Source organism: Nostocoides jenkinsii Ben 74 (assembly GCF_001046875.1).
GTDB classification, from domain to species: Bacteria; Actinomycetota; Actinomycetes; order Actinomycetales; family Dermatophilaceae; genus Nostocoides_A; species Nostocoides_A jenkinsii.
The window spans coordinates 397411-444290 of sequence record NZ_HF571038.1 but is presented as its reverse complement, the minus strand read 5'-3'; the positions used below and the strand labels follow the sequence as shown (position 1 = coordinate 444290).

General features: G+C 69.6%; 42 protein-coding genes and 4 tRNA genes. 23 read left to right on the top strand and 23 right to left on the bottom strand.

The window, feature by feature from the left end:
• Positions 1-706, bottom strand: a 706-nt coding sequence (locus tag BN13_RS02000; RefSeq protein ID WP_157038692.1) for a DUF998 domain-containing protein, incomplete at its 3' end; no start/stop codon positions are given.
• 180 nt (positions 707-886) lie between these two features.
• On the opposite strand from BN13_RS02000, the gene BN13_RS01995 reads away from it, so the two are divergent.
• From BN13_RS01995 to purM, 7 genes are all read left to right on the top strand, one after another.
• Positions 887-3328 carry a hypothetical protein gene (locus BN13_RS01995; protein ID WP_048544005.1) on the top strand — a complete coding sequence of 814 codons (2442 nt, stop codon included), beginning with the start codon at positions 887-889 and terminating at the stop codon, positions 3326-3328.
• Positions 3329-3415: 87 nt separating this feature from the next.
• Positions 3416-4609, top strand: coding sequence for a YncE family protein (locus BN13_RS01990; RefSeq protein WP_048544003.1), 1194 nt, complete (start codon positions 3416-3418; stop codon positions 4607-4609).
• A complete protein-coding gene (locus BN13_RS01985) occupies positions 4606-6501 on the top strand; it encodes a hypothetical protein (RefSeq protein ID WP_048544001.1) in 1896 nt (631 codons plus the stop codon). The genes BN13_RS01990 and BN13_RS01985 overlap by 4 nt, the downstream gene beginning before the upstream one ends.
• 3 nt (positions 6502-6504) lie before the next feature.
• The gene (gene purF, locus BN13_RS01980) at positions 6505-7995 is read left to right on the top strand and encodes an amidophosphoribosyltransferase (protein WP_048543999.1); all 1491 of its coding nucleotides are present in this window, start codon (positions 6505-6507) and stop codon (positions 7993-7995) included.
• A gap of 42 nt (positions 7996-8037) precedes the next feature.
• Positions 8038-8424 (top strand): DUF6394 family protein, encoded by a 387-nt coding sequence (locus BN13_RS01975; protein WP_048543998.1) that lies wholly within the window; start codon positions 8038-8040, stop codon positions 8422-8424.
• A gap of 13 nt (positions 8425-8437) precedes the next feature.
• The gene (locus BN13_RS01970; protein WP_048543996.1) at positions 8438-10183 is read left to right on the top strand and encodes an NAD(P)-binding protein; all 1746 of its coding nucleotides are present in this window, start codon (positions 8438-8440) and stop codon (positions 10181-10183) included.
• 66 nt (positions 10184-10249) lie between these two features.
• Positions 10250-11362 (top strand): phosphoribosylformylglycinamidine cyclo-ligase, encoded by a 1113-nt coding sequence (gene purM / locus BN13_RS01965; protein ID WP_048543994.1) that lies wholly within the window; start codon positions 10250-10252, stop codon positions 11360-11362.
• A 260-nt stretch (positions 11363-11622) separates the two neighbouring features.
• Here the strand turns inward: purM and BN13_RS19080 are convergent, their stop codons facing one another.
• The 4 genes from BN13_RS19080 to BN13_RS01945 form a co-directional block, all read right to left on the bottom strand.
• On the bottom strand, positions 11623-13440 hold the full coding sequence (locus BN13_RS19080) for a phosphatase PAP2 family protein (protein WP_053079692.1): 1818 nt from the start codon (positions 13438-13440) through the stop codon (positions 11623-11625).
• Positions 13441-13977, bottom strand: coding sequence for a cysteine hydrolase family protein (locus BN13_RS01955; RefSeq protein WP_048543991.1), 537 nt, complete (start codon positions 13975-13977; stop codon positions 13441-13443). It lies immediately after the preceding gene.
• Positions 13978-13994: 17 nt separating this feature from the next.
• On the bottom strand, positions 13995-15533 hold the full coding sequence (locus BN13_RS01950) for a purine-cytosine permease family protein (RefSeq protein ID WP_048543988.1): 1539 nt from the start codon (positions 15531-15533) through the stop codon (positions 13995-13997).
• Positions 15534-15624: 91 nt separating this feature from the next.
• The gene (locus BN13_RS01945) at positions 15625-15822 is read right to left on the bottom strand and encodes a DUF3073 domain-containing protein (RefSeq protein ID WP_048543986.1); all 198 of its coding nucleotides are present in this window, start codon (positions 15820-15822) and stop codon (positions 15625-15627) included.
• A gap of 325 nt (positions 15823-16147) precedes the next feature.
• On the opposite strand from BN13_RS01945, the gene BN13_RS01940 reads away from it, so the two are divergent.
• The 4 genes from BN13_RS01940 to BN13_RS01925 all read left to right on the top strand — a co-directional run bounded on the left by BN13_RS01940 (position 16148) and on the right by BN13_RS01925 (position 18533).
• Complete coding sequence (locus BN13_RS01940; protein ID WP_048543983.1) at positions 16148-16534, top strand: hypothetical protein; 387 nt, start codon at positions 16148-16150, stop codon at positions 16532-16534.
• Positions 16503-17105: a L,D-transpeptidase family protein gene (locus BN13_RS01935; protein WP_235433904.1), complete on the top strand. Its 603-nt coding sequence runs from the start codon at positions 16503-16505 to the stop codon at positions 17103-17105. The genes BN13_RS01940 and BN13_RS01935 overlap by 32 nt, the downstream gene beginning before the upstream one ends.
• A gap of 136 nt (positions 17106-17241) precedes the next feature.
• Entirely contained in the window at positions 17242-17796 is a 555-nt protein-coding gene (locus BN13_RS01930) for a SigE family RNA polymerase sigma factor (protein ID WP_048543981.1), read from the top strand.
• Entirely contained in the window at positions 17793-18533 is a 741-nt protein-coding gene (locus tag BN13_RS01925; protein ID WP_048543979.1) for a hypothetical protein, read from the top strand. The genes BN13_RS01930 and BN13_RS01925 overlap by 4 nt, the downstream gene beginning before the upstream one ends.
• 8 nt (positions 18534-18541) lie before the next feature.
• On the opposite strand, the gene BN13_RS01920 is transcribed toward BN13_RS01925, so the two are convergent.
• Genes BN13_RS01920 through BN13_RS01905 form a run of 4 tightly spaced genes read right to left on the bottom strand, consistent with a single transcriptional unit; the run spans position 18542 to position 22615 of the window.
• Positions 18542-19642, bottom strand: a complete 1101-nt coding sequence (locus BN13_RS01920) for a glycosyltransferase (protein ID WP_048543977.1) — start codon at positions 19640-19642, stop codon at positions 18542-18544.
• Positions 19643-20473 carry an ABC transporter ATP-binding protein gene (locus BN13_RS01915; RefSeq protein WP_048543976.1) on the bottom strand — a complete coding sequence of 277 codons (831 nt, stop codon included), beginning with the start codon at positions 20471-20473 and terminating at the stop codon, positions 19643-19645.
• A complete protein-coding gene (locus tag BN13_RS01910) occupies positions 20460-21356 on the bottom strand; it encodes an ABC transporter permease (protein ID WP_048543974.1) in 897 nt (298 codons plus the stop codon). The genes BN13_RS01915 and BN13_RS01910 overlap by 14 nt, the downstream gene beginning before the upstream one ends.
• Entirely contained in the window at positions 21353-22615 is a 1263-nt protein-coding gene (locus BN13_RS01905) for a nucleotide sugar dehydrogenase (RefSeq protein WP_048543972.1), read from the bottom strand. Before BN13_RS01905 ends, BN13_RS01910 begins: the two co-directional genes overlap by 4 nt.
• Before the next feature lie 66 nt (positions 22616-22681).
• Here BN13_RS01905 and BN13_RS01900 point away from each other — a divergent pair, with 66 nt between their 5' ends.
• The 6 genes from BN13_RS01900 (at position 22682) to BN13_RS01875 (ending at position 28252) form a co-directional block, all read left to right on the top strand.
• Positions 22682-23803: a glycosyltransferase gene (locus BN13_RS01900; protein WP_235433903.1), complete on the top strand. Its 1122-nt coding sequence runs from the start codon at positions 22682-22684 to the stop codon at positions 23801-23803.
• Entirely contained in the window at positions 23800-24366 is a 567-nt protein-coding gene (locus tag BN13_RS01895) for a hypothetical protein (RefSeq protein WP_048543970.1), read from the top strand. The genes BN13_RS01900 and BN13_RS01895 overlap by 4 nt, the downstream gene beginning before the upstream one ends.
• A 70-nt stretch (positions 24367-24436) precedes the next feature.
• Positions 24437-25384 carry a glucosyl-3-phosphoglycerate synthase gene (locus BN13_RS01890; protein ID WP_048548763.1) on the top strand — a complete coding sequence of 316 codons (948 nt, stop codon included), beginning with the start codon at positions 24437-24439 and terminating at the stop codon, positions 25382-25384.
• Positions 25384-26250: a dihydropteroate synthase gene (gene folP / locus BN13_RS01885; RefSeq protein WP_048543967.1), complete on the top strand. Its 867-nt coding sequence runs from the start codon at positions 25384-25386 to the stop codon at positions 26248-26250. Before BN13_RS01890 ends, folP begins: the two co-directional genes overlap by 1 nt.
• Before the next feature lie 26 nt (positions 26251-26276).
• Positions 26277-26939 carry a class III extradiol ring-cleavage dioxygenase family protein gene (locus BN13_RS01880; protein ID WP_048543966.1) on the top strand — a complete coding sequence of 221 codons (663 nt, stop codon included), beginning with the start codon at positions 26277-26279 and terminating at the stop codon, positions 26937-26939.
• Between the two features lie 92 nt (positions 26940-27031).
• Positions 27032-28252, top strand: coding sequence for a globin domain-containing protein (locus BN13_RS01875; RefSeq protein WP_048543964.1), 1221 nt, complete (start codon positions 27032-27034; stop codon positions 28250-28252).
• 42 nt (positions 28253-28294) lie between these two features.
• On the opposite strand, the gene BN13_RS01870 is transcribed toward BN13_RS01875, so the two are convergent.
• The 9 genes from BN13_RS01870 to BN13_RS01830 all read right to left on the bottom strand — a co-directional run bounded on the left by BN13_RS01870 (position 28295) and on the right by BN13_RS01830 (position 36075).
• Positions 28295-28368, bottom strand: a tRNA-Phe gene (locus tag BN13_RS01870).
• A gap of 62 nt (positions 28369-28430) precedes the next feature.
• A complete protein-coding gene (locus BN13_RS01865) occupies positions 28431-30476 on the bottom strand; it encodes a SulP family inorganic anion transporter (protein WP_235433902.1) in 2046 nt (681 codons plus the stop codon).
• Positions 30477-30634: 158 nt separating this feature from the next.
• A tRNA-Asp gene (locus BN13_RS01860) sits at positions 30635-30708 on the bottom strand.
• Between the two features lie 20 nt (positions 30709-30728).
• Positions 30729-30801 (bottom strand) — tRNA-Glu (locus BN13_RS01855).
• 169 nt (positions 30802-30970) lie between these two features.
• Positions 30971-32026, bottom strand: a complete 1056-nt coding sequence (locus BN13_RS01850) for a PHP domain-containing protein (protein ID WP_048543962.1) — start codon at positions 32024-32026, stop codon at positions 30971-30973.
• A gap of 3 nt (positions 32027-32029) precedes the next feature.
• Entirely contained in the window at positions 32030-32860 is an 831-nt protein-coding gene (locus tag BN13_RS01845; RefSeq protein WP_048543959.1) for an SDR family NAD(P)-dependent oxidoreductase, read from the bottom strand.
• A gap of 59 nt (positions 32861-32919) precedes the next feature.
• Positions 32920-34125 carry a cysteine desulfurase-like protein gene (locus BN13_RS01840; protein ID WP_048543957.1) on the bottom strand — a complete coding sequence of 402 codons (1206 nt, stop codon included), beginning with the start codon at positions 34123-34125 and terminating at the stop codon, positions 32920-32922.
• A 116-nt stretch (positions 34126-34241) separates the two neighbouring features.
• Positions 34242-35678, bottom strand: a complete 1437-nt coding sequence (locus BN13_RS01835; RefSeq protein ID WP_048543955.1) for a GuaB1 family IMP dehydrogenase-related protein — start codon at positions 35676-35678, stop codon at positions 34242-34244.
• Positions 35679-35688: 10 nt separating this feature from the next.
• On the bottom strand, positions 35689-36075 hold the full coding sequence (locus BN13_RS01830; protein WP_048543953.1) for a hypothetical protein: 387 nt from the start codon (positions 36073-36075) through the stop codon (positions 35689-35691).
• A 228-nt stretch (positions 36076-36303) separates the two neighbouring features.
• Between BN13_RS01830 and BN13_RS01825 the strand changes: the two genes are divergently transcribed.
• Positions 36304-37560, top strand: a complete 1257-nt coding sequence (locus BN13_RS01825) for a DUF445 domain-containing protein (RefSeq protein WP_048543951.1) — start codon at positions 36304-36306, stop codon at positions 37558-37560.
• Between the two features lie 353 nt (positions 37561-37913).
• Here the strand turns inward: BN13_RS01825 and BN13_RS01820 are convergent, their stop codons facing one another.
• Positions 37914-38552, bottom strand: a complete 639-nt coding sequence (locus BN13_RS01820) for a hypothetical protein (protein ID WP_048543949.1) — start codon at positions 38550-38552, stop codon at positions 37914-37916.
• 51 nt (positions 38553-38603) lie between these two features.
• Positions 38604-38975 (bottom strand): TFIIB-type zinc ribbon-containing protein, encoded by a 372-nt coding sequence (locus tag BN13_RS18210; protein ID WP_084733505.1) that lies wholly within the window; start codon positions 38973-38975, stop codon positions 38604-38606.
• Between the two features lie 67 nt (positions 38976-39042).
• Here BN13_RS18210 and BN13_RS01810 point away from each other — a divergent pair, with 67 nt between their 5' ends.
• Together BN13_RS01810 and BN13_RS01805 are read left to right on the top strand one after the other, a co-directional pair.
• Positions 39043-39780 (top strand): B3/B4 domain-containing protein, encoded by a 738-nt coding sequence (locus BN13_RS01810; protein ID WP_048543947.1) that lies wholly within the window; start codon positions 39043-39045, stop codon positions 39778-39780.
• A 511-nt stretch (positions 39781-40291) separates the two neighbouring features.
• A complete protein-coding gene (locus BN13_RS01805; protein WP_162199897.1) occupies positions 40292-41344 on the top strand; it encodes a hypothetical protein in 1053 nt (350 codons plus the stop codon).
• A gap of 25 nt (positions 41345-41369) precedes the next feature.
• Here the strand turns inward: BN13_RS01805 and BN13_RS01800 are convergent.
• Positions 41370-41441, bottom strand: a tRNA-Lys gene (locus BN13_RS01800).
• 269 nt (positions 41442-41710) lie between these two features.
• Between BN13_RS01800 and BN13_RS01795 the strand changes: the two genes are divergently transcribed.
• From BN13_RS01795 to BN13_RS01785, 3 genes are all read left to right on the top strand, one after another.
• Positions 41711-44266 carry a sunset domain-containing protein gene (locus tag BN13_RS01795; RefSeq protein ID WP_048543943.1) on the top strand — a complete coding sequence of 852 codons (2556 nt, stop codon included), beginning with the start codon at positions 41711-41713 and terminating at the stop codon, positions 44264-44266.
• A 232-nt stretch (positions 44267-44498) separates the two neighbouring features.
• A complete protein-coding gene (locus BN13_RS01790; protein WP_048543942.1) occupies positions 44499-44717 on the top strand; it encodes a hypothetical protein in 219 nt (72 codons plus the stop codon).
• Positions 44718-44905: 188 nt separating this feature from the next.
• Complete coding sequence (locus BN13_RS01785; RefSeq protein WP_048543940.1) at positions 44906-45883, top strand: pirin family protein; 978 nt, start codon at positions 44906-44908, stop codon at positions 45881-45883.
• Between the two features lie 95 nt (positions 45884-45978).
• Here BN13_RS01785 and BN13_RS01780 read toward each other — a convergent pair whose 3' ends face one another.
• Positions 45979-46416, bottom strand: coding sequence for a hemerythrin domain-containing protein (locus BN13_RS01780; RefSeq protein WP_048543938.1), 438 nt, complete (start codon positions 46414-46416; stop codon positions 45979-45981).
• A 4-nt stretch (positions 46417-46420) separates the two neighbouring features.
• On the bottom strand, positions 46421-46795 hold the full coding sequence (locus BN13_RS01775; RefSeq protein ID WP_048543934.1) for a cupin domain-containing protein: 375 nt from the start codon (positions 46793-46795) through the stop codon (positions 46421-46423).
• Between the last annotated feature and the right edge of the window lie 85 nt (positions 46796-46880).

Here is a 46880-nt window from a genome sequence, read left to right as displayed (position 1 = left end):
CCCGCCGGCCAGCGCGCGCTGGTTCTCCGATGAGGTCCGTTGGAGTGTCCACAGAACCCCCGGCGAAGGCGGCGGAGCTGGACCGGTCGACTGGATCGATTCGCAAGCTCCGGCCCGTGGAGTGGAGTTCGCGGGTGCCCTCCCCACCGAACTCGCCAATGCGGTCCGCGCAGAGGTGGCGGGGAGTCCGAATGCGGTCGCGTGGACCAACGTTCATGCCGTTCAGGCGGTCGACGGGCAACACTTCTCCCTCCCCGAGGTCTTCGTCGCCGGTCCCACCGGCATCACCCAACCCATCGGCGCCGGGACGCTGCCCCTCCCGCTCGTGGAGCCCGAACGACGCGCCGCTCACCCCCAGCCCGAGGGTCGCGACGGATGCCGTGAGCACCGCTGCCGACGTCCGCGCCACCCGGTGGGAGAGCACCCGCGCACCGCCCTCCCGGGCGGCGAACCACGGCCAGAGGCCGAGCAGGACGAAGGGTGCCGTGGCGACCGCCGTGTGGGCAGCGGAGTACTCGGCGCGCGACGGCAACGGAACGGCGGCGACGAGCAGGGTCGCGACGCCGCCCCCGGCCAGGACCAGACGGCCGGTGCGCTGGGCTGATCCGAGGGCCCAGGCCGTGACGACGTGGGCCAGCCCGGTCACGACGAGCGCCGCGGTCATGACCCAGCGGTGCGGGGTGGCCGAGGCAGCGAGGGCGCTGATGGTCTCGGACCGGGCGTCGAACCCCCCCGGGTTGCAGCGCGGCGGCCCACGTCCATCCGCCTACCATCGCCACGACGGCGACCGTCGCACTGAGCACGGCGGTCCGGGGCCGCCCCCTGCGTGCGGGCATGCGTCCACACTATGTCGGCAGGCGGAATGTGATGCGTGTCATACTGACTCATGATCGACCTCGCCGGTTTCGACCTCGTCCTGCAGCTGCACCGCCTCACGGTCGCCGATCTGCTCAACCGGCCCGAGCGCTCGCTGCCCGACGGGGGGTCCTTCCACCTGTTCGGCGGTCCCCATCCGATCGAGTTGTCGCTCCAGCTCGATCCGGCGATCCCCGGCACCCTCGTCGTGGGTGGGTTCGCCGAGCACGGACTTGTTGCGGTCCCCGGAACGGCGACGATGCGTCTCGAGACGCGACTGACCCGCCTCGCCCTGCAGGTTCTCGAGACAGGCACGGTCATCGTGCGTGACCTGGCAGCAGGAGCAAGGGTCAACGTGCCCGTGGCGTTGACACCTCCGCCGGACGACGCGTACCCCGGCCTCGCGCCGGAGGTGCGAGCGACCCTGGTCGGGGTGCGAGCCGACCTCGCGACGGCGGTGGCGGACCTCGCGTTCGACGCGGCATCCCACGCCCAGATCGCGAATGCGCAGGTGCCGGGGGTAGGCCCCTTCGGGACGGCCGCGACCGATGCTCTGGAGGAGCGTCTGAGGTCGGAGTTCGAGGCCTGGCTGCGCGGGCAGGGTCCTCAATGGTCACCGCTGGGAGCAGCCGCGCTCCGAGTTGTCGAGGGAGTGGACAGCGCGGCTGTCACGACCCTCGCGAGCTGGCCGACGGTGCAGTGGGTCGATGCCGACACCCTCGGGATCTTCGGTCACCACCGGGTCGCAGCCGCCGGGGGCGCGCCGGGGCAGAAAGCCGGTGGTGATCTGGCGTCACCCGGCGACGAGCGGCTGGACGTCACCACCCGGCTGCTCGGGCGGGCGCCCGTCCCGGCCCACCGGTTCAGCATCGAGGTTTCGGAGGACTCGGTGCTGCGCTTCATGGTGATTCCCGCCCTGCGTGAGCAGGTCGTGCGTCGCCTCGTGCAGGAGTGGCGCATGCGCGACTTCGTGCACGCCGAGGAGAACGCCTACTACCACGCACGGTTCACCGCAGCCCTGCGCACCGAGTCCCCCGCGGATGCCGCCGACACGGCGCAGGACGAACTGGAAGCCGCCCGCCGGAGCCCGGACCACGTTGCCGGCTTCCGCGGCCAGGCGGCAGCCAAGCTGACCGCGCACCTCGCGTCGCCGCAGGGCCAAGCCGACATCACCGCCGCGACACCACCCCCGTACGGCTCGGGCGTCGCCCATTCGCGCGTGGTCATGCCCGACCCGTTCAGCGACGTCATCGCCGACGTCACGCGCATCGCCGCCGAGCTGCTGCCGGGGCGGATCGCGATCGACGTCGACAACGAGGCGGAGACACCGGTCTGTGCCGGCAGGATGCACGGCTCGGTCGGGGTCGACCTGCGGCCGCGGGTCGACCCGGCCGGGGCGATCGTCCTGGATCCCGTGCCCCGGACGACGACGTCAGAGCTCGACGGCCTCGCCTTCTGCACAGCCGTGCTGGCGGTGCTCGGCTCGGTCACGGCCGGGCCGGTCGCGGGCGTCGCCTTCGCAGGGCTCACCAGGGTGCTCACGGAGTCCCTCGTCGAGTCGATCGCGGCCGACACCATCGGCAGCAGGGTCGCCGGCTCGCTCGAACCCGTGACCGAGCACCTGCCGAGCAGCGGCACCCTCGTGACGCGCCCAGTCTCCATCGAGGTCAACCGGCCGGGGCTCAGGGTGGTCGGGCTCGTCGCCACCGACCCGCTCGCGACGAACGACCTGCACCCGCACGTGCGGGTCGACGTGACGCGCGAGTCGCGCTCTCCCTCGCTCCGGCCGCAGGAACGCGGCACCTTCCACAAGGAGCGGTCCTGCCTCGACGGTGGGCCCCGCGACTTCGGCTACACGCGACGGTGGAGCGACGAGACGTGGCGGGTGCAGGTCACCCCGGTCGACCTGGTGCCCCCGGTGACCTTCTCCCCGTGGACGATCCGCCTCGGGGACACCTCGGCCCGCACACTTGACCCCGAGACGGGCCTGATCGACGCGCTCTGGGTGGGGGAGGAAGCTCCACTCACCTCTGGCGCCGTGACGCTGCCCGGCCCGGTGCTGTCGCACGAGCCCGTGGCGGGCGGGCCCGGGCGCGAGACCGCCGTGGTCACCCTGCAGGCCACCGAGCAGGGACGTTCCGGGTGGCTGCTCGCCGCCAACGGCCCGGACGGCGACTTCGCGCTGCTCCTGCGGGCGACGGCCACGGATGGTGACGGCGCACGGCATCCGGTGGCTGCTCGGGTGTTCGTCGACGGCACGCGCGTCATCTTCGACGCCGAGGCGGACGCGGAATCGCGGGCCTGCCTGGCCGACCTCGCGCACGAGCTCGACAAGCGCGGTGAGGAGGTCGTGGTGATCGAGGTCGAGCCCTGGCGGAAGCGGTTCGAGCCGTGGCAGGGCGTCGAGCTCGACCCGAAGGTCATCAGGGTGGACCCCGGCTCGATCCGGCTGCGCCCGGGGCCGCACCTGTGACATCGCGCAAGCCCAGCTGGGCCGCGGGCCGCACCACGGGCTCGGACCTTCGGTCGGGCCTAGGGCGCCGCGCTGGGCGCCATCGCCTTGGAGGACACGACGACGGCCACCTTTTGCCCGGGCCGGTGGCTCACCGCAGCGACGTCGGAAACCACGGGCACCCTCGATGTGGTCGCGGCGGCCGAAGCCCTCGCGGCGACGAAGAACTTCGCCGAGCCCGTGGCCAATGGCGGTAGCCCGGCGACGTCCGCCCCAATCCACCTCTCCACCCGCTCGAATCCGTTCGCGGGCAGCGCCGCCCCACTCGTGCTGCCGGAGGCCAATGTCGTCACCGATACCGATCCGGCGACGTTGACGACGACCGGCTTCGTGGCCAGCGACCCCTTGCCCTTCCCCGTCTGGCAGCTGCCCGGCAATGGGACAGTCGTGACGCGCCCCGTGCGTGCCGGCGACGTGCTCGTTGTCGGCGACACCGCCGGGGCCGTGACGGCGCTCGACCCGCGCACCGGCGTGATCCGGTGGCGTACCCGCCTGCCGCACGCCGTCATGGCGCTGGCTGTCGATCCAAACGGAAGGACGGTCGCAGTGCTCGATCGATCCGGGCGACTCACCCTGCTCGATGTCGGGGCGGGCGCGACCGCCACGGAAGGCTCAGCAGGCGCGGACCCGATCGGGATGACGTTCACTCGTGACGGCACGCTCGTGGTCGCGACGAAGTCCGGGGTCGTCGGTTTCGATACCTCCGGCGAGGTGATTTATCGCCTCGATGCCTCCCTGCGCGCCGGACCCGCACCCGTCGGAAACCGAGTCGCCGTTGCCGATTCCCGTGGCCAGGTGCTCGTCGTCAGCCCAGACGGACGCGGCAACGCTGTCCACCTCGACGGACTCCAGCAGATCACCGCCCTCGCCGGGGCCGACGAGCGCGTCGCCGTCCTGGATGGCGCACACGTTCAGATCCTCGACAGCCAACTGAGACCCGTCATGCGTGCCGATGACGACGCCAGTTCGATCGACATCACCGGCATTGGGAAGGCCATCCGCATCACCACCACCGCGCTCGACGGGACCATCCGGGTCTACGACGGGAACGGCATACTCCTGCATCGGTATGCCGCGCCCCGGCGCGCGCCGGGCGCCTCCCTCGACTCGCTCCAGCACTCCGGCGCCACCACCCTCGCCGACATGACTCTCACCAACTCCACAAGCACCGACAACACCCCCAGCGACGCGACCTGGATCAGCGGTGTGACCGGCGTCCTGCGCTTCGAGGGGACCTCGTGAGCCAGGCAACCCATCAGGCAACCCCGACCAGCCGCTCCGCCGCCGTTGCCGCCGCCCGCGACTTCTGGCGGACCTTCTTCTCGGGTCCCGTCCGCGACAACGTCGTGCGCGGTCGCGGCGGCGGGGTCCCGGGCGCGACCACCGCAATCGTCGGTCTGCTGGCCTTCGCCGTCGCGGCACTCGCCGTCCTGGCCGGCCCGAATCTCGCTGCCCTGCCCACGCTTCCCGGCGAGGCAACCCTGGGTAGTGACACCCGCCCCGGGCATCCCGTCACCATCCCGGTCCTCGCCTTCCCCGTCCTGACCGGCCTGCTCGTGGTGAGTGTCTTCGCGGGGGTGTTCGGCGCGGCATACGCCCGGACATGGCTCGCGATCGCTGCCTCGATCCTGGTGACGCTGCCCACGATCCTCATTGCGGGTGACGCATGGGTCTTTCGGGAGTTGGCCTGGCAAGGGTGGGTAAGCCTGCCTGCGGCGGCGCTGCTCACGCCCGCGATTTGGCTGCTGCGGCGCTTCCGGCCGCCGCCCACGATCGTCCAACCAATGGCCGCCGCACTGGCGGCGCTCGTGGTCGTCCCGGCAGCGATCGGGCTCACCACGGCATACACCCAGCCGGGCCTGTCCGGCGGCGTCGCCCTGCTCGGACAGGGGCTCGAGCGCACCCTCACTCTGCTGGCGCTGGTCGTTGCGCCGGTCGCGATCCTGGCCGGGGCGGGCGCCGTGTCGTTCGCCCGAACCGTCACCGGCTTCCTCACCCGCACGCTTGCCCGGGCCCTCCCGGACAAACCGCGCGCCCTCGCCGGCGTCGTCGTTCTCGTGCTCGCGGGGGACCTGTTTGCCGTGGTGCGCCGCTTCCTCGACGCCGACCTCTCGTGGCGGCTCGGCGTGCGCACCGTTGTGGCCGGACTCCTGCTCGCCGGGGTCGTGCGGTGGTGGCGCTGGGCCACCCGGGGCATCGCCGAAAGCGCGGATGACGTCGAGGCCGGGGCCAGCACCGGTGCGCCGGTCATGGCCATCCTGCTGACAGCCATCGTCGCGCCCGCTGCGGTTGCCTATGTGGCGGCGACCCTTGAGGCCGCCGTCACCGACGGCATCCACCTCGTCGGGTTCGCCACCACGGTGGCGTCCGCGCTCGGGCACTCGTGGGTGGGCAGTGTCTACGGGACGACCGTCGGACTCACCCTGATCGGACTCTCCGCGTTCACGGCGCGCGGCCACCCCGGCGTGCTTCTCGCCTGGCTGGGCGTCGCGGGGTCAGTGCTGCTGGTCCTGACGCAGTGGAACACCTGGCTCGATTCGCCAGCCTGGGGCGCCTTCGATACCGCGGACGTCGCGCGCGCCGCCGTGATCTTCGTGACGTTGGAGTTGGCCTCGGCCGGCGTGCGCTGGCGACGGCAGGGGCGGCCCCCGACGCCTGACTGGCTCGCCACGGCGCTGACGGCGCTCATCCTCATCGCGTTCGTCCTCCACGGCGGCTTCGTCAACGACCCATTTGCGCCGATCCTCGGTTTCACCGGCGTCGGCCTGGTCTTCTTCGGGGTGATCTGGGGGTTTGTGACCAGCGGTGGGCACGCCGCCGCAACCGGCCTCGCTGGCCTAGGCCGCACCACCATCCTGATCGCGTATGCCGTCCTCACCACCACGCTCGTGGCCTGGGGATCGATCACCGGCAGTGATATCGCCGGATCCGCCTCGGGGACCTTCGCCGACGCGGGCCGCAACATCCTCGGCACGACCCTGCTCACGTGCTTCCTGGCTGTTTGGCTCGATCGACTCACCAACCCCGCCGAGCTCACCAACGCCGCCGACGTCACTGACCCCGCAGATGTCAGCCAGCCCTCACGGCCGCGTCCGCAAGTAGGTTATCGCCTCGGCCACCCTGTGAGACCATGAAGCGTGCCACGCGGTGACGGACGGCTGTCCCACGACCTCATACCCGGCGAACGCGGCCCCCAGGATGCCTGCGGCGTCTTCGGGCTGTGGGTCCCCGGCGAGGACGTCGCCAAACTCGCCTACTTCGGGCTCTATGCGTTGCAACACCGCGGCCAGGAGTCGGCGGGCATCGCCACCTCCGACGGTCACCGGCTGCTGGTCTACAAGGACATGGGCCTGGTCTCGCAGGTCTTCGACGAGCGCTCGCTGGCGAGCCTGACCGGGCACATCGCTGTGGGTCACTGCCGCTACTCCACGACCGGCGGCTCGACGTGGGAAAACGCCCAGCCCACCCTCGGTGGGCACTCCGGCTTCACGGTTGCCTTGGCGCACAACGGAAATCTGATCAACTCGGCCGAGCTTCGCGAACTTGTCATGGAGCGGGCCGCCCAGGGCTTCGATGTCCACGCGGGGGAACTTCGCCGCGGCAACACGACCGACACGGCCCTGGTCACCGCGCTGCTCGTGGACGACCCCACCAAGACGATCGAGGAACGCGCCCTCGAGGTCCTGCCGACCCTGCGGGGCGCCTTCAGTTTCGTCTTCATGGACGAGCACACCCTGTATGCCGCGCGCGACCCCCAGGGGATCCGGCCCCTCGTCCTCGGCCGCCTCGATCGGGGCTGGGCCATCGCGTCGGAGACGGCCGCGCTCGACATCGTCGGCGCGGCATACATCCGAGAGATCGAGCCGGGGGAGTTCGTCGCGATCGACGAGAACGGGCTCCGCTCGTGCCGGTTCGCCGAGGCGCAGCCGAAGGGCTGCGTGTTCGAGTACGTCTATCTCGCGCGGCCGGACACCACCATCAACAACCGGGTCGTGCACGAGGCCAGGGTGGAGATGGGGCGCACCCTCGCGCGCGAGCATCCCGTCGAGGCCGATCTCGTCATCCCGACGCCGGAGTCCGGCACTCCGGCCGCGATCGGCTACGCGCAGGAGTCGGGGATTCCCTACGGCCAGGGCCTGGTCAAGAACGCCTACGTCGGGCGGACCTTCATCCAGCCGAACCAGACCATCCGGCAGCTCGGCATACGTCTCAAGCTCAACCCGCTGCGCGAGGTCATCAAGGGCAAGCGCCTGGTGGTGGTCGACGACTCCATCGTGCGCGGCAACACCCAGCGGGCCCTCGTTCGTATGCTGCGCGAGGCCGGGGCCGCGGAAGTCCACGTCCGCATCTCCTCACCGCCGGTGCGCTGGCCCTGCTTTTATGGCATCGACTTCGCGACGCGCGCCGAACTCATCGCCACCGGCCTCGACGTCGCCGACGTCTGCCGCTCCATCGGCGCCGACTCCCTCGGCTATATCAGCGAGGACGGCATGATCGCGGCCACCACCCAGCCACGTGACCGGCTGTGCACGGCGTGCTTCACCGGCACCTATCCGGTTGAGCTCCCCGCCGAGGACCGGCTCGGCAAGTCGCTGTTGGAAATGCAACTCCCGCTCGACGTCAGCTGAGGAGTACCCCGAGGCCGCTCGGCCTAGGTATGGTCTTGCCTCGTGAGCTTGGAAAAAGTCGTCTTCGGCTTCTTCGTGGTGTTGGCCGGGACGTTGAACTTCGGCTACTTCGTCGGTGACCTGACCGATCCGCACGTGCACAACATCTATGAGTTGTATGCCGCGGTCGTCGTCAACGTCGTCGCGGTCATCCTCAAGTTCGGCGACCGAACGCAGATCGGGGCACTGCATCTCGCCACCAGCCTGGTGGCCGTCATCCAATTGCTCGCGGCGGCCATCACCTGGATCGCCCTCAGCAGCGCTTCGGACACCACGCTCAGCCCGTCGCAGATGAGTTCGGTGGTGTCCCTCTCGGGTGGGGCGCTCCTGGCGAACGTCATCTCGATCATCCTGCTCGTCACCGAGACCGTGACCTACCAGCGGCGCTGAGCGGAGCAGCCCCGTGGTTCCCCCCTTGCTCCTGGGCAAGCATCGGCGACGCCGGACCAGCCACTTGCGGCAGGTCGAGGTGCCGATCCCCAGCGAGGTGCCGTCGACCGACGCGATGTTCCTGCTCCTGCGGCGCCTGCGCATGCCGCTGCTCATCCTGGTCAGCGTCTTCACGGTCGCCGTCATCGGGTTGACGCTTGCGCCGGGCGTCGATGCCGACGGCAAACCCAACCACCTCACGGTCTTCGAAGCGTTCTACGTGATGAGCTACACGGCCACGACCATCGGCTTCGGTGAGGTGCCCAATGCCTTCACCACTGAGCAGCGGCTGTGGATCACCGGCAGCATTTACGCCAGCGTCGTGGCGTGGGCGATCACGGTCGGTATGTCGATCCAGCTCATCCAGCAGGATGCCTTCCGCAATGCGCTTGCCGCGCAGCGGTTCCGGCGCAAGGTGCGGCGCATCGACGAGCCATTCCACATCATCGCCGGGTATGGCGGTGCCGGCGCCCGCGTCGCCAAGGCCCTCGACACCAAGCGGCTGCGCTTCGTGGTCATCGATCGGGACCCCAGCCGGATCGACAAGATCGAGACCGCCCAGATCGACGTGGAGCCACCCGCGGTCGCCGGCGATGCCGCGAACGCGGCGATCCTCGGACTCGCCGGGCTGGGCCATCGCCGGTGCGCCGGGGTGCTCGCCCTCACGGGGGACGACCTGACGAATCTCGGCATCGTTCAGGCTGTCCACCTGCTGCGGCCCGGTCTGCCCGTCATCGCCTGGTCGAAGGATCGCGATCTCGCCCAAGGGATGCGCGACTTCGGCGCCAGTGCCGTCCTGAACCCTTATGACCGCTTCGGGATGTATCTCACCCTCGGCCTGCGCCGGCCCATCACCTTGCAATTGATGTTCTGGCTGATGGCGCCACTGGGGACGCCGCTGACGGACAAGTCGCACGGCATACCTCGAGGAACGTGGCTGGTGTGCGCGCAGGGGGTCTTCCGGGATGAGGTGAAGCGCGACCTCGAATCCGCGGGCTACACGGTCCGGCTCGGCGATCCTGAGTGCGGGGTGGGCGACGTGGACGGCATCGTCGGCTTCGTCGCGGGCTCTGACAACGACACAATCAACCTCGCGCTTGGCGCCGAGGTGCGGCGGCGGGCACCGGAGATCTACATCTGCTTGCGCCAAAGCCGCGCGGCCGTTGCTCCCTTGTATGAGGCGTTCTCGCCCGACCTCGTCTTCCTCGCCACCGATCTGGTCGCCCGGGAGTGCTTCGCGCGCATCTCGACGCCGCGCATGTGGGCCTTCCTGGAGAACATCCGGACCCATTCCGACGCGTGGTCCAAGGAGTTGCTGGACCGGCTGGTGGAGCGGTGCGGGACCGGCTCGCCCAACGGTTGGCGGCTGGTCCTCAACGAGCGCGAAGCTCCGGGCGTCATCCGCTGGCTGCAGCACGATCCGCTGACGATCCGCGATCTGCTGCGCAATCCCGACGATCGCGAGACCTTCACGCCCGTGGTGGTGCTCGCGCTGACCCGCAACGGTCGCCTCGTGCCCGCGCCCGAGGAGTCGATGGAGCTCCAGCCTGGTGATGACCTGTTGGTCGCCTCACCCGGGCGAGGGTATGTCGCGATCCGCGACACCCTCTTCAACGAGGCCGTGATCCAGCACCTGGTCACGGGTGACGACGTCCCGACGAGTTGGGCATGGCGCCGGCTGACCGGCCACCGGACCACGACGGAGTTGGCCCGCAAGTAGGGCCGGGTTGTGGTCCACAAGTAAGGCTCGCAAGCACGGCCATGTGGGCTCGCCTAGGCTGGTCCGGTGAGCGAAGCGATCACGTATGCCGCCGCCGGGGTCGACGTCGAGGCGGGCGACAAAGCGGTCGAGTTGATGAAGGCGTCGGTGGCGCGGGCGACCCGGTCAGAGGTCGTCGGTGGACTGGGCGGATTCGCCGGGCTGTTCGACGCCTCCACCTTGGCTCGGATGACCCGCCCCATCCTGGCCACGTCGACGGACGGGGTCGGCACCAAGGTCGCCATCGCCCAGGCGCTGGATCGGCACGATACGATCGGTTTCGACCTGGTCGGAATGGTGGTCGACGACATCGTCGTCTGCGGGGCCGAGCCGCTGTTCATGACGGACTACATCGCCTGCGGCAAGGTCGTTCCGGAGCGGATCGCGGCCATCGTTTCCGGGATCGCCGACGCGTGCACGCAGGCGCGGGTAGCCCTCGTCGGCGGCGAGACCGCCGAGCACCCCGGCTTGCTCGGGGTGGACGACTACGACGTCGCCGGGGCGGCGACCGGCGTCGTGGAGTATGCCGAGATCCTCGGCCCCGAGCGCATCGTCGCCGGCGACGTGGTGCTGGCGCTGGCGTCGTCCGGCTTGCACGCCAACGGTTTTTCCCTGGTGCGCCGCGTCGTCGCCGCGGCCGGCTGGGCGCTGGATCGGCAGGTGGCGGAGTTCGGCCGAAGCCTGGGGGAGGAACTGCTCACCCCCACCCGGGTGTATGCCGCGGACATCCTCGACCTCATCGCCACCCCGGGGGTGGAGGTGCACGCGCTGTCCCACATCACCGGCGGCGGGCTCGTCGCCAACCTCGCCCGCGTGCTCCCGGCCGGCCTGCACGCCCGGTTGGACCGGGCCACCTGGACCCCGCCGCCCGTCTTCACCACGATCGGCCGGCTCGGCTCGGTGCCGGGACTCGATCTGGAGCGCACGCTCAACATGGGCGTCGGCTTCGTCGCGATGCTTCCGGAAGCCTCCGTGGAGGCGGCGATCGCGCAGTTGGGGGCGCGCGGCATACGGGCATGGGTTCTGGGGCAGGTGACGACGGCCGAGGATGCGCAGATCGAGGACGGGGTGGAGATCGTGCGCGGCGCCAAGGGCGTGCACGCCGGGTCGGTGCAACTGGTGGGGGACTACCGCGCCTGAGGCGGGAGACCTGAGGCGGGAGATTGCGGGCGCAAAAGAGGGGCCCCGGCGCCTGCCCAGGTGGCGCCAGGGCCCCTCACCACGGCGGGGCGCACTCCGGTTCTCGTGGAACGGGGGAGGGGCGTGCGCGTCCCGCCCGTCTTTGTCTGCCCTTCGACCGTAACCCGCTTTCGCGCACTTCGCATCCGCTAGCGAGGCACAAGTGTGTGACGGTTGGGACGGATGAGTTGCGAGTGGGTCGAATTTCTGACGGGAGAACGTCAGCCCATCGCCCACAGCCGGGGCCCGGCGGGGCCGTCGGTCGCGAGGTAGACGCGGTTGCCGACTGTCGCCAGCGCGGTCGGGGTGCCCCCCGGTGCTGGGGCGACGGACCAGCCGCCATCCCCATCCGTATGCCGCGCCGTCACCACCTCACCGGCCGGCTCGCCTGCACGGGCTTGCGGGTGGCTCGATGCGCCCGCCGTCGTGTGCGCCAGCGCGATCCAGGCCCGCCGGCCCGCGAGGCTCACGCCCACGATGCGATCGGCATCCGCCAGCGTGACCAGCCGGCCCGGGCCCGGCTGGAGGTGGGCCGCAGCGCCCTTCGGTGCGGCGCCGTCCCACGTCCACACGGTCAGCCGGTCCCCGACCCGCCCGGCGAGCAGGCATCGCGGAGCGGTCGCCGTCCCCCGCGGCGAGCACATGCCGGCCTCGACCCAGGCGAGGCCGTCGAGGCCGGCCGGGCGGGGGAGGTCGTGGCGCGTCCAGACGCGTGCCGACTCGGCTGTCCAGATGCTCGGGACCGTGGTGACCGCCCCGTTCCCGAGCCGGGTGGTCGAGCCGAGCAAGATGGTGCTCCCCGACCCGTCGGGGATCGCGGCAACGGCGGAGACGAGTTCGCTCGGCGTGCTGGTCAAGGCCGCGGGAGGTGACTGCGTGCGCGACCACTGCGTCGCCGGGCCCTCGGTCCCACCGGCCTGCCAGGTCGCGATGTCGAGGCCGCTGGAGGCCGATTTCCACGATCCGAAGATCACCTCGCGGCCGCCGACCATGCCTGCCCCAGTCAGCGAACCCATGTCATAGCCGCCGAAGGTGAAGAACGGCTGCTCCGTCTCGGTCACGCCACCCGGGTCCCCTCCTGCCGCACCTCCCGCGCCATCACCCGTGGCACCACCTGTGTCACCGTGCCAGATCGTCCAACGCACGTTGCCGTGCGCCCCACCGACCACCCCGGCCACGCCCAGCACTCGCGGACCATCCGTGGCCAGGAACCGCCACGACCCCTCGTACGCATAGGGCGAGTTCGGCGCCAATGGCACCGCCGTGAGTGTCGCGGGCCGGGCCGGGTCGAGGAGATGGAGACCGACGCGGGGGCGGGCGGCCACGGCATACGTCCCCAGAAGGAGGCGGTCGCCGAGCGGGGCCATCGCCGTGACCGGCCCCGGCAGCGAGACCGGGACGGCTCGCCACGACGGCACCGGGTCCCGCGTGCCGAGACCGAACACGAGCCCGCTCACGAGGGCGCCGACGGCGGCCCCGGCTACTACCTGGGGGACCGTATGCCGCCCGGCCCGCCACCGCGCCCACCCCACCACCGCGACGAGCGGCGTGAGGGCGAGCCCCCACGGCCACCCGACCACCTCCCCGACGATCGTGACCGCACCGCTGATCACGGCGGTGTGCAGCGAGATCTTCCACCACCGCGAGATCGTCAGCAGGGTCACCAGGCCGGCCACATTGGCCACCATCAGGACGATCAGGTCACGTGGTGCTCCCAGGAACCGCAGCGCCACCAGCCCGGCCACCAGACACGCCAACGCCGCGAGCCCGGGCACGAGCCGCTGCTCGCGCCGCACGATCTGCCGGTCGGAGACGCGGCCGGAGCGCAGCAGGAGGGCGAGCGCGGCATACGGCAGGAGCACGCAGAAGGCGATCGTGGCGGCGCTCCACTCGAGCGTCGGACCCACCGCCCGGGTCGCCCAGGCGGCGACGAAAGCCACTAGCGCCCCCACGACGATCCCGGGATCGGTGGCGATCGCGATCCGATCGGCGACCCGCGAGGGGCGGGCGGCCTGGAGACGGTCGATATCCGCGGGCACCTACGTGATCGTGATCTGCGGCCCGAAGAGCGCCATCGCGTCGAGGGCGCGCTGGTGATTCTCCGGGGTCGACCCCGCGCAGGCGTCGGCCGCGATCCGCACGGTCGCCCCCGCGTCTGCGGCCGGCAACGCGGTCGCGATGACGCAGCAGTCGGTGGCGACGCCGGCGAGCGTCAGCCGCGGCTGCTCCCCGACGACGGCTCGCAGCCGCGCACCCCACTTGCCGAACGTCGCCTCGGTGACCACCTGGCCGGCGAGGCCGTCGAGGGCGGGGGCCACGGCATACAGCGGGTCGTCGTCGGGGACTAGGGCAAATGCCCAGTCGTCGTAGTAGCTCGCCCACGACCCGCCGAGGCCGGGATCGGCGACGAAGCGGGTGATCACCGTGCGTTCGCGTCCGTATGCCGCGGCGAGGCTCGCCATCGCCGGCAATCGTTCGGCGAACATCGGCGAACCCCAGCCGCTGGTGGCCGGGTCGGCGAAGATCGCCTGCGGGTCGATGATGACCAGCCAGTCGTCGCGGCCGTGGGCGTCCATGATCAGCGCGCGTCCCTTCAGCGACCGTCTAGGGGGGAACGGCCCGCGTAGCTGGCCCCTCCCCGGGCCTGCTCCTGGTCGGCCACGGTCTTGCGGCGCGCCACATACGTGATGACGAACGAGCCGACGAGGGCCAGCAGGACACCGAGGTTGGCGTAGGGCCAGTTGCCTTCCCAGTAGCCGTCGGTGGCGTTCCAGGTGCCAAGCCCGAGGGGCTCCAGCAGGAAGCCCTGCCAGTTGTTCCAGCTCGCGTCGGCGGCAAAGTTGTTGACCACCAGGCCCCAGCCGAGGACCGACATGACCGTCATCGTCCCGATCGAGACCCAGTCGAAGGCCCGATAGACGCCCGCAGCCGAGAACAACGACTCCTCGTCGTAGTCGCGGCGACGCAGGGCAATGTCGGCGATCATGATCCCCGCCCAGGCGGCCAGCGGCACGCCCAGCGTGATAAGGAACGACTGGAACGGGCCGAGGAAGTTCTCGGCGAAGAAGACGACCCAAATCGTGCCCAGGGTGAGGATCACGCCGTCGACGAGGGCCGCGGCGGGTCGGGGGATACGGACTCCGAGCGAGAGCAGCGTCAGGCCGGAGGAGTAGATGCCGAGGACCGCCCCGGAGACGAGGGAGAGGATCACGGCGATGAGGAAGGGCACGAGGAACCACGTCGGCAGCACCTGCGCCAGCGCACCGATCGGGTCGCCCGAGATGCCGTCGCGCACGGCGTCATCCGAGCCGGCCAGGAGCAGGCCGAAGAGCACGAGCAGAACCGGGGCGACGGCGCCGCCGAAGGTGTTCCAGAAGACGATCGCCGACCCATTGGCGTCGCGGCGCTGATAGCGCGACCAGTCGGCGGCGATATTGATCCAGCCGAGCCCGAAGCCGGTCATCAGCATGACCAAGGCGCCGACAACGGCTTGCCACGGGCCCGAGGGCAGCGCCGAGACCTTGCCCCAGTCGACGTGCTTGGCGGCGATGACGACGAAGAGGATCGTCACGATGCCGGTGATCCACGTCAGATAGGACTGCATCCGCATGATGATGTGGTAGCCGGCGACGGAGGCGAGCACGATCATCGCCGCGACGACGATGGCGGCGACGATCTTGACGCCGGTTCCGCCGCCCCAGCCGAGCCGCTCGAAGACGGTCGCGGTGGCCAGGACCGCCATGATCGACAGGAACGTCTCCCAGCCGATCGAGACCAGCCAGGAGATGACGCCGGGGATCTTCTGTCCCGTCACGCCGAACGGCGCGCGGGACAAGATCATCGTCGGGGCCGACCCGCGCTTGCCGGCGATGGCGATCACCCCGCACAAGGCGAAGCTGATCACGATGCCGATGACCGTGACGAGCGCCGCCTGCCAGAAGGAGATGCCGAAGCCGAGGACGAACGCGGCATACGAGATGCCGAAGACCGAGACGTTCGCGGCGAACCACGGCCAGAAGAGGTCGACCGGGCGCGCGGTGCGCTCGGTCTCGTCGATGATCTCGATGCCGGTGGTCTCGACGCCGAGGGCGCGGACCCGGTCGACACCGCCGGGTGCTGCTGGACTACTCATGAGCGTGAGCGTGCCAGAAATCGACGGTCACCGGGGATCGGCGCGCCAAACTTTTGGCGCGCCGAACTATCGAGCCGTCAAACGATCGAGGTTAGGGTCGCCCGGAGGCCCAGCGACCGTAGTCGTCGTCCTCGTCCACGTCGGGCTCGTCGGCATAACGCTGTGCCGTCCCGAGGTGGGAGGGTTGGTGCAGTTCACGCTCAAGCGCGCTCAAGTCGGTATTCGGGGAGTAGTACTTCAACTCCCGGGCAACCTTGGTCTGCTTGGCTTTGGCCCGGCCGCGCCCCATGGCGTGACCCCCTTGTGTCGTCTAGCGAGGCGGCATCGTCTGCCTGGTCGCCGGTTGGCGCACGATCAGGCTTGCGGAGCGGTCTCGCGAAGTGTGTTTGTCGTGGGGATAACGCTACATGGTCACGCGAAGATTCCGCGCACCCACTCATCCCGCCGTGATCCACGTCGTATGCCGCGCCGTGACCGGTTCGTAATCAGCCACCTGACAACCCGCCCCCGGCGCATGGCGTCTGAACAGGTGTGACGGCCCGCGCGGCGGGCGAAACAGCAGGCCGGTGGGCCAAGACGAAGGCGGGGACGATCATGGGCAAGCAGCAGGCACGGTGGATGGTGGCATTGGTCGCGGCGGGCGCATTGGCCGGTTGTACGGCGGCTCCGGGAGGCTCGACGAGTTCGACCGCGCTGGGAACGAGCACCAGTGCGAGCACGTCGACCGGTGGTGGCTCGACCGGTACGTCCACCTCTGGCACTTCCACGACTGGTACCTCCACCTCTGGCACGTCTACCTCTGGCACGTCTACCTCTGGCACCTCCACCTCGGGCAGGCCCACTTCTGGCACGCCCTCGACGTCCGGTTCGTCCAGCACCACGAGCCCGAGCCCGAGCAGCACCTCGCCCAGCCCGAAGCCGACTCCGACGTCAACGACGACTCCACCGACAACCCCGACCAAGCCCCCGTTGACCGACTCGAGCACGATGAAGTCGGGTGACAAGGGGCCGGCGGTGCAGCGCATGCAGCAGCGACTGAGCGCCCTCGGCTATTGGCTCGGGACGCCCGACGGTGAGTATGGCTACCTCACCCAGCAGGCGGTCATGGCCCTGCAGAAGACCGCCGGTCTCGGCCGGGACGGGGTCTACGGGCCGGCCACCCGCGCGGCACTCGAGCGTGGGGTGGTGCCGAAGCTCGTCGTCAGCGGCAATGCGGTTCAGATCAGCTTGGCTAACCAGGTCCTGACTGTCGTCGAGAACTCGCGCATCGTCGCCATTCTCAACACCAGCACGGGCAGCGGCGAGACCTATGTGAGCCAGGGCGTCACCAAGACCGCGATCACCCCGAAGGGCACGTTCAGTGTGATTCACGAGGTCAACGGCCTCGATCACGGGCCGCTCGGCACGCTCTACCGCTCGAAGTACTTCGTCGGCGGCATCGCCGTCCACGGCTACACGTCCGTCCCGGCCTACCCGGCCTCGCACGGGTGCGCCCGCGTCAGCAACTCGGCGATGGACATGATCTGGTCGCGCGATCTCATGCCGATGGGCCGCACGGTCGTCGTCTTCTGAAGGCCGCTCCCTCAACCCGCGCCCTCAACCCAGCCCCGGCTCAGCCGGCTCGGGAACGTTTCTCGCCTGCTCGGTGCTCTATCAGGGTGAGACGTGCGCCGGGTGGGTGGCACGGCCATACGAGATGAGGGGTGGCATGGCGGATCGGGGCGACTTCGACGCCTTCGTCACCAGTCGGTATGCCGCGCTGGCGCGCACCGCGATGCTCCTCACCGGGGCGCGGGCGAGCGGGGAGGACCTGCTCCAGGAGGCGCTGATCCGTACCTACGTGGCCTGGCCGAAGGTCCGTGAGTTGGCGGCGGGGGAGGCGTACGTGCGCACGACGATGGTCCGGCTCCTCATCCGGGACCGGAAGCGACGGTGGAGCGGGGAGGTGCCGCACGGCGACCTGCCCGAGCAGGCGCATGGGCCTGACCACCGCGGCGACCCACGCGGTGACCCGGCCACCCGGGTGACCGTCCGCGATGCCCTGCGTGACCTGCCGATTGAGCAGCGGGCGGTGCTGGTGCTGCGGTTCTATGCGGACCTGACCGAATCCCAGATCGCCGAGGCGCTCGACTGTGCCCCTGGCACCGTGAAGTCGCGGATATCCCGCGGCCTCGCCGCCCTGCGCGCCGGGGGCTTGGCCCTCGGCGACCCCGTCACTGACGACACGACCGCCATAACCACCACCGCGGAGGCTCGGCCATGACCGATCTCAAGCAGGCCTTCGACGAGATCGTCGCCGATGAGAACTTTGACGCACCGCTGGCCGCGGTGGTCGGGGCCGGCCAGAAGCGGCTGCGGCGGCGCACATGGTTGCGAAGTGGCGGGGCCGCGGGCTCCGCCCTAGCGGTTGCCGGCCTCGCCATCGGTGCCGGGGCCTTCCGCGCGAGCCCGGTCGCCCCGGCACCGGCCTTCGCCTCCGATACCGATGCCGCGAGCGCGCCGCAGTGTGTCCGCGACGCATTGGCGGAGGCGAATGGGTTGATCCAGAAGGGTTTTCACGAGGCCGTGGTCGTGGACATCTCGGGGGCGCCGACGGCCGACCTAACCTTTGGAATGACCGCCGGCCACGGCTGGACCGACGCCAAGGCTGTCGCGGTGATCCCCGGCCCGCCCGGCGACGCCCCGACCGGCACCTTTCGGCTGTGGGAGGGCGTGACGCCGGACGCCAACCCACAGCCGGGGCGCTACCTGATGCTGCTCTTCCTCGACAACTCCCCGAAGGCGCCGGGCGGGTCCTATGACGGCCCTGTCTGGGGCTTCACCCAGGCACCGATCTTCCCCGTCACCGGTGACAACATCTCCGTCACCTGCGCCGACGGCACCCAGGCCCAGGTGCCGTGGACGGACGCCGCCACGACGTGGTTGGCTCCGGCGGCGCCCGTCCCGACCCGGGGCCACTACCCGCCCGGGGCGGCCGCCACGGAGTCGCCGAGGTCCTGAACGGGCCTCTAGCGCGGCAGGAATCCCCGCAGCGTCGCCGTGAACGCCGGTCCCGCGGTGTTCCAGTCGTATGCCGCGCGCGCCGCCGCGTGTCCGGCCGCACCATACGCCCGGGCTTGGTCAGGCTCGGCGCGGAGGGCGAGGATCGCCGCCGCGGCCGCCTCCGGGTCGTCGAAGGGCACGACAATGCCCGCACCCGCGCTCTCGACCAACTCGACCGCGACGGGCAGGGGCGTGGTGATGCAGGGAACCCCGTGCGCCATGTACTCGACGATCTTGGTCGGGCGTGAATGCCGATAGTTCGGCAGGTTGTGCAGCAGGGACAGCCCGGCCAAGGCGCCAGGCAGTTTGGCCAGGGCAACATCACTCGGCACAAAGCCGTGCCACACCAGATGCCCAGCCTCGGCTGCGGCGCTCAGCAGACGGCTCGACTCGGCATCCCGCGCCCCGCCCATGACCTCCAGACGGCACCCTCCATCGGTCGACGTCGCGACGATTTCGGCCACTCGCGCTATCTCGGCGGCTCCCCGGGCCATGGTGACGGTGCCCAGATAGACCACGCGGTCCAAACCTGGTTCGGGCACGTCGGCAGGCACGCGCACGGTGTTCGGCACCACCGGGTGGGGACGGGCGAACCGCGACTGATAGTCGTACTCAGCCAGCAGCAACCGATGCCGGCGCTCGGTCAGGCGCTCCGTCGCTCGCCAGGCGCCACCGATGACGCCCTTGGCGCGACCGGGGAGCCAGTCCTTGGCAACCAAGGCCGCGGCCGGGTCCTCGTGGACGTCCCACACGAGATTGCGCAGCCGCAGCCCGCTGGCAGCGGCCACGAGCTCGGGATCGTGGACGAGCACGAGATCGTGCTCGCCCGCCTCCGCCTTGATCAGCGCCCGGGCGATCCGATTGGCGCGGGTCCGGTCCCGGCCGACCGCCCGGGGGAGGTCGATGGTGCGCAGTCCAGGCAGCAGCGGTTCGGGCCGGTGATAGGCGCGGAAGGGCGCGGCATACGTCACCTGCCAGCCGTCGGCGAGGAGGGCCGGGATCTGCCGATGCCGGATTCGGGAGTCCTCGGGGTCGTGGACGACGGTGACGACGAGGATGCGCGGCACTCAGGCCTCCGCGGGGGGCAGGGGCTTCGGCTTGGCCGGCGGCTTCTTCTTGGGCAGCGTCGCTTCGTATGCCGCGACGACCTCCTCGGTGGGCCCGTCGGCCAGGAGGACGCCCTTCTCCATCCACAGCACTCGCGAGCACAACTCGCGAATCGTGGAGTTGGAGTGGGAGACGAGGAAGACGGTTGAGGCTTGCTGCCGGATCTCGGCCACCTTGGCCGAACTGCGCTCCTTGAAGTCGGCGTCGCCGGTGGCGAGCGCCTCGTCGATCATCAGGATGTCGGGGGTGGCGGCCGTGGAGATGGCGAACCGGAGCCGCGCGGCCTGCCCGGAGGAGTAGGTCTTCATCGGCCGGTAGACCGAGTCGCCGATGCCGGAGAAGTCGACGATGTCGGCGAAGCGCTCCTTGATCTGGGCGCGGGTGAGGCCGAGCGCCTGGCCGCCGATGTAGATATTGCGCTCGCCGCTGAGCTTGCTCATCAGGACGGCGTTGACGCCCAGGAGGGACGGCTCGCCGGAGATCCAGATGCGGCCGCGGGTCGGCGGGATGAGGCCCGCGATGGATCGCAGCAAGGTCGACTTGCCGGAGCCGTTGCGCCCGATGATCCCGATGGATTCGCCGTGATAGGCCACGAAGGAGACGTCCTTGACGGCCTCGACGCTCTGGATCGTGGCGAGCTCCCGGCCGCGGCTGAAGAGGTTCTTGAACAGCGACTCGTCGTCCTCGTCGGCGACCGGGCCCATCTTCTTGGCGCCTTGGACCCGATACGTGATGTCGACGTGCGAGCAAATGACGGCAGGGGTGCTGTCTTTCGGCTCAGGCGCGGCCATAGTTCGCCTCGTCTCGCCAGAAGATCCACAAACCGGCGCCAAGCAGGACGACCGCCCACCCCAGGCCGACGAACCACTCCAGCGGTTTGACCGGGAACTCCGCCATCAGACATTGACGCACGAGATCCATCGGCAGGGCGAGGGGTTGCAGGCTGAGGCAGGCCTGCACGGTCGGGTGGTGCTCGGCATACCGATCGATGCTGAAGAAGACGCCGGAGATGTAGCGCAGCAGCCGGATGACCACCGGGATGAGGTTCCCGATATCGCGGGCGACGTTGACCAGGCGGGCACCCATCAGCACCAGCCCGGCCAAGATGGCGGTCTGTATGCCGAGCGCCACCGGCAACAGGAGCCAGCGCCAGGTCAGGGGCTCGTGCGTGATGAGCATGACGACCAGCAGCACGGCCATCGCCGGCAACGTCATCAGAAACTCGGTCAGCGTGACCGACAGCGGCAGCAGCGCCCGCGGGAAGCGCAGGGCCCGAACCAGGCCCATATTGCCGACGATGGCCTTAGTGCCCTTGGTGATCGCGGCGGAGCTGTAGCCGAAGACGACGACCCCGATGGAGAGGAAGGCGATGAAGTTCGTGACGCCGCGTTTGGTGTCGAGCAGCAGCCCGAAGATCAGGAAATAGCTCACCACCAGCAGCAGCGGGTTGAGCAAGGTCCAGAGCATGCCGAGGCGGTCCTCGGCGTTCTTCTCCGCGGCCTCGGCCTGCGACAACGTCCACAAGAACGAGCGGCGACGCCAGATCGAGCGCACGTAGTCGCCGAACGCCGGGCGCGCGCCGAGCGGAGTCAGGCCGTGCGCCTTAGCCAGCGCTGCGGCCTCCTGCGGGCTCAGCGCCGGGGGAGGAGTGTCCCCCGGCGAGCCAGGGGTCACAGGCGAGCGACCTTCTCGCCCTCGGTGGCCACACCGCGGGTGTCGAAGAAGCGCTGGCTCTTGGCGGCCAAGGCGTCGACGTCGTAGTCGCGGTGGTTCTGCAGCAGGATGACGAGATCGGCGGCGGCGACGGCCGCGTCCAGGTCGTCGGCCCGGCTGGCGCGGTCCCCGAGGGCGCGCCACTCCGTGACGTGCGGGTCATGATATTTCACGGTCGCGCCCTTCTCGGCCAACCGCTTGGCCAAGGGGACGGCCGGGCTCTCGCGCTGGTCGGCGATATTGGGCTTGTAGGTCACGCCGAGCAGCAGGATGGTCGACCCGCGCATCGCCTTGGCGTCGTCGTTGAGGAGGTTCTGCGCGCGCGTGACCACATAGTCCGGCATACCGGCGTTGATCTCCTGCGCCAACTCCACGAACCGGAACGGGTAGCCGAGGCGGGCCCGCACATTGTGGCTCAGGTAGTTGGGGTCGATCGGGATGCAGTGGCCGCCGACGCCCGGGCCGGGATAGAAAGCCTGGAAGCCGAACGGCTTGGTCTTGGCGGCGTTGATGACATCCCACAGGTCGATGCCGAGGTCGTGGCAGAACCGCGCCATCTCGTTGACGAGGGCGATGTTGATGTGCCGGTAGGTGTTTTCAAGCAGCTTGGCGGTCTCCGCCTCGCGGGTGCCCTTGGCGCGCACGACGGTGTCGACGAACTGCCCATAGAACGCGGCGGCGGCGTCGCCACACGCGGGCGTTTGGCCACCGACGACCTTCGGGGTGTTCTTGGCGCCGAACTTCTCGTTGCCCGGGTCGATGCGCTCGGGGGAGAACGCCAGGTGGAAGTCCTGGCCGGCGATCAGGCCGGTCTCCTCTAGGAGCGGGCGGACGACCTCGTCGGTGGTGCCGGGGTAGGTCGTCGACTCGAGGATGACGAGCATGCCCTTCTGCAGGTTGTCGCGGATCGTGGTGACCGCCGAGACGACCGGGCCCAGGTCGGGGCCTCCGTCCTCAGACAGGGGCGTCGGCACGCAAATGACGATCGTCTTGGCGTCGGCGAGGCGGGAGGAGTCGGTCGTGGCCTCGAACCCGGCCCCCTGCATCTCGGCGATGTCGGCGTCGGAGAGGTCGTCGACGTGGGACTTGCCGGAGTTGAGCCCGTCGACCACCCGCTGGCCGATGTCGAATCCGAGCACTTTCAGGCCGACCCGGGACGCTTCTTGAGCCAGCGGCAGACCGACATAACCGAGACCGACGATGGCGACGTCGACGGACATGCGCAACTCCTAGAACTTCGGGGAGGCGCGGCAGGTCACCGGACGCCGCCGGAAATTCTAGCTCAGGTGGGACCTGCCGATGAGGTCGTCGGGAGTGGGGTCGCGTGGGATGATCGGCGCACCATGACGTCCTCTGCACCCCTGGTACTCCTGATGTCGAGCAATGGCGCCGGCATGGGTCACCTCACCCGCCTTCTGGCGTATGCCGCGCGCCTCCCCGAAGACGTCCGTCGCTACGTGTTGTCGATGTCCCAGGCGGTCCCGGTGGTCGCGCAGTACGGCTACCGCTACGAATACCTTCCCTCGGCCGGGTCCCTGGGGATGGCGGCCTCGGCGTGGCAGCCGCTCTTCGAAGAGCGCCTCATCGAGACGATCGGCCGGGTCGCGCCCGACCTCGTGGTCTTCGACGGAACCCACCCCTACACCGGCATCGATGCGGCACGGGCGGCCTTCCCGGACACGCGCTGGGTGTGGTCGCGACGAGGAATGTGGAAGCCCGGACTCAACGTCGATCAGCTGGCCAAGACCTCGTGGTTCGACGAGGTGATCGAGCCCGGTGACCTCGCGGCTCCGTATGACGAGGGTGCGTCCGCGAGTGCCCTCGCCCACCGGGTGGGACCGGTGACGCTGGCCGACCGCGACGAATTGCTGCCGCGCGCCGAAGCCCGGGCCCGTCTCGGGTTGCCGGCCGACGGCCCCATCGGCCTGATCGCCCTCGGCGCCGGCAATATCAATGACACCAGCGGTGACGTCGGTGCGGCAGCGGCCGCGCTGCGGGCCGCCGGGTGCGCGGTAGCCGTCACCCAGGTCGACATCGCCCGGTCCGCCGTCGGCGGGGATGTGCACGCGGTTCGGGCCTACCCGCTGGCCCCGTGCTATTCCGCCTTCGACGTGGTCATCGCGGCCGCGGGCTACAACTCCTTCCACGAGTTGCTGCGCCTTGGCATCCCCACGGCGTTCGTGCCCAATCGGCATACGTCCTTGGACGACCAGGACGCGCGGGCTCGGTATGCCGCGGACCAGGGCTGGTCGGTCCGGTTGGAGCATGTCACGGTCGACTCGGTCAGCCAGGCGTTGTGGCGATTGCTCGATCACGGCCGAGAGATGGCCGACCGCGCGGTCGCGGCCGATCCCGGCAATGGCGCCGCCGCCGGCGCCGCCCGTTTGATGGAGGTGCTGAGGTCGTGAGTGCCCCGAATTGGCTCAAGGCGACGGCGCGCACGATCCGCAACTCGGACCGCCTGACCAGCGCCACCGACCGCGTTTTCGGTGCGGTGCAAGGGAATCGGGTGCTGGTCGATGTCGCCACGCGGGTTTTCGCCTGGGACGCGGCCGTGCCGGTCGTCTTCCTCGACGCGGGCAAGCCCTTGGCGGGGCTCGCCGAGCCCGAGCGGTTGCCGATCATCGTCATCGACGCCATCGGCGCCGGTGACCACCTCGACGACGTCCTCGCGGAGGTCTCCGACCTGCAAGCGGAGACGCGCGGGTTCCGGCCCGTGCTCCTGCTGGACCAGCCGGCGTTCGGGGCGGCCCGGGCATACGGCTATCCGGTGGAACTGGTCATTCCGGAAGACGAGTGGGACTTCGCCGGGGAGTGGGCGGACTATGTGGCGCGGCGGCGCGCGATGATGCTGGCCCGGTATCGGGCGTGGACGATCGTCGCGGTCCTCGACGGCCGGCTCGAACCGACCGGGCGCCGGTTGCTGGCCCAACTCGCGGACTACCGGCCCTGGGAAGCCCGCAAGATCTAAGACACCCCACGGGCGGGGGCAGCCCACGAACGAGGCTCGGGCTCGGCGGCCGGTGGTTACAGTGGCAGACGTGACCGAACCCGCCGTGCCACCGATCCGGCGCTGGTCGGACTATCCGGTCGAGTCGTTGTTGGCCGCCAAGGGGGACCAGCGGCTGAGCGTTGTCATCCCGGCCCGGGACGAGCAAGACAGCGTCGGCGACGTTGTGGCGGCGCTGCGGCACGCTTGGGTGGAGCAGACACCGCTGATCGATGAATTGGTCGTGATCGACAGCGACTCCGTGGACGACACGGTTGAGGTGGCCCGAGCCGCGGGCGCGATTGTTCACTCCGCCAAGGACATTCGACCGGACCTGGGGCCCGCCGAGGGCAAGGGCGAGGCCCTGTGGAAGGCGTTGCACGTCGTCACCGGCGACGTCCTCGCGTTTATCGACGCCGACCTGGTGGAGTGGGGGAGCCACTTCGTCCCCGGCCTCGTCGGGCCCCTGCTGACTGACCCGACGGTGCAGCTGGTGAAAGCGGTCTACGACCGCCCACTGCTCGACGCCGCGGGCCAGGAGGCCGAGTCCGGTGGACGGGTCACCGAACTGGTCGCCCGGCCCCTTATCGCGCTGCACCGGCCGGCGCTGTGCGGCATCGTCCAGCCGCTGGCCGGGGAGTGGGCGATCCGACGGGACGTCTTCGCCTCCCTCTCCGTGCCGACCGGGTATGGCGTGGAGATCGCCGCCCTGATCGACATCGCCGACCGCTTCGGCGCGGGCGCCATCGCGCAGGTCGACCTCGGGCGGCGGGCCCATCGCAATCGCCGCCACGACACCCTGGGACCGATGGCCGTCCAGGTGCTCGCCGCCGCAGAGGCGCGCTGCGGAGTGCGGCCGGTGCCGGCTGTGCCCACCCACGTCGAGCTGACCCAATTCGTCCGCGGCGCAGCGGGTTTCGAGCCGCACGTGCGCCGCCCTGCGATCGGTGAGCGCCCACCCGCTTGCGACGTTCCCGGCTATCGGCGCGGAGGCGAGTGATGGTCGAGTTCCGGCTCGGGCGGCATACGTATGCCGCGCACTCCCGCCTCGTGATGGCCATCGTCAATCGCACCCCCGACTCCTTCTATGACAAGGGGGCGACCTGGGCGGCGGACGCGGCCAAGGACCGCGTGCGGCAGGTCGTCGACGAGGGAGCCGACATCGTCGACATCGGCGGGATCAAGGCGGCACCGGGCGCCGAGATCGACGCCGCCGAGGAGATGTCCCGGGTGGTGGACTTCGTGGGGTGGGTGCGTGCGGCATACCCGGAGCTGGTGATTTCGGTGGACACGTGGCGCGCCGAGGTAGGGCGTGCCGTCTGCGCCGAGGGGGCGGACCTGCTCAACGACGCCTGGGGCGGGGCCGATCCGGACCTTCCGTCGGTGGCGGCGGAGTTCGGCGCGGGGCTGGTCTGCACGCACACGGGCGGGGTCACCCCACGCACCCGGCCGTTCCGCGTGGAGTATGACGATGTCGTCGCCGACATCCTCGAATCCGTTGTGGGACAGGCGGAACGAGCCGTCGCCGTGGGGGTCGCCCGCGACCGCATCCTGATCGATCCGGCGCACGACTTCGGCAAGAACACCTGGCATTCGCTGGAGGCCACCCGGCGGCTCGGCGAGCTCGTCGGGACGGGGTGGCCGGTGCTGGTCTCGTTGTCCAACAAGGACTTTGTCGGCGAGACGCTGGACCGACCCGTTGGGGAGCGGCTGACCGGGACGCTGGCGGCGACGGCGATCTCGTCCTGGCTCGGCGCACAGGTCTATCGCGTGCATGAAGTCGCCGAGACCCGGCAGGTGCTCGACATGGTGTCGACCATCGCCGGCGAGCGGCCGCCCGCCATCACGACGCGAGGGTTGCAGTGATGGGCGTAAGGATGGCTGAGGTGGGGATGACAGGCCCGGTTACCGAGGGTGCGGAGCCGATCTCCGGCGTCATCGCGGCCTTGGTGTTGCCCTCGCCGCCCATGCAACTGCCGGAGTATGTCGGTGCCGCTGACCCCGCCGCGGCCATCCGGGAGCGCTCGGCTGCGGCACTGGCCGACCTGCTCGCCCGGCATCCGAAGGCACAGGTGGTGGTGGTGTCCGGGCGGGAGCGGGCCGCGCGACATACGAAAGGATCGGTGGGGGAGCGGGTCGGGCGCCTGCTGCTCGCCCAAGTGGGGTGGGCCGGGTCAGTGCGGTCCGTGGACCTGCCATTCGATGCCTGCCCCGATGAGATCGAGGCGGCTGTCGCCGCTGTGGCCGGGGTGCCTGCCTCGGCGACAGTGCTTCTCATACCCGCCGATCTGAGCGCCAAGCGGACGGAGAAGGCGCCCGGGCACCTGGACCCGCGGGCGGCGGCCGTGGACGACGGGGTGCTCGCGGCCCTGGCTTCCGGCGACGACGCGGCGCTGCGCGCCCTCGACCCGGCCTTGTGCGCGGACCTCTGGCTCACCGGTTGGGCGGCGCTGCAGGTGTTGGCGCGCTGTCTTCCCCAGCCCGGGTCGGCGCGGGTGGTGTGGTCGGGTGATCCATACGGCGTGCTCTACGTCCTGGCCCGGTGGGGGCGCTGACCCGCGGGATCAGTCGCACGATCAGTCGCACGTAATGGTGTCATTCGATAGTGTCTTCAGGTCAGGACTATCCACTTCACAGGGGGATCACCATGAAGTTGTCTCCGGCTTCTGAAGCAGTTGTCCGTGCCACGGCCGCAGCCGTCGCGGAGAACGCCGAAGCCATCACCCGCGCGTTCTATCCCGACATGTTCGCCGCGCACCCGGAACTGATGCGCGTCTTCAACGCGGCAAACCAGGCCATCGGGGAGCAACCGAAGGCCCTCGCTGCCTCGGTGGTTGCCTACGCCGTCAACCTCATCGATCCCAACGCCCCGGACTTCACGCCGGTCCTTGCCCGGATCGCGCACAAACACGTTTCTTTGGGCATCCAAGCGCAGGAATACACGATCGTCGGTCATCACCTGATGAAGGCAGTCGGTGCCGTCCTCGGCGATGCCGTCACTCCGGAAGTGGCTGCTGCCTGGGACGAGGTCTATTGGCTCTTCGGGTGCGCTCTCATCGCGGAGGAGGCCAAGCTCTATGCTCTCGGCGGCACTGATCCTGCGAACCCGTGGCGGACCTACCGCGTCGTCGAGCGGGAGGAGGAGAGTGAGGACATCTTCTCGCTTCTCCTCGCTCCGGTCAGCGGAGAAGCTCCGCGACACCGCACCGGGCAATATGTGGCCCTCGGCGTGGACCTGCCGGGCGGCAAGCGTCAACCGCGGCAATACACCATCTCTTCCGGCCCACGTGGTGACACGATCAGGGTGACGATCAAGCGGGTGCACGGCATCGACGGCGCGCCAGATGGCGAGGTGTCGAACTGGTTGGGCGATAACGCCATACCGGGGACGCGTCTGGACGTCTCACAGCCTTGCGGTGACGTCGTTCTGGACGACTCCGACGACCCGGTGGTTCTGGTCAGCGCTGGCATCGGGATCACGCCGGTGGCCGCGATTCTTGAAGACCTCTCGCGACGTCAGCCGGACAGGACCGTGCGGCTGTTCCACGCTGATCATTCCCACACCACCCACACGCTTTATCCCGCTCTGCGCCGTCAGGTGCTTGCGATGACCGATGCGAGGGCGCAAAACTGGTATGAAGTCGGTGCCGAGTCCGCCCCAACGCTGCACCCGGCCAAGGCCGGGACGATGGACCTCAGCGGCGAGGACATCCCGGAGAACGCCGTCGTGTTCATGTGCGGGCCCTTGCCCTTTATGAATGCGGCCCGAAAGGCGTTGATTGCCAAGGGTGTCAGTCCAGAGCGGATCCACTACGAGGTCTTCGGGCCGGACTTGTGGGCGCAGAATCCCGACACTGCCCAAGACTGACCACAGGCCGTGGATCGTTGATCCACGGCCTGTGTCTTGCCGTGGCTAGGGACGGGGTCGAACCGTCGACCTTCCGATTTTCAGTCGGATGCTCGTACCAACTGAGCTACCTAGCCGAGGCGCCGGATCGCTCCGGCCCGGCAACTATACCCGGATGCCGTGGGGCCACCAAAGCGGCCTATTCCTCGTCCTGTCCGACCGGTTCCGGCGCGGGTTGCGCGGGCACGAGGTGGGTGCCGGCCCAGGCGACATAGGCCTCCTCGACGACGGGCAACGTGGGGAAGAGCATGTCCTCGCCGATGACGTCCACGACCCCTGCCTTGCGCAGCGGAATGTAGAGGTCTTGGCGAAGGCGCACCAAGCCCAGGCGCACGCCCTGCGCCGCGAGGTCGGCGTGCAGGTCCTTCAATCCGTCACAGGCGGTGATGTCGACCTCGGTGTTGGCCTCGACGTTCAGGATGAACCAGCGCGGCGGCGCTTCGGGGTAGGACGCGAACTCCTTGTCCACGACGCGCTGGGCCCGACGAAGCAGGTCGCCGACATTGGCGAAGAAGAGCGGGGCCTCGTAGCGGTAGATCACCAGGCCGGGCAGGGTTTCGGCGTCGGCGTAGTCCGCGGTGTCGTGCATCCCGGCGAGGCCGGGGACACGGCCGAGGACGGCGTCCTTCGGGCGGGCGAGCCGCTGAGCCATTTCCAGCAGCGAAATGGCGATGGCGACGCCGATGCCCATCAGCAAGCCGAGCCAGATCGTCCCGACAAGGGTGACGCCGGCGAGCAGCACCTCGCGGCGGCGGAAGCGCCACATCCTGCGGACTTCGCTGCCCTTGATGAGCTTGGTCGCGGCATACAGCACGACGGCTCCGAGCGCCGCCTGGGGGAGTTGCGCCATGAGGGGACCGGCGATGAGAAGGACCAGCACGACGCATACGGCCGAGACGAGCGAATAGACCTGGGAGTGCGCGCGGGAACTCAGCGCCAGGGCGGTGCGGGAGCCGGAGGAGGAGACCGGGAAGCCGCCGAAGAGGCCGACGCCGGCGTGGACCCCGCCGAGGGCGACGAGTTCGACCTGCGGGTCGACGGCGCGCTCGCTGGGACGTTCGCCGGCGATCTCGGGCGAGGGGAAGCCGCGGGCGGCGAGCATGTTGTCGCTGTAGGCCAGCAGGGCCACGCCGAGGGCGGGGAGCGCGAGGGCCTGCCATTCGGTCGCCGAAAGCAGTGGGAGACTGGGCAGGGGCAAGCCGTTGGGGACGTCGCCGACGACGCGCACGCCCTGGTCGGCGAGGTTCATCGTGGCGGACGCAATGGTGGCGCAGGTGACGGCGATCAGCGCCGCGGGCCACCGCGGCCGCAGCCAGTGGATGAGGAAGATGAAGGCGGTGGTCGCTGCGGCGACATAGAAGGTCATCGGGTGGGTGGCACCGATGTGGGCGAGGAACGAGCGTGCTTGCTCGATGATGGAGTGTCCCCCTACATCGGTCCCGGTGAGCTTGCCGAGCTGGCCGACGACCATCAGGATCGCGGCGCCCGCGAGGTAGCCGACCAGCAGTGGCTGCGAGAGCAGGTCGGCCAAGACACCCAGGCGGAAGATACGCGCGAGGAACAGCCAGGCCGCGATCAGCAACGACAGTGCCGCACTCATGGCGATGATCCGCGCCGGGTCCGCACCGGGGCCGGCCACTTGGGCGACGGCTGCGCCCGTGAGCAGCGCGATCGTCGACTCCGGGCCGACAGACAGAATGCGGGAGCTGCCCATGAAGGCATAGATGACCAGCGCCACCAGCGCGGTGTAGAGCCCGTAGACAGGCGGCACCCCGACAATCGCCGAATAGGCCATGACCTGGGGGATGAGGTATGCCGCGACGGCCAGCCCCGCGATGACGTCGCCTCGCAGCCAGGCCCGGTCATAGCGCTTGGTGAGGAAGTGGAGGCCGGGGGTGGCTGCGGCTAGCACTTGGACAACCCAAGGTGTGCGCTGGGGGTTGAGGTCGTAGTCGATCGCGTGGTGACGGGCGAGTTCGCCTGCGGGGGTGACGCTGGGAACCGGGTCGAGGTGCTGCGCAAACGGGACGTTGGTCTCGCCGCCGAGCCGTCGCTTGGGCCGCACCGGCCGCATGGGTCGGGCGCGCCGGAGCGTCAGATCACCCAGCGGGCGGACGGTTCGCGGCGGCATGGGCTCGTCGGCGTCGGTCCCCGCACCGCCTGCCTGGCCAGTCTCGCCGTTCACCGAAAACCCCTGTCTGATTCACCTTCTGTTCACCCGAAATGTAGACCCGCGTCCCGCCCGCGCCGAAATGGGGCGGAGACGAACAAGCGAAGACGAAGAACGGGCGGCCTCCCGAGGGAGACCGCCCGTGTTCATCTGACTGCGTTCGCATTCAACTGCGACCCCGACGGGACTCGAACCCGCGACCTCCGCCGTGACAGGGCGGCGCGCTAACCAACTGCGCTACGGGGCCTTGACGTGCAAGGCCTTGCGTATCCCCAACGGGATTCGAACCCGTGTTGCCGCCGTGAAAGGGCGGAGTCCTGGGCCGCTAGACGATGGGGACCCGATCCACTCGGGACCCCGGCCGCTTGCGAGCTCGGGCTCGGTGATCCGTCGAGGACTCCGAAAGCATAAGGGTCACCCCGCGGAACTCCAAACCGAGTGTCCCCAAACCGGATCCTGCTGTGGCTGGGGCTCCTGTGCCAGGACTGGGCTGGCTGGGGCTGGGGCGGTCATGGCTCAGGCGCTGCCCAATCCCGCAACCGGTCTGCGCTCCACGTGGTGATGATCCGCTCAGCGGAGATGCCAAGACGCTCGGCGCGCTGCGCGCCATACGCCTTCATATCGAGTTGCCCGGGCGCATGAGCATCGGAGTCGATGCTGAACAGGCAACCGATGTCCTTGGCCAGCAGGATCAACTCGTCCGGCGGGTCGCAGCGCTCGGGACGGGAGTTGATCTCGACCGCCGTGCCGGACTCCGCGCACGCCTCGAACACTGCCCGCGCGTCGAACTCACTCTGCGCCCGGGTGCCGCGGCTGCCCGTCACGAGTCGGCCGGTGCAGTGGCCCAAGACGTTGACCCGCGGATTGCGCACGGCCGCAGCCATCCGCTTGGTCATCGGAACACGATTCATCTTCAGCTTCGAGTGCACGCTGGCGACGACGAGGTCGAGCTTGGCCAACATGGCCGGCGTCTGATCAAGCGAGCCGTCGTCGAGGATGTCGACCTCGATCCCCTTGAACAGCGTGAAGGTCCCGCTCAACGACGCCGTTATGGCATCCACGATCGCGATCTGCTTCGTCAGCCGCTCGACGGACAGCCCGTTGGCCACCCGAAGTTGCGGGGAGTGATCGGTCAGGACGAGCCAGTCGTGCCCCGTCTCGACGGCCGTGAGCACCATCTCCTCGATCGGGGAGCCGCCGTCGGACCAGTTGGAGTGGCTGTGGCAATCGCCGCGGAGCGCGGCATACAACTCCTCCCCACCCTCCACCAGCGGCGCGCCCGCGCTGTCCTGGAGCGTGGCGAGGTAGGCGGGCAACTCGCCGTCGAGCGCCTGGCTGATAACGCCCGCAGTCGCCTTGCCGATGCCGGGCAACTCCTGGACCGACCCAGCCGTATGCCGCGTCGCGAGTTCCCCGGCTGGCAACGCCGCGATCGTGGCCGCCGCCTTCCGGAACGCCTCGACACGGTAGGACCCGGCGCGGGTGCGTTCGAGCAGAAAGGCAATGCGCCGCAACGCCTCTCCGGGCTCGACCGGGGCGCTCAGCGGTGGGACGAGGGCGACCATGGATCAGCGGAACTGCCGGCCGATGATCGCGTCCCACACGCGGTCGCCGCCGAGCCGTCGGGCATGCACCATCGCCCGCGCGGCCGGCGTGACCAGGTAGCGCGACTTGGGCGCCTGCGCCTCGACCGCCTTGAGGATGGTGCGGGCCACGGCTTCCGGGCCGACGGACAGGACCTTGCTGGCATAGGCGTCGGCGTTGACGGCCTGGACCTTGGTGACCAGTGCGGCATACGGAGAGTTCGGATTGTCCACGGCCGCAGAGGAATTGATGCTCTCCTCGAAATTCGTCCGGATCGGGCCCGGCTCGATCAGGCTCACCGCGATGCCGAACTCGCGCACTTCGTTGCGTAGGGCGTCGGTCAGACCTTCGACGGCGTACTTGGTCGCGTGGTAGTAGCCGCCCACCGGGAACGCGATCCGCCCGCCCATCGACCCCACGTTGAGGACGAGGCCGCCGCCGGCCGCCCGCATGCCGGGCAGGCACAGTTGGGTCAGTCGGGCCAGGCCGAAAACATTGGTCTCGAACATGCGGCGCACGGCGTTGAGGTCGGTCTCTTCGATGGTGCCGTACTCGCCATAGCCCGCATTGTTGATCAGGGTCCCGACGCTGCCGTGCGCCTGCGACACGGTCGCCACCGCGGCTCGCATCGACTCCTCGTCGGTCACATCCAGTCGTATGGTGCGCGCCCCCGCCGCGGCCAACTCGGCGAGGCTCTCCTCGCGTCGGGCGGTCGCGTAAACCGTGTAGCCGGCCTTGACCAGCAGGTCGGCACTCGCGCGACCGATGCCGGTCGAGCAGCCGGTGATCAGGATGGGATTGCGATGCTGAGGCACCTTGTCAGCCTAATGCGGGGCGCCGACAGTGGCCCCTGACAGGAGCACTCACCGCGTCGTCACAGGAGCAGGTCGCGCAGGGCGTCCAGCAGGCGGCCGATGTCGTCCTCGTCGGTATAAGGCGCGAGGCCCACCCGTACGCCGCCCGCATCGCCTAGCCCGAGGTGACGCGAGCACTCGATGGCATAGAAGTTGCCGGCGGGCGCATTGATCTCGCGGGTGGCGAGTTCGGCGCGCAGGGCCTGGCTGTCCCAGCCGGCAACCGTGAAAAGCAGTGTGGGAGTTCGCCGTTGGGCGTTGGAATAGACCGTCACCCCCGGCAGGTCACGCAGCGTCTCCTCCAGCAGCGTGCGCAGGTGCCGCTCATGCCGATGGATGGCCGCATAGGCCGCGATCAACCGATCGCGCCGGCTGCCGGCGCGCGTCCCGGCGAGGTCGGCGTGAAAGTCGATCGCCGCGGTGACCCCCGCCATGAGTTCGTATGGCAGTGTCCCGAGTTCGAAGCGCTCCGGCACCTCGGTGGTCGAGGGCAGCAGCTTGTCGGGCTGGAGTTGCTCCAGCAGGGCCGGGTCGGCGACCACGACGCCGCAGTGCGGGCCCAGGAATTTGTATGGCGAGCACGCCCAGAGATCCGCACCACTCGCCGGAAGGTCGACCGTCTCGTGGGCGGTGTAGTGGACGCCGTCTGCGTAGACCAGGGCGCCGCTGCGCTCGTGAACGAGGCTGGAAATCGCCGCGATGTCGGGCATGGTCCCGATCAAATTGGAGGCCGCGGTCACGGCGACCAGCCGTGTCCTGGCGGTGAGGTGGGCGGCGATATCCCCGGGGTCCAACTCGCCCGTCGTCGGATCAAAATCGGCGAAGCGCGGCAGTGCCCCGACCGCTTCGGCTGCCTGCACCCACGGCCGAACGTTGGCGTCGTGGTCGAGGCGGGTCACCACGACCTCGTCACCGGGCTGCCACCCCTTGGCCAACGTCCGCGCGAAGTCGTAGGTCAGATCGGTCATCGACCGACCCACGACGACCCCGCGTGGGTCCGCCGCCAGAAGGTCCCCGAGTGCCGCGCGACAGTGCGCGACCGCGTCCTCCGCGCGCCGCTCGGCCCGGGTGATCGTGCCGCGGTTGGCAATTGCGCTGGTCAAGGTCCGCGCCACCGCGTCGCCCACGGAACGGGGCGCTTGCGTGCCGCCCGGGGCATCGAAGTGCGCCGCCCCCTCGGCCAACGCGGGGAAGTGCGCTCGGACGGCCGCCACGTCATACGTCATGACGTGACCCTAGTGACTGCCCCACGTAGTGACTGCCCAACGTAGTGACTGCTCCCGAGCGGGTGCGCGGGCTGGGGCGCGCGGCGTCGAGCAGCCTGCGGGGTCGCAAGTTCCGCTCACCAGGACGTATGCAGGGGCCTCCCTTCGGCGAAGCCGGCCATCGACTGGACCCCGACAACGGCCCGCTCCGCGAACTCGGCCACGGACGCCGCGCCCGCGTAGGTGAACGACGAGCGCACTCCGGCGGTGATCGAGTCGATCAGGTCCTCCACGCTCGGGCGGGCGGGATCGACATACATGCGGGCGTGGCTGATGCCCTCCTCATAGATCGCCTTGCGGGCGCGATCGAAGGAGGTCTCCGCGGCCGTGCGGTTGGCTACAGCGCGGGCCGACGCCATCCCGAACGACTCCTTGTAGGAGCGGCCGTTCTCGTCGGTGAACAGATCGCCGGGGGACTCCAACGTCCCGGCGAACCACGATCCGATCATCACATTGGAGGCCCCCGCCGCGAGCGCCAACGCGACGTCGCGCGGATGGCGAACCCCGCCGTCCGCCCACACATGCTTGCCGGAATCCCTTGCGGCAGTGGCGCATTCGAGAACCGCCGAGAACTGTGGCCGACCGACTGCGGTCATCATCCGGGTCGTGCACATCGCCCCCGGCCCGACCCCGACCTTGACGATGTCGGCGCCGGCGGCGATCAGATCGCGCGTGCCCTCGGCGGTCACGACATTGCCGGCGGCGAGCGGGACGCCGAGGTCCGCGTCACGCACCGAGGCCAAGGCGTCGAGCATTTTCTGCTGATGACCGTGGGCCGTGTCGAGCACCAACAGGTCGCACCCGGCCTCGACCAGCGCACGGGCCTTGCCCGGCACATCGCCATTGATACCCACCGCCGCTGCCACGCGCAAGGCGCCGGACGCATCGACATTGGGACGATAGATCGTGGCCCGCAGCGCTCCCTGCCGGGTCAGGATGCCGACCAGCGTCCCGTCGTCGCGCACCACCGGCGCCAGCCGGTGCCGCGACTGCGCCAACCGGGCGTAGGCGTCCTCGGGAGCAACTCCGGCCGGCAACACCGTCAACTCCGTCGACATCACCGAACTCACCTGAGCGAACCGGTCGACCCGCGTCAGATCGGCCTCGGTCACCAACCCCACCGGTCGATCGTCGACGACCACAACCGCGGCGCCGTGGGCCCGCTTCGTCAGCAGGACCAGGGCCTCGCCGACCGTCTGCTCCGGACGCAGCGAAATCGGGGTGTCGAAGGTCAAATCCCGCGACTTCACCCACCGGATCACGTCGGCGACTACCGCCTGAGGGATGTCCTGCGGGATCACCACGAGCCCACCCCGCCGGGCCACTGTCTCGGCCATCCGCCGCCCCGCAATGGCCGTCATATTGGCCACGACCAGCGGAATCGTCGTCCCGGACCCATCGGCGCTGGCGAGATCGACGTCGAAGCGGCTCGTCACCGTCGATCGACTCGGCACGAGGAAAACATCGTCATAGGTCAGGTCGGCCCCGACGGCCGGATGGGAGACGAATCGCATGCCGGGGAGCTTAGGCGGCGGCTCCGACATACCCCCTGGTTGAGCCCTTCCCCGGGGAGGACGTGCCGCTCAAGGCAGCAGCGTCATCGCGTCCAGGATGCGTATGCCGAGTTCCCGGTCCCCCCTCGATCGTCACCTCGGCGTCGTCCGGCAGGGTGGCGAACGTCCGCCGCCCTGCGCAAAGCAGGGTGAGGGCGGCGCGATTGCGTTCGAGGGTGACCGCGGCGTGGCCGGCCCCCTCCGAGTCGGCCGGCTCGCAGCGGCCGTCCTCGGAGATGACATAGGCGGTCGCGATGTCCTCGGCGACCACGCGCAGCACCGTGCCCACCGGTGGCGCGACCTTGCGCCCGATGACATAGGGGATACCCGCCGCGAAGCTCGTGGCGGTGACCGCCACGCCGAAGGTCGTCAGCGTCGGGCGGCTCCCCAGCCGCTCGGAGAATGTCCTGCTGATGGACCCAGATGTCGATCGCGCGGTTGCGCAGGAGCGTGCGGTTGTCCCAGGTGAGGTTCCCGATCTGCTGCGGGGGCTTGCCCGTGGGAATCCTGGGTGCGGCCGGGCCGTTGATGTGGCGGGTTCGCGACGGAAGGGCCGCCGCGCACCGAGGTCGGGGAGGATGACCACGTGAGTTTCCTGACGGAGTCGCCGGCCGATGCCGCTCGCCGCGCCGGATTGCGGCGGATGCGGATCATCGCGACCTCGCTCCTGGTGCTGGCCTTTGTGGTCTTCGTGCTCACCAACAAGCACCAAGACGGTGGCTGGGGATACGTCCATACGGCTGCCGAGGCGGCGATGGTGGGCGCGCTGGCCGACTGGTTCGCGGTCACGGCACTGTTCAAGCACCCGCTCGGGCTCCCGATCCCGCATACGGCCCTGGTGAAGAAGCGCAAGGACGAGCTGGGCCGATCGCTGGAGGAGTTCGTCGGGGACAACTTCTTGACCGAGGACATCGCCCGCGAGCGCCTCGCCGCGGCCAATGTCGGCATCCGGCTGGGCACGTGGCTGGGGGAGCCGGCCCACCGGCAGCGGGCCTTGGAGGAGGGCGCCAAGATTGCGACCGTCGCCCTGAATCGGATGCGCGACGAAGACGTGCATGACTTCGTCGAGCAGGTGCTCATGACGCGCCTGATCAAGGAGCCGGCGAGCCCGATCATCGGCAGCTTCCTGGCCGGGATCATCGACGACGGCGCGCACCACGGGCTGGTCGACCTCGGTCTTGGGGAGATCCACGACTGGCTGGTCGAGAACCCCGAGGTGTTCTCGACGCTCATGAACGAGCGCGCCCCCTGGTGGACCCCGCCGTGGGTCGACGGCCGCGTCATCAACTGGACCTACCAGCAGGCGCTGGCGTGGGTGCAGGACATGCGCTCGGACCCCGACCATCGCGCCCGGCAGGCGCTCGACGGGCTGCTGCGCCAACTCGCGACCGACCTGCACGAGAACCCCGAAGTGCAGGCGCGCGCCGAGGCGCTGAAGGAACGCGTACTTACCCACCCCCAAGTGGGGATCACGGTGGGCTCGCTGTGGGCGTCCGTGCGGACGTCTTTGCTGGCCGCGCTCGCGGACCCCACGAGTTCTTTGTGGGAGCGCGGCGACGCCTGGCTCGCCGAGATCAGCCACATGTTGCTCACCGATGACGAGACCCGGGGGCGCCTGGAGGGTCACCTCGCCGACATCGTGGCGTTCTTCGTCAATACGTATGGCGATGAGCTTGCCACGGTCATCTCCACCACCGTGGATCGCTGGGATGCCGACGAGGCCTCGCAGCGCATCGAGCTGTTCGTCGGCCGCGACCTTCAGTTCATCCGGATCAACGGCACCATCGTCGGGGCCCTCGCCGGGCTGGTGATCCACGCGATCGGGCAGGCGCTCGGGTCCTGAGTGCGTGCGGGGTCCTGAGTGCGTGCGGGACGTGCTGCGCGTTGAGGGCCGGGCCCTTGCGTGACCCACGCAACCAGCATCGCCCCCGCCGGATCGGCGGGGGCGATGAGGTTGATACGCCGGACCGGGAGCGCCTCACGGCGCGTGGCCGCTCGTAGCGGCTATATGTTGGGACCCGGGGCTGCCGCGGTCCGGCGCAGCGACAACGTTAACGCACATCGGCCGCCGGATTCTTCCCGCGCTTAGAGCTCGGTGGGTGACTCAGGATCTCGTGGGGTACTTACGCGTCGCTCGGGCGACAGCGAAATACCCCACGACCGCTCTGCGTCCGGGACAGGCGTTGTGTCGCCGCGTCAGAGCAGGGCGCCGGCGCGCCAGGCTGCCGCGGCGGCATCGAGGTCACGGGCCGTGGTCAGCAAGGTGGCCGCCTGCTCGGTCTCCCGCGTCGCCAGTTGCGGGTCGTAGGCGTCGGTGTCATGCGCCAGCTCCGCGCGGCCTGCCGAGATGACGCGGCAAAAGGCCGCGGCGCGCTCCAGCGCCACGGCGAGGTCACCGCGATAGACGCGCCGGAGAATCTCGTCTACGAGAGCTCGTAGCTCGTCGGGACCCGGGGGTTCTGCGGGACCCGCGACGACGTGGTTGACCTGGGCGTGGCGCATGCCCGCGGCATACTCCCGGCTGGCGGTGGTGGGGGAGCGACCCACCCACTCGCGCAGCGCATAAAGGCGCCACAGCGCCCCGGGAAGGGTGCCGGCCGGCATGACGGACCAGAGTTCGGCGATCGTGTCGAGGCCGAGTTCGTCCACGAGGGCGACCAGGCGCGCGGTGACGTCGGGGTCGGCGACGGTGCGGCCCACCCCGAGGACGATGGCGGCACTGTGATGCGCGACCTCGGTGACCTCGGCGGGGCCGGGGGTGGTCCCGGCATACTTCGTCATCGCTTCGAGGCTGAGGTGGGCGGGACGGCGCGGACGATCGCGCCCGGGAGGCATGCTCACGACGTCAGTTTCGCAGGCGACGGCGCCATCGGCGCGATGAGCGGGTCAGTCGTCGAAGAGTTCGGAGAGGAAGGACCGACGCCTCCGGTGGCCGTAGTAGCCCTTGCTCGTGGCATAGCGCGGCGCCTTCGAGTACGTCCGGTAGGGCGCCTGGCCATACGCCTGAACCGGCGGCTGCTGGTATCCCCGGCCGTCCTGGATGCCGGGCTGCGGGGCGGGCGACTGCTGGGCCATCGGCTGCTGGGGCGCGGGCGGGGCGCTCTGATTCCACGCGGTCTCCGCGGCCACCAGAGCCTCCAATTCGCCGCGGTCGAGGAACAGCCCGCCGCAGCCGGTGCACTGGTCCACGAGAACGCGATTGCGCTCGTAGGACCGCATCGCGGAGCCACACTTCGGGCACGTGAGGGAGGTCGTCATGCCCCGAGAACGGCGGTGGCCGCGGCCGGGTTCCCGCGGTGGTGCCCCATCCCGAAGAATGATTTGTATGGCGATCCCCCACCTCGATTCCACGTCCGCCTCGTCCTGGCTCGACGGTGCTCACGTCGAGGAGTCCGTATGGGCGCTTCGGCCGGACTATGTGGCCGTGCTGATGGTGGCCACGGGCCTGACGCCGGGGCCGTCGGATGCGGCGAGCGAGGCGGTGTTGCGCGAGGCCGAGGCGTCGGCGCGGGCGATGGTGGGTGACGGGTTGCCCGAGGCGGTCGGGCATGTCGCGGCCTGGCGGGAGGCGTATCGGGGGTTCGGCGCGAAGCCGCAGCGGACCCGGAGTTCCGTCGAGGCTCTGCTTCGGCGCGTGGGGGATGGGCTGCCGAGGATCGACCGGCTGACCGATGCCTATAACGCGGTGTCGATCGCGAACGCCACGCCCCTGGGGGGTGAGGATCTCGAGGCGTATGCCGGTCCGCTCCGGTTGGTACGGGCTCGCGGGGACGAGGAGTTCGAGGTGATGTCCGGTGGCGCCCGCGCCTCGGAGCCGCCCGAGCCGGGGGAGGTCGTCTGGCGCGACGACCTCGGTGTGACCTGCCGCCGGTGGAACTGGCGGCAGTGCGTGCGGACCCGGTTGACCGAGTCGAGCACGTCCGCGGTGTTCATCTGCGATGTGTTGGACGTGGAGCCGGGGGACGCCGTGTTGCGGGCCGCCACCGTGCAGGAGGACCTGGTGGCCTCGTTGGAAAGAGTGAGCCCGGGCGTGGACCTCACCACCCGGACGTTGCGAAGGTGAGGCGAGGTTGGGTGAGGGCCCACGAGGTGCGGTAAGGGGCCGCTTGGTGAGGTTAGCTAGGGACTTCTCGGTCGTCACCGGGTCGCCGACTTCCCGCGGACGCAATAGAGTCGCAGGGACGCAATAACTATTGCGTCCGCGAGACGTTATTGCGTCCGCCGCGTCGCCTCGGGGCGCTTCGCCTCGGTGTGCCGACCTGTACCCGACCCTGGAAGGTCTCATGCCAGCGCCAATTCGCACTTCCCACGCCGTCGTCGCCTCGCCGCCGCAGGGCGACCTGCCCGTTGGTGCCCTCAGTCGCCGGACGACGCTGTCCGGGCTGGCCGGACTGGCGGTTCCAGCCTCAGGCATGCGAGCACCCGGTCTTGAGTTCGGCAGGACCTACACGTCACGCGGACGATCCCTGAGCTCTCTAAGGAATATGTTCGGGGTCAACGTCGTGACATCGACCGCCTCAGGCCCCTATGGGCAGCGCGAAACGGTCCTCCGGGCGCTGAAGGATCTTGGTGCCGTGTGGATCCGCTCTCGAATCCACACCGGCAACAAGGGTCAGGTGGCCTTCGTGAACCAGCTTGCCGCGAATGGGATCAAGACCAACGGACTGATCGACCTCCCTGGCAAACGGGATACTCCTGAGGCGCTGGTGGCTCTCGTGGCGTCGTCCATGCCTGGGGCGATGATGAGCTTGGAAGGGCCGAACGAGTGGAACCTGCAGGGCGGCTCCGATTGGGTTGCTGAGCTGGTCTCCCATCAGACGCGTTTGTGGAATGCCGCCAAAGCCAATCCGGCGACGCGCAATCTCGCCGTCGTCGGACCGGCCCTGGGAATGCGGACCGGATATGCGGAGTTCGGCAACCGGTCTTCGATCATGGACTGGGGCAATATCCATCTGTACACCGGTGGCTACGTGCCTGGCTACCGAACTGACGACGTCCTGCGGGACGAGCGCACAGTATGTGGCTCCAAGCCCATCATCGTCACGGAGACGGGGTGGCACAACGCCTCGGATTGGCACGGACCGCACTACTACACCCCCGAAGATGTGGCCGGCATCTATGCCCCCCGGCTGTGGCTTGAGTACTTCATCCGGGACGTCCCCAAGCTGGCCATCTATGAACTGTGCGATAACCCGGCTGGTCGAAACCTGCGGGAGCACCACTTCGGGCTGTTGCGGGGAGACCTTTCGCGCAAGCCGGCTTTCCAGTCGTTCGCAAACATGAACGCGATCATGCTGAAGACGGCTCGGCACCGCGGGCCCTCAGGTGCGCCCCTCACCTTCTCCGTCCGGAGCGGACCCAGCGACCTGCGCTCTGCCCTTCTCGCCGGCAACAACGGCGCCTTCCTGCTGTTCCTCTGGCGCTCTAATGCGTCGATATATGACCCCGTCTCGCGCCGCCGCCTGACGCCGCAGCCAGCCACGGCGACCATCGAGTGGGAGTCGCCGCGTCGCGTGACGCGCTATTCGCCGGCTAGGAGCGCAACCAGCACGCAGTCGGAGGTCACGAAGAGATCGTCGGTGACCCTGGGCGGAGAACTGCAAATCCTGGAGATTCGCCCGGTCTGATCCGGTCGGAAGCATGGCCTTCAAGTGGGCCCCGTGGGGCTCGAACCCACAACCTACGGATTAAAAGTCCGCAGCTCTGCCATTGAGCTAGAGGCCCTACGCCGGTGCTATGCCGGCGCACGCAACCGGATCGAGGACCGGTTCGCGCGCACTTAGGGTAGCCCGACCCGGGGAGGGGCGCGCGCGGCATACGGGTGGGAACGTCGCCGGGTCGGGGCGCTCGGAGGCACCGCAAGGTGAAGAGGGCGACCCCTCACCCCCCACGGGTGATGCCGGGGGGAATAAGGTCACGCCATGACGTGGTGGACATCACCATTTCGCTCGTTTGGGCGTTGGCGCCGACGCCCTGCCCGCACAGGAGGATCCGTGTCCGGTCGCAATGTCGTTCTGCTCCTCATTTTCCTGGCATTCCTGGGCCTTGTGTGGTGGTTGATCAAGTCATCGCGGCGCTCGTCGCAGCCGTCGGTCATGCACTCCGACCCGATCGACCCCGCGGCATACCGGCCGGCCTCCGTCGATCTTTCGTCGGCGGGGAGTGCTCCGGTGGCGGGGGCTGCCGGGGTGGGTATGGCCGCTGGGGCGGCCCCCGAGTACCAGGCAGGGGCGGGTATGCCGCTCGCCGACCCGATTCCCGCGGCGGGCGCCCGTGAGGGTGACTGGGATGACCCGACTGTCGGGGACGGGGTTGCTGCGCAGGCGGCCGCTGCCGAGTCGAGTTCCGGCGAGCCGGCAGGCGGCGAGTGGTGGCAGCGTGACGAGGCCCGGGAGGGGCTCTCGACGAAGACGGAATCGTGGGCAGCGCCGGAGCCGCCCAGCTACGAGGCACCGAGCGTCGGCGAGGTTGCTTCCACAGGCGCGTGGGCAACGGAGCCCGCGACAACAGGGGAGGTTGAGATGGGTAAGAACGACGACGGCACCTCGTGGCGTGACCGGTTGACGGGTCACCACGACGGCGAGAGCCTGATCGAGAAGGGGAAGGAGTTCTTCTTCGGGGAGGACGACGCTGCCCGCCGGGACGCGGACGTGGACGCAGTGGCGGCGGGCGATCTGGGGGATGGCGAGTCGGTCGTGGTAGCCGACGACGCGGCACGGGTGGTGGACGAGTCTGCGGTGGCTGAGGCTTCGGTCGATGAGGCGTCGGCCGATGAGGGTGGCCGGCTGGGCGATGTCGCGGCTGGGGCTGCCGGCGCGGGCGCGGGCGCGGCGGCTGCGGGCACGTACTGGGCCAGCCGCAACGTGTCCGACGACGAGACGCCCGCGGATCTCGCTGAACTTTCCGAGACCCTGGAGAATCGTCCCGAGGTGTCGCACGACGATGTCGTAGCCGAGGTCGTCTCGACCGGCGACGCGGGTGCTGATGGCGGCGCTGACGCAGGTGCCGACGGTGGCGCGGCGGGTGAGGTTGGCGCTGATGGTGGCGCAGACGCGGGTGCTGATGGTGGCGCGGCTGGTGAGGTTGGCGCCGACGCGGGCGCTGATGGCGGGGCTGATGCGGATGCCGATGGTGCCCCCTTCGTCGTCGCTGACCCGGACGGCGAACCTGCTGACCGGGCTGACTCGATCCCTGTGGCGCTGAACGTCGACAGCGGCGATGCGGGTGCTGATGGTGGCGCTGACGGTGGTGCTGCTGGTGAGGTTGGTGCGGATGGTGGCGCCGACGCGGGCGCGGCCTACGCCGATGGCGGGGTAGCCCCGATGGTCGAGGACGCCGACGTTGCCCTGACGTGGGATGGCGTTGAAGGCACGTCGCAGGACCCCACCGCCGAGATCATCGAGACTGTGCCCGCCGAGGCGGCCGCGGTCGAGCCCATCGGTGACGCTGGCGCCGATGGCGGTGCCGACTCCGGTGCTGACGGCGGCGCGCTTGGTGACGCGGGTGCTGATGGTGGCGCCGACGCGGGTGCTGATGGTCTCGCGGCGGGTGAGGTTGGCGCTGATGGTGGCGCCGACGCGGGTGCTGATGGTGGCGCGGCGGGTGAGGTTGGCGCTGATGGTGGCGCCGACGCGGGCGCGGCCTACGCCGATGGCGGGGTAGCCCCGATGGTCGAGGACGCCGACGTTGCCCTGACGTGGGATGGCGTTGAAGGCACGTCGCAGGACCCCACCGCCGAGATCATCGAGACTGTGCCCGCCGAGGCGGCCGCGGTCGAGCCCATCGGTGACGCTGGCGCCGATGGCGGTGCCGACTCCGGTGCTGATGGTGGCGCTGACGCGGGTGCTGACGGCGGCGCGGTTGGTGAGGTCGGTGCTGATGGTGGCGCTGACTCCGGCGCTGATCGTGGCGCGTCTGGTGAGGTCGGTGCTGATGGTGGCGCGGACGCGGGCGCGGCATACGCCGATGGCGAGGTTGCCCCGATGGTCGAGGAGGCTGACGTGGCGTTGGTTTGGGACGGGGTCGAGGGCACTGCTCAGGACCCGAACGCCGGCATCGCCAGCCCCGCTGCCGACGCCGCGACTGACGACGGCTCCTCCGACGACTCGGCGGGGAGTGACGCGCCGGCATACGTCGCTGCGGGTGGCGCCGCCGCGATCGGCTATGCGGCCGCCTCGTCGGCCGACTCCGGCGAGGGAGATCCGCTCGGCGATGACCTCCCGGCGGCCCCGGCCGCGGACTTGGAGGCGGGCGCCGAGGTGTATGGCGAGTCCGAAGATGCCGGGCAGTCCGCCTGGGATGCACCCGGCATGAGCGGCGACGCCACGGGCCACGAGCACGCGGTCGTCGACGGCGGCTGGAGCGTCGGTTCCGCCGCTCCCAACGAGGACGGCTGTATGCCGCTCGGGCACCCCATCAAGGGCGTCTTCGCGTACGGCATGGTCTACCAAGTGCCGGGTTCGGACTGGTACGACGCCACCGAGGCGGACGTCTGGTTCACCGACGAGGACGCCGCCCAACGCGCCGGCTTCCACCGCGGCGAAGGCTAAGTCATCAAGTGGGTCGTCGTCTGGCAACACCCTGACCGACGAACTTGAGCACGCCGTAATGATTTGAGCACGCCTTCCAAGGCGTGCTCAAATCATTACGGCGTGCTCAAGTTCGGGGGCGGGGCGGCCGGGCGGCTCGGGTGCCATCAGTCACACCGGCAGCTGGACGCCACGAACGGCTCGTCGCGGGTAGAGTTAGCGACAGTTACCCACTGGTAGTTAGGAGAGGCCCATGGCCCGCTACGACGTCAACACCACCACGATGGCTCAGCTGCTGGATGACCCCGAGGTCGTCGCGATCTTCGAGAAGCACTCGCCCGGCATCACCTCCAACCCGATGATCGGCATGGTCAAGCCGATGTCGGTCGCGCAGGCGATGGGCATGGCCGGTGCGATAATGGGCGCCGACACCGTCGAGGCGATCAAGTCGGAGGTCGACGCGCTCGCCTGAGCCTCCCCATACGCGCACGAGAACGTGCACGAGAACGGCCCCACCCGAGCACGGGTGGGGCCGTTCGACGTCCCCCTCGCCGCTACCCAGCCGATGCCTGCCCGTCCCAGTCAGCCGAACTCGTCCCGATTCGCCGAACCGACCCCTTTCGAGGTATAGTTGAAAACGAAATAGTTAAGGAGCACACCGTGCCTGCTGTCACCGCCACCGACCTGACGGTCCTGCCGACCGTCAACCAGCCGTCACCCACCGCACGCAAGCGGCCGGTCATCTCTCTGACTGAGGCCCCGTCCGGGTATGAGGGCGAGGGCTTCCCGGTCAAGCGAGCCTTCGCCGGGGTGGACCTGCGCTATCTCGACCCGTTCATCATGATGGACGAGATGGGCGAGGTGAACTACGCCCCGGGCGAGCCCAAGGGCACCCCGTGGCACCCGCACCGCGGCTTCGAGACCGTCACCTACATCATCGACGGCACCTTCGATCACCAGGACTCCCATGGCGGGGGCGGGCGCATCAGCAATGGCGCAACCCAGTGGATGACCGCCGGCTCCGGCTTGCTGCACATCGAGTCGCCGCCGGAGGAGTTAGTCGTCTCGGGCGGCTTGTTCCACGGCCTGCAACTCTGGGTCAACCTCCCCCGCGCGCAGAAGCTCGTCACGCCCCGTTACCAGGACCTCGGCGCCGAGCGGACCACCCTGCTGAGCTCCCCCGATGGGGGCGCCTTGGTCCGCGTCATCGCGGGTGAGGTAGCCGGCCAGACCGGGCCGGGCGCGACATACACCCCGATGACGATGATCCACGCGACCCTCGCCCCGGGCGCCCGCCTGGAGCTGCCGTGGCGGACCGATTTCAATGCCTTGGTGTATGTCATGAGTGGCCGGGGTGTCGTCGGCGCCTCGGACACGCCGATCTCGGCCGGGCGACTCGCGGTGCTCGGTGGCGGGGATGCCATCTCCCTCGGCGCGCTCTCTTCGGCGGATGGGCAGGGCCAGCGCGGCCTGGAGGTCGTCATCCTCGGTGGACAGCCGATTCGCGAGCCGATTGCGTGGGCCGGGCCGTTCGTGATGAACACCAAGGCCGAGGTCATGCAGGCGTTCGAGGACTACCAGCGCGGCGCCTTCGGCCACAGCCTGCCGCACCACGAGGGCGCCCAACTGGCTGGCTAGTCCCGCGGGAGAACATTTGGAATACCAATAGGACCGGCGGGAACGGTCAAACCGGCCATTCGGACCTCGCTCGGTATTCCAATTGCCCGCAGGGGTCAGGCTGGGGGCGGGGTGAGCGCCTCGATGCGCTCCCAGTCGGGCCCGCTCATGGCGATATGCGCGGCGGGGAACAGCCCGTTGTCCTCGCGGTCGATGTGGTGCTGCAGGGTGTGCTCGAACTCGGGGTAGCGGTCATGCGCCCCCGCGGCGATCCGCTCCAGCAGATCGTCGAGACTGGCGTGCTCCGCGCACAGGCTCTCGATGTGGTCGGTGAAGAGGTCGTCCTCGCGCATCACTGCGAAAAGCCCGACTTCCTCCGAGACCGTATGGGGGTGCAGCAGCTCCCGCATGATCGTCGCCGCCGCGACCACCTCCTCGGCGTCGCGGGCGGTGCACCCGGCCCGCAGTCGCGTCAGCGCGTTGCGGATCTCCGTGTGCTCGGCCATGAAGCGGCCGATGATGGTGATCGCCTCGCAGCCGCAGTAGGAGCACATGCGGTCAGTTCGCCAGCGCCACCGTCAGCAGGAAGGCGGAGTCTTCCAGTGCGTCGACGGAATGCCGCTCCGGGGGGATGGCGACGACTTGGCCCGCCGAGACGAACCACTCGGCGGCATCCCCGGCATACAGCCGGATCCGGCCGCGGAGCACGTGCAGGGTCGCCGCGGGCGGCGAGGAATGCTCGGCGAGCCCGCCCCCGGCGAGGATCGCCATCAGGACCGCGCGCTGCTTGGTCCCGTGTATGACGAGCCGACTCGCCTTGCGCTGCAGGTCGTTTCGCGCGGCCTCCAGGAGTTCATCGGCGAGCGTGGAGAGGTCGAAGACGCCCTCCTGCTGCTCACCGGGTTCGCCGCCCTGCCAGGGTTCGGGGGTCATGACTTGCCTTTCGTCGGGGTGCGGCTGAGCTCCGGCTTGTCCCAGCCGCGCTGAGGGGCTCGGCTGCCGCCCGCCGCTCGGTTGT

Coding starts and splice junctions, on each gene's coding strand:
- BN13_RS01950 (WP_048543988.1), bottom strand. CDS start 15,533: ATGAGTAGTCCAGCAGCACCCGGCGGTGTCGACCGGGTCCGCGCCCTC.
- BN13_RS01880 (WP_048543966.1), top strand. CDS start 26,277: ATGACAGGCCCGGTTACCGAGGGTGCGGAGCCGATCTCCGGCGTCATC.
- BN13_RS01790 (WP_048543942.1), top strand. CDS start 44,499: ATGGCCCGCTACGACGTCAACACCACCACGATGGCTCAGCTGCTGGAT.
- BN13_RS01955 (WP_048543991.1), bottom strand. CDS start 13,977: ATGGACGCCCACGGCCGCGACGACTGGCTGGTCATCATCGACCCGCAG.
- BN13_RS01840 (WP_048543957.1), bottom strand. CDS start 34,125: ATGACGTATGACGTGGCGGCCGTCCGAGCGCACTTCCCCGCGTTGGCC.
- BN13_RS01810 (WP_048543947.1), top strand. CDS start 39,043: ATGGCGATCCCCCACCTCGATTCCACGTCCGCCTCGTCCTGGCTCGAC.
- BN13_RS01915 (WP_048543976.1), bottom strand. CDS start 20,473: ATGGCCGCGCCTGAGCCGAAAGACAGCACCCCTGCCGTCATTTGCTCG.
- BN13_RS01780 (WP_048543938.1), bottom strand. CDS start 46,416: ATGTGCTCCTACTGCGGCTGCGAGGCGATCACCATCATCGGCCGCTTC.
- BN13_RS01835 (WP_048543955.1), bottom strand. CDS start 35,678: ATGCGATTCGTCTCCCATCCGGCCGTCGGGGCCGACCTGACCTATGAC.
- BN13_RS01925 (WP_048543979.1), top strand. CDS start 17,793: ATGACCGATCTCAAGCAGGCCTTCGACGAGATCGTCGCCGATGAGAAC.
- BN13_RS01875 (WP_048543964.1), top strand. CDS start 27,032: ATGAAGTTGTCTCCGGCTTCTGAAGCAGTTGTCCGTGCCACGGCCGCA.
- BN13_RS01905 (WP_048543972.1), bottom strand. CDS start 22,615: ATGTCCGTCGACGTCGCCATCGTCGGTCTCGGTTATGTCGGTCTGCCG.
- BN13_RS01820 (WP_048543949.1), bottom strand. CDS start 38,552: ATGCCTCCCGGGCGCGATCGTCCGCGCCGTCCCGCCCACCTCAGCCTC.
- BN13_RS01930 (WP_048543981.1), top strand. CDS start 17,242: ATGGCGGATCGGGGCGACTTCGACGCCTTCGTCACCAGTCGGTATGCC.
- BN13_RS01945 (WP_048543986.1), bottom strand. CDS start 15,822: ATGGGGCGCGGCCGGGCCAAAGCCAAGCAGACCAAGGTTGCCCGGGAG.
- BN13_RS01775 (WP_048543934.1), bottom strand. CDS start 46,795: ATGACCCCCGAACCCTGGCAGGGCGGCGAACCCGGTGAGCAGCAGGAG.
- folP (WP_048543967.1), top strand. CDS start 25,384: ATGGTCGAGTTCCGGCTCGGGCGGCATACGTATGCCGCGCACTCCCGC.
- BN13_RS01995 (WP_048544005.1), top strand. CDS start 887: ATGATCGACCTCGCCGGTTTCGACCTCGTCCTGCAGCTGCACCGCCTC.
- BN13_RS18210 (WP_084733505.1), bottom strand. CDS start 38,975: ATGACGACCTCCCTCACGTGCCCGAAGTGTGGCTCCGCGATGCGGTCC.
- BN13_RS01850 (WP_048543962.1), bottom strand. CDS start 32,026: ATGGTCGCCCTCGTCCCACCGCTGAGCGCCCCGGTCGAGCCCGGAGAG.